Genomic DNA, 56,459 nt, shown 5'->3' with positions numbered 1-56,459 from the left:
CCTGAACTTTATCGTCGAGCTCGAAGGCATCGACGCCTTCGGTCGCGATTCCGGTCTGGCGATCATTCCGGCACCCCGTCTGCTGCCACGGATCATCAAGGTGCCGGAAGAAGTCGGCGGACCTGGCGACAACTATGTGTTCCTGTCGTCGATGATCCACGCCCACGCCGATGACCTGTTCCAGGGCATGAAGGTAAAAGGCTGCTACCAGTTCCGCCTGACCCGAAACGCCGACCTGGCGCTCGATTCCGAAGACGTCGAAGACCTGGCCCGCGCCCTGCGTGGCGAACTGTTCTCCCGTCGTTACGGTGACGCCGTACGCCTGGAAGTCGCCGACACTTGCCCGAAACACCTGTCGGACTACCTGCTCAAGCAGTTCAACCTGAGCGAGACCGAGCTTTATCAGGTCAACGGCCCGGTCAACCTGACCCGTCTGTTCAGCATCACTGGTCTGGACAGCCATCCGGAGCTGCAATACACGCCGTTCACCCCGCAGATCCCGAAACTGCTGCAGAACAGCGAGAACATTTTCAGCGTGATCAGCAAGCAGGACATCCTGCTGCTGCACCCGTTCGAGTCCTTCACCCCGGTGGTCGACCTGCTGCGCCAGGCCGCGAAAGACCCACACGTTCTGGCCGTGCGCCAGACGCTGTACCGCTCCGGCGCCAACTCGGAAATCGTCGATGCGCTGGTGGACGCCGCGCGTAACGGCAAGGAAGTGACGGCGGTCATCGAGCTGCGTGCGCGCTTCGACGAAGAGTCCAACCTGCAACTGGCCAGCCGTCTGCAGGCGGCGGGTGCGGTGGTGATCTACGGCGTGGTCGGCTTCAAGACCCACGCCAAGATGATGCTGATCCTGCGCCGCGAAGCCGGCGAGATCGTGCGTTACGCGCACCTCGGCACCGGTAACTACCACGCCGGCAACGCCCGCCTGTACACCGACTACAGCCTGCTGACCTCCGACGATGCCTTGTGCGAAGACGTCGGCAAACTGTTCAGCCAGTTGATCGGGATGGGCAAAACGCTGCGCATGAAAAAACTGCTGCATGCGCCGTTCACCCTCAAGAAGGGCATGCTCGACATGATCACCCGCGAGACGCAGTTCGCGCTCGACGGCAAGCCGGCGCACATCATCGCCAAGTTCAACTCGCTGACCGATCCGAAGATCATCCGCGCGCTGTACAAGGCCAGCCAGTCCGGCGTGCGCATCGATCTGGTGGTGCGCGGCATGTGCTGCCTGCGTCCGGGTATCGCCGGGGTTTCGCACAACATTCACGTGCGCTCGATCATCGGCCGCTTCCTTGAACACACCCGGGTGTTCTACTTCCTCAACGGCGGCGAAGAGCAGATGTTCCTGTCCAGTGCCGACTGGATGGAGCGCAACCTCGACAAGCGCGTCGAGACTTGCTTCCCGGTGGAAGGCAAGAAGCTGCTGACCCGGGTCAAGAAAGAGCTGGAGCTGTACCTGACCGACAACACCCACAGCTGGAGCCTGCAATCGGACGGCCGCTACATCCGCAACACGCCGACCGGCAACCAGAACCCGCGCAGTGCCCAGGCGACTCTGCTGGAGCGATTGGGCAGCCCGATTCTGCCGGTGAGCAGCTGACCGCAGGTTTCAAGGCCATAAAAAAGGCGATCCATCCGGGATCGCCTTTTTTGTGTCTGCCCGTTACTCAGTGCACGGTCAGAACAATCCCCACCCGCGTCAGCCACTCCGCCTCAAGCGCGAAATCCGCCTGGGTCAGCTGGTTTTCATCCAGCCAGTTTTCCGGGAATTCCACGTCGAGGTTGTTGCCGTTGGCGTGCAGCGCCACTTGCGGCATTGCCTGGGTGCCACGGATATGGTGGAACAGGATGGCGAAACGCAGCAGTACGCACAGGCGGATCAGCTTGTCGCCCTCGTCGCCGAACTCGGCGAACTTGTCCTTGGGGATGTTGCGGCGGTGGCCGCGCACCAGCAGGGCGAGCATTTGCTGGTCTTCGCGGGAGAACCCGGCGAGGTCCGAGTGTTCGATCAGGTAGGCGCCGTGCTTGTGGTAGTGGTAGTGAGCGATGTCGAGCCCGACTTCGTGCACTTTCGCCGCCCAGCCCAGCAGTTCGCGCCAGATGCCGTCTTCCAGTTCCCAGTCCACGGCCACTTGATCGAACGCGTGCAGGGCTTTGCGCTCGACCCGTGCAGCCTGTTCGAGGTCGACGTGGTAGCGCTCCATCAGCGAGGTCAGGGTGCGTTCGCGCACGTCTTCGTGATGATGGCGGCCGAGCAGGTCGTAGAGCACGCCTTCACGCAGCGCGCCTTCGCAGTGGTCCATGCGTTGCAGTTCGAGGGCGTCGAAGATTGCTTCGAGAATCGCCAGGCCCGCCGGGAAGATCGCCCGGCGATCCGGCTTGATGCCTTCGAAATCGATCTTGTCGACATCGCCGAGCTTGAACAGGCGACGCTTGAGCCACGCCAGACCTTCGGCGTTCACTTCGCCGGTACCGTGACCGCCGGCCTTCAGCGCCAGGCCGATGGCGCGGATGGTGCCCGAGGAGCCGATGGCTTCATCCCAGGTCAGACGGTGCAGGGCGTGTTCGATGCTCATGATTTCCAGCCGCGCCGCCGTGTACGCCTGGGCGTAGCGGGCCGGGGTGATCTTGCCGTCCTTGAAATAGCGCTGGGTGAAACTCACGCAGCCCATTTGCAGGCTTTCGCGCAGCAACGGCTCGAAACGCTGGCCGATGATGAATTCGGTACTGCCGCCGCCGATGTCGGCGACCAGGCGTTTGCCCGGGGTGTCGGCGAGGGTGTGGGACACGCCGAGGTAGATCAGACGCGCCTCTTCACGGCCGGAAATGACTTCCACCGGGTGGCCGAGGATTTCTTCGGCGCGGTGGATGAACTCCAGGCGGTTACGGGCTTCGCGCAGGGCATTGGTGCCGACGATCCGCACGGCGCCCAGCGGCATGCCGTTGATCAGTTGAGCAAAACGCTTGAGGCAGTCGAGCCCGCGCTGCATGGATTCTTCGTTGAGATGGCGCTCATCGTCGATGCCGGCGGCCAGCTGCACCTTCTCCCCGAGACGTTCGAGAATACGGATTTCGCCGTTCTGGGCCTTGGCCACGACCATGTGGAAGCTGTTGGAGCCCAGGTCGATCGCGGCGATCAGGGACAGATTCTTGGCTTGGGATTGCGGCATGGTCTGGGGGTCTCGGTCGATAACCCCGACATCGTGCCACGATCAAACGCTGCCGCCAACGCGCATGGCTCAAACCCTTGATTTAGCGCACTGACGGCCAGCTTTCAGCCTGCGGCTTCCACGGTTCCGATGAAATTCGCCAGCTCCGGCGTCTGCGGATCGGCAAACAGCACTTTCGGGTCCCCGACCTCGTGCACCTTGCCCTGGTGCATGAACACCAGCTTGTCCCCGACCTCCCGGGCGAAGCGCATTTCGTGGGTGACCATGATCAGCGTCATGCCTTCCTTCGCGAGCTGGCGGACCACGCCGAGCACTTCATTGACCAGTTCCGGATCCAGCGCCGAAGTGATCTCGTCACACAGCAGCACCTTGGGTGACATCGCCAGCGCCCGGGCAATCGCCACGCGCTGTTGCTGGCCACCCGAGAGACGATCCGGGAAGGCATCGAATTTCTCGCCCAGGCCGACGCGCTCCAGCATCTGCCGCGCCAGCTCTTGCGCTTTGGCCTTGGGTACTTTCTGTACCACTTGCGGCGCGAGCATCACGTTTTCGCCCACCGTCAGGTGCGGGAACAGGTTGAACTGCTGGAACACCATCCCGACTTTCTGCCGCAGGCTGCGCAAATCGGCGCGGGCGGCGTCGAGGTATTCGCCGTCGACTTCGATCACGCCATCGTTGATCGATTCCAGACCGTTGAGGGTGCGCAGCAGGGTGGATTTGCCCGAGCCGCTGCGGCCGATGATCGCCACGACCTGGCCTTCCTCGACGCTCAGGTCGATGCCTTTGAGCACGTGGTGATCGCCGTAATATTTATGCAGGGCGGAAATTCTAAGCAGAGGCATGCAGTCTCCTTTCCAGGTAGCGCGCACTGAGGGACAGGGGGTAGCAGAGCAGGAAGTAGCCCAGGGCGACGAGGCCGTAGACCATGAACGGTTCGAAGGTGGCGTTGGCGAGCATGCCGCCGGTCTTGGTCAGTTCGGTGAAGCCGATGATCGAGGTCACAGCGGTGCCTTTGACCACTTGCACCGAGAAACCCACGGTCGGTGCTACGGCAATGCGCAGCGCCTGCGGGAGGATCACGTAGCGCAGTTGCTCCAGCGGATTCAGCGCCAGGCTCGACGACGCCTCCCACTGACCATGGGGAATCGCCTCGACGCAGCCGCGCCAGATCTCCGCCAGATAAGCGCTGGTGAACAGCGTCAGGGCAATCGCCGCTGCCATCCACGGCGAAATTTCCACCCCGGCCAGCGCCACGCCGAAGAACACCAGAAACAGCTGCATCAACAGCGGTGTGCCCTGGAACAGTTCGATCCAGGTGCGGGCGATGCTGCTGGGCAGCGGGTTTTTCGAGATGCGCATGATCAGGATCAGCAACCCGACGATCCCGCCGCCGATGAACGCCACCAGCGACAGCGCCAGCGTCCATTGCAGGCCGGTGAGCAGGTTGCGCAGGATGTCCCAGAGCGTGAAGTCGCTCATTGGCTGCTCCTTGCGCTGCTTTTCGACAGGTAGCGCCGGCCGAGCCAGTTCAGCAACTGACGGATCAGCAGCGCCATGCACAGATAAATGAGGGTGGTCAGGGCGTAGGTTTCAAAAGCGCGGAAGTTGCGCGACTGAATGAAGTTGGCGGCGAAGCTCAACTCTTCGGTGGCGATCTGCGAACACACCGCCGAACCGAGCATCACGATGATGATCTGGCTGCTCAGCGCCGGCCAGACCTTGCCCAGCGCCGGCAGCAGCACCACATGGCGGAACGCTTCGAAGCGACTCATCGCCAAGGCCGCCGCTGCTTCCAGCTGCCCGCGCGGAATCGCCTGGATGCCGGCGCGGATGATCTCGGTCGAGTACGCACCAAGGTTGATCACCATCGCCAGCACCGCCGCCTGCCACTCGGAAATCTGCACGCCGAGGGACGGCAGGCCGAAAAAGATGAAGAACAGTTGCACCAGGAACGGCGTGTTGCGGATCAACTCCACATACACGCCGAAGATCGCCGAGAACGGGCGGATGTTCCACGCCCGCACCAGCGCCCCGACGATGCCCACGCCAACCCCGAACAGCGCGCCGATGGCCGTCAGCTCAAGGGTGAACAACGCCCCGCGCAGCAGCAGGTCGGTGTTTTCCACCACCGGCAAGAAATCGAACTGATAGGCCATGAAAGTCTCCCGCGGCGCCGGTCAGAGGTCGGCCGGCAGCGGCTCTTTGAGCCAGGTCTGCGCGTTCTTTTCCAGCGCGCCGTCAGCCTTGGCGGTGGTCAGGATCTCGTTGACCTTGGCCAGCAGCGCCGGCTCGTTTTTGTTCACGCCGACGTAAACCGGCGAATCCTTGAGCTTCACTTTCAGCGCGGGCACGCGTTTCGGGCTCTTTTCACTGATCGCGACCATCACCACGTTGCCGCTGGCGATCAGGTCAACTTGCCCTGCGAGGTAGGCGGCGATGGTCGAGTTGTTGTCCTCGAAGCGCTTGATGGTCACGCCTTCGGGGGCAACCTTGGTCAGCTCGATGTCCTCGATCGCGCCACGGGTGACGCTGATGGTCTTGCCCTTGAGATCGTCCAGGGTGCTGACGGCTGCATCCGGCGGGCCGAACACGGCGAGGTAGAACGGCGCGTAGGCGCGGGAGAAATCGATGACCTTTTCGCGCTCGGGGTTCTTGCCGAGGCTGGAAATCACCAGGTCGACCTTGCCGGTGGTCAGGAACGGGATGCGGTTGGTGCTGTTGACCGGGGTCAGTTCGAGTTTGACCTTGAGCTGGTCGGCCAGCAGTTTCGCGGTGTCGATATCCAGGCCGCGCGGCTTCATGTCCGGGCCGACCGAACCGAAGGGCGGGAAGTCCTGAGGCACGGCGACTTTCAAGGTGCCGCGTTTGACCACGTCGTCCAGTCCGTCGGCATGGGCGGGGGCCTGGCTCAGCATCAGACCGGCAAACAGGGCGGCGAGGAGGGCGCTGTAACGCTTCGTCATGGACAATCTCCGGATCGGCGGGAAGTGAATTCTGCGATCAGACAGAGCACGGGCCGTGCCAAGACTGGGCTTCGGCTGTGCAAAGCCACGGGTTTAGCGGGTTTGTTCGGTCTTACTGGTCTGAACAGTCAGGTTGGATTTCGCACTGCGATAGCGCATCGGCGTGCACCGCCGAACCCCGCTGGGGCACGACTTGCCTGATGCCTCGAATAGCATTACAACTGGCCGCACCTTGGCCTGGTCCGTCTGGAAAACCATGAACTCGATCTCTCGCGCCGTACCCGAAGTGGCGCTGCAAGCGATCCGCAAATTGATTACCGAGCAGGGCTTCCGCCCCGGCGATGCGCTGCCTTCGCAACGGGATCTGGCGGTTCAGCTGGGCGTCAGTCGCGCGTCGTTGCGTGAGGCGTTGTCGTCCTTGAGCGCGCTGGGGGTGGTCAGCATCCAGCCGGGCAAGGGCGTTTTCGTGCAGGCGCCGGTCGAGTTGCCGCGCGGTGAGGGTGCACCGGCCTGGCCGTTTGCAGCCCAGGCTTCGCCGCTGGAAATCTTTCAGTTGCGCTATGCGCTGGAAGGGTTTGCGGCCGGTCTGGCGGCGGTGACGCTGAGCACGTTTGATCTGGACGAACTGGAAGACAACGTCGCCGCCATGCGCGAGCAGCTGCGTGCCGGCGACTTCGAGGCAGCGGCGAGACTGGATTTCGAATTCCACCGGCGGATTCTGCTGGCCAGCGGCAATCAGGCGATGCTGAGCATCCTCACCGCCAGCGCCGACATCTTTCTGGAAAGCCAGAAATTACCGTTCATCCGCGCCGAGCGGGCCATGGAAACCTGGCAGGAACACCGCAAGATCCTCCGCGCCCTGGCCCGCCGGGCCTCCGCCGCCGCGCAGAAAGCCATGCAGGAGCATGTGCGCAACGCAGCCCTGCGCACCGGAATCGCCTTCATCGCCCCCGCCGGTGCGTGACTTGAGCTATACCCAAACTCATCGAGTGCCATAGCAAGACTCAATCATCTGCGGCTTCCTGAACAAGGGAAGGGCGGCTATGATGGGCCACGTTTTTTTGCTTACAACCTGGAGAATTCCATGAGCAGCGATCTGATCAAACACGTTAGCGACGCTAGCTTCGAAGCCGACGTACTCAAGGCCGAAGGCGCTGTCCTGGTCGACTACTGGGCTGAATGGTGCGGCCCTTGCAAAATGATCGCTCCGGTTCTGGACGAGATTGCAGAGACTTACAAAGGCAAGCTGACCGTTGCCAAGCTGAACATCGACGAAAACCAGGAAACCCCTGCCAAGCACGGCGTACGGGGTATTCCTACCCTGATGCTGTTCAAGAACGGCAACGTGGAAGCGACCAAGGTCGGCGCCCTGTCGAAGTCGCAACTGGCTGCTTTCCTCGACGCCAACATCTAAGCGTCGCGGTAAAGATTGTCCTCAAAAAGCCCCGCAAATTGCGGGGCTTTTTGCGTATTCAGGGCTAGACGCTCCGAAACTCAGGTGGTACATTCGGCCCCGCACTGGTTTCTCCACTGCCCCCTGCTAGCCGTCGCCGACGCACTCCTTTTCGAACAAGTACGCGATCCTGTCGCCTTCTCCGCGGCGCGGCCTCATTAAGCCAAAAGCTTAATTTCCCCCCTCCATAAATGATTACGTCATTCCTATATGAATCTGACTGAACTCAAGCAAAAGCCGATTACCGAACTGCTCGAATTGGCCGAACAGATGGGCATAGAAAATATGGCCCGTTCGCGCAAGCAGGACGTGATTTTCTCCCTGCTGAAAAAGCACGCTAAAAGCGGTGAGGAAATCTCCGGTGATGGCGTGCTGGAGATTCTCCAGGACGGCTTCGGCTTCCTGCGCTCCGCTGACGCTTCCTACCTCGCCGGTCCTGACGACATTTACGTCTCGCCGAGCCAGATCCGCCGTTTCAACTTGCGCACCGGTGACACCATCGTTGGCAAGATCCGCCCTCCGAAGGAAGGCGAGCGGTATTTCGCCCTGCTCAAGGTCGACACGATCAACTTCGATCGTCCGGAAAACGCGAAGAACAAGATTCTCTTCGAGAACCTGACCCCGCTGTTCCCGAACGTGCGCATGAAGATGGAAGCCGGCAACGGTTCCACCGAAGACCTGACCGGTCGAGTCATCGACCTGTGCGCCCCGATCGGCAAAGGCCAGCGTGGTCTGATCGTTGCACCGCCGAAAGCCGGTAAAACGATCATGCTGCAGAACATCGCAGCGAACATCGCCCGTAACAACCCTGAAGTTCACCTGATCGTGCTGTTGATCGACGAACGTCCGGAAGAAGTGACCGAAATGCAGCGCACCGTGCGCGGCGAAGTGGTTGCCTCGACCTTCGACGAGCCGCCGACCCGTCACGTGCAGGTTGCTGAAATGGTGATCGAGAAGGCCAAGCGCCTGGTCGAGCACAAGAAGGACGTGGTGATCCTGCTTGACTCCATCACCCGTCTGGCCCGTGCCTACAACACCGTGATCCCGAGCTCTGGCAAGGTGCTGACCGGTGGTGTCGATGCCCATGCCCTGGAGAAGCCGAAGCGTTTCTTCGGTGCCGCGCGTAACATCGAAGAAGGCGGCTCGCTGACCATCATCGCCACCGCGCTGGTTGAAACCGGTTCGAAGATGGATGAAGTGATCTACGAAGAGTTCAAGGGCACCGGCAACATGGAGCTGCCACTGGACCGTCGCATCGCCGAAAAGCGTGTGTTCCCGGCCATCAACATCAACAAGTCCGGTACTCGTCGCGAAGAGTTGCTGACCGCCGACGACGAACTGCAGCGTATGTGGATCCTGCGCAAGCTGCTGCACCCGATGGACGAAGTGGCGGCCATCGAGTTCCTGGTCGACAAGCTGAAAACGACCAAGACCAACGACGAATTCTTCCTGTCGATGAAGCGCAAGTAACATCGTCGGTCGAGTCCAGAAATGGCGTCCCTGAGGGGGCGCCATTTTTTTGCCTGTTTTTTGTCCGGACGATGGGAGGTTTGCGATCTGGTAAGGTCAGTGAGTTGGCAAAACAACACGCAGCGACTGAGGCTGTACAAAAAACAACCAAATGATTGGCATTAAAGATTTATGAGCACACTCGCTTATCGAAGGGATATCGACGGCTTGCGGGCAGTCGCGGTGATTGCCGTGGTGCTGTTCCACTTTGGCGTCCCGGGGTTCACCGGCGGCTTTGTCGGCGTGGACGTGTTTTTCGTGATTTCCGGCTACCTGATCACCTCGATCATCTGGAACCAGCGCCAGGCAGGGCGTTTCAGCTTCGTCGAGTTCTGGGCCCGGCGTGCCCGGCGGATCCTGCCGGCACTGTTTGCAATGATCATCGCCGTGATGGCGGTGGGCTGGTTCCTGCTGGCACCCAAGGACTACGAGGAGCTGGGGCGGTCGGTGCGCTACCAGGTGACCTTTGTCTCGAACATCCTGTTCATGCGTCAGGACGGCTATTTCGACGTCGCGTCCGATCTCAAGCCACTGCTGCACACCTGGTCGCTGGCGGTGGAGGAACAGTTCTACATTGTGTTCCCGTTGCTGCTGACGCTGCTGTCGAGCCGGCTGAAACACTGGCGACTGGCGCTGTTCGGTATATTGCTGCTGTCCTTCGGGCTGAGTGTGTGGGCAATCAATCACCACCCGGAGAAAGCTTTCTTCCTGCTGCCGATGCGAGCCTGGGAGTTGCTGGCCGGTGCCATGCTGGCGGTGGCGCCGAAACAGGCGTGGCGTTTGAAACCGTTGGCAGCGCAGCTGTTGAGCCTGTCGGGCATGGGACTGATCCTGTTCGCGGTGTTCGTCTATGACAAGTCGACGCCGTTCCCGGGTGCGACCGCGTTGTTGCCGGTGCTGGGCGTGGTGCTGCTGATTCTGGCCAACGGTCATCGCGAAACGGCAGTGGGGCGCTTTTTGAGCAGTCGGGTGATGGTCGGTCTCGGTCTGATCTCTTATTCCTGGTATCTCTGGCATTGGCCGGTATTCGTGTTTTCCAGCTACGCCAGCGTTGAAGAACCCGGCGCGCTGGATATCGCAGGATTGATCCTGTTGACCCTGGTACTGGGCTATCTGTCGTGGAAGTTCGTCGAGACGCCGTTTCGCGAACGACGCTTGCTCGCCGGACGCCGGCAGATTCTGCTGGCAGGCTTGTGCGGCATCCTGGTGATCGGCCTGGCCGGGCAGGCGTTGCGCTGGACCGACGGTTTGCCGTGGCGCCTGTCCGAACAGGCACTGCAATACGCCAAGGGGCGCGAATGGCGCCCGGAGCTGATGGCATGCCTGGCGGACGACAAGACGCCGGACGACAAACTGTTCTGTCATTACGGTGTGGAGAACCTGCCGACTCAGGCCATGGTCTGGGGGGACAGTCATGCCACGGCGCTGATTCCGATATTCGACGACGGCGCGAAAGCCCACGGGGTGAGCGTGATTCTCGCCAGTTCTCCCGGTTGTATCCCGGTTGAAGGATTGGAGCATGACGGGGTTTGTGCGCGCTTCAACCGACGGGTCGAGCAAGGCTTGAGCGCGCAGCGGGTCAGTGATGTGGTGCTGGTCGCACGCTGGAGTCTATATCTGTACGGCGATGCCAAAGGTGATCTCGGTCATGTGCTCAGAACAAGCGACGGCCAATATGACCGCAGCGCCGCCGAACAGCGTCTGGCCGTCGGTCTGCGGGCGCGGGTCGCGCAACTGCGCGCTGGCGGCCACCGGGTCTGGCTGGTGAAGGAGGCGCCGTTGCAGGCCTTCAGCCCACCGTATCGGCTCACACGGCTGGCGATGCTGGATCACTCGGTAGAGGGCGTTGGCCAGAGTGTCGACGAGCATCACAAGCGCCAGGCCTTCATCAGCCAGTTGTTCGCCCAACTGGCGAAGGATCCGGCGGTACGGGTGATCGACCCGGCGTCTCGGTTGTGCGACGAAAGCGGTCTGTGCCGCGCCGAGCTCGATGGCTACTCCCTGTACACCGATGACAATCACCTTTCGGAGGTCGGCGCACGCCTGGTGGCACCGATCCTTGAACCGTTGTTTGTCGGTCTTCAGTCCGGGAAAAAACTCGCAAAAGGCCAGGTGAATGCAGCCAAGTAAGCAGTGACGGGCTGCCAGCGACCGGCATAGCAGGTAGGATGTACGCCTATTTTGAGGGTGCCATCATCAATGAAATTCAAGGATCTTCGGGATTTCGTGCAGCAGCTTGAGCAGCGCGGAGAGTTGAAACGCATCCGGATTCCCGTCTCGCCGGTGCTGGAAATGACCGAGGTGTGCGACCGCACACTGCGGGCCAAGGGCCCGGCGCTGCTGTTCGAGAAGCCGACCGGCTATGACATTCCGGTGCTCGGCAACCTGTTCGGCACCCCCGAGCGGGTTGCCATGGGCATGGGTGCCGAGTCGGTCAGCGAGCTGCGCGAAATCGGCAAGCTGCTGGCGTTCCTCAAGGAGCCGGAGCCGCCGAAGGGCTTGAAGGACGCGTGGTCGAAGCTGCCGATCTTTCGCAAGATCATTGCGATGGCGCCGAAAGTCGTCAAAGACGCACCCTGCCAGGAAGTCGTCATCGAAGGCGATGACGTTGATCTGGCAATGCTGCCGGTGCAGACCTGCTGGCCGGGCGACGTGGCCCCACTGATCACCTGGGGCCTGACGGTCACCAAAGGCCCGAACAAGGACCGGCAGAACCTCGGCATCTACCGTCAGCAAGTGATCGGCCGCAACAAAGTCATCATGCGCTGGCTCAGCCACCGTGGCGGTGCGCTGGACTTCCGTGAGTGGTGCGAGAAGCACCCGGGCCAGCCGTTCCCGGTGTCCGTGGCCCTCGGCGCGGATCCGGCGACCATTCTCGGCGCCGTCACCCCGGTGCCGGACAGCCTCTCCGAATACGCCTTCGCCGGTCTGTTGCGCGACAGTCGCACCGAGCTGGTGAAGTGCCGTGGCAACGACCTTCAAGTGCCGGCCACTGCCGAAATCATCCTTGAAGGCGTGATCCACCCGGGCGAGATGGCCGACGAAGGCCCGTACGGCGACCACACCGGTTACTACAACGAAGTCGACAGCTTCCCGGTGTTCACCGTCGAGCGCATCACCCACCGAATCAAACCGATCTACCACAGTACCTACACCGGCCGTCCGCCGGATGAGCCGGCGATTCTCGGCGTGGCGCTGAACGAAGTGTTCGTGCCGATCCTGCAGAAGCAATTTCCGGAGATCACCGACTTTTACCTGCCGCCGGAGGGCTGCTCGTACCGCATGGCCGTGGTGACGATGAAGAAGTCGTATCCGGGCCACGCCAAGCGCGTGATGCTGGGAGTCTGGTCGTTTTTGCGACAGTTCATGTACACCAAGTTCGTTATCGTCACCGACGACGACATCAACGCGCGGGACTGGAACGACGTGATCTGGGCCATCACCACGCGCATGGACCCCAAGCGCGACACGGTGATGATCGACAACACGCCGATCGACTACCTCGACTTCGCCTCGCCGGTGTCGGGACTCGGCTCGAAGATAGGCCTGGATGCCACCCACAAGTGGCCGGGCGAAACCACTCGCGAGTGGGGCCGTGTCATCGTCAAGGATGATGCCGTCACCCAACGGATCGATGCCATCTGGAATCAGTTAGGAATAGATTGATGCGTGTAACCCTGCAGCCCTCCGGAGCCGTGCTCGAGATACGGCCCGGAGAGCGGATTCTCGATGGTGCGCGGCGCCTGGGCTATGAATGCCCGCAAAGCTGTCGCAACGGCAATTGTCACGTGTGCGCAGCGCTGCTGGTGGAAGGCCGGGTCGAACAGGCCGGCAAGGTGCATGACCACGGCGAGTTCTACACTTGCATAGCGAAGCCGCTGGAAGACTGCATCCTGCTGTGGGATGGCGTGCTTGCGCTGGGAGAACTGCCGGTGCGCAGCCTGTCGTGTCAGGTCATCGAATGCCGGGACGTCGGTGGCGATACCTGGCGCGTGCGCCTGCGTGCGCCGGCCGGCAAGCCGCCGCGTTATCACGCCGGTCAGTACCTGATGATCGAGCGCGAGAACGGCGAGAAGTCAGCCTTTTCCATGGCTTCTGCGCCCCACGGTGGGCGAGATCTGGAAATCCATGTCCTGGCGCGTGAAGCCAGTGCCCTGAGCCTGATCGAGCAACTGCAGCGCAACACCATGGTGCGGGTCGAGCTGCCGTTCGGCGACACCCATCTCGCGGAATTGCCGGACGGACCGCTGGTATTGATTGCCGCCGGCACCGGCATGGGCCAGATCCACAGCCTGATCGAACATTGCCGGGCCAACGGTTTCAAGCATCCGGTGCATTTGTACTGGGGCGTGCGTCGTCCGGAAGATTTCTACGAAATCGAACATTGGGACGAATGGCTGAAGCTGCCCAACCTGTTCCTGCACAAGGTCGTCAGCGATCAATGCGGTTGGGAAGGGCGCTGCGGGATGTTGCATGAGGCGGTGTGTGAGGATTTCCCGGACCTGAAATCGCTGCATGTCTACGCCAGCGGTTCGCCGGCGATGGTCTATGGCACGCTGGATGCGCTGGTGGAGGCGGGTATGGATGCCCACCAGATGCGCGCCGATGTGTTTGCATACGCGCCTCGCTCTTGAGCCTTCCTAGAACCGCACGCCCGTCGTCACCATGGCCGCATTGGCGCCGAGAAACACCAGCTCGGCGCCCAGTGGGCCATAGTGGGTGCCAACCGACGGAATGATCACCGGTGCCACGCCGAAGTGATTGAGCGGGATCTTGTCCTTGTAGTCACCTCGATAGCCCTGCAGCAACCCGCCCGTGAGTTTCACGTACACCGGATAGTTGGCGCTCTCGAAGCGTTTGCCGGCATAGGCATAGTTTGAACGCTGGCTGAATGAATTACGGAAAGTTGCCCCGCCAAATACCCAGCCAGACGCCTGATTGCGTTCGATACCGATCAAGTCCTGATGATTGTTGTGTTCGGGGTCGGGTGAGTAATGTTTGGTATAGACACTGGTCTGTGCATACCAGAACCCCTTGTCCTCTTGCGAATCATCGGCGGCCAGTGCCTGGCCGGTCTGAATCAATAACAGTGCGGCCAAAAGCCTTGGTGTGTTCATCGTGCAGCCTCGGTTGAACGGTTGGCTTGCGCCAGAGGAAAGCCGTTGTACGTAGGCGTTCAGCGACGGTAAATATGGAAAGTCCGAAATTTTAGTAGGAAAAATCCCGGGGTTTCATGAACGAAACCTGAACGAAGAGAGGGCTTAACGATATTTCATTCGGGTATTTAAGATATCTGCGCAATGGTATTAGGCTATATCAAACAAGATAGCCCTCGCGGATAACCCCGTATCAGCGCTATCAAAGGTGTCATACATCCTTTAGCACTTTTCGTTTTACAGTTACTGCTATATGTTCTATCAAGCGAATTGCGCTTACATCTTGTAATACTTGCGGGGCCGAATACTTCCGTCATGACAGCCATTGAATCTGCTTTTCTGAATCTGGCTTACCCTCCGCGGCTCGACCTGGGGCCGCAGCTGACTCACGAACAACTTCTCGCTTCCATGCAATCGACCATGGCACGCCACAAGGGCGGGCCGGTCTGGTTGTTCGCATATGGATCGTTGATCTGGCGGCCGGAATGTTCGGCGGTGGAGCGGGTGCGCGGGCGGGTGCATGGCTACCATCGCGGCTTGTACCTGTGGTCCCACGAACATCGCGGTACGCCGGAAATGCCGGGGCTGGTATTCGGTCTGGATCGCGGTGGCTCGTGCAGCGGCTTTGCCTATCGGTTGCCGGAAGACAACCTCGACAGTGCGCTGTATGCGCTGTGGAAACGCGAGATGCCGTTCCCGTCCTATCGCCCGCACTGGCTCAACTGCCGGCTCGAAGATGGCAGCCAGGTGCAGGCCCTGGGATTTGTGTTGGAGCGACACCTGCCCAGCTATGCCGGCAATCTGCCGGATCATGTGCTGAGCCAGGTGTTCGAAAGCGCTTGCGGGCGTTACGGCACCACTCGCGATTATGTCGAGCAGACCGCCCACGCCCTGCGCAGCCACGCCATGCCAGACCGTAATCTGGAGGCGCGGCTCAAGCGCTGCAAGTCAAAAGCCGATCAGGCGACTGCTTCGCGGCTCTGACTGGCGACCTGTTTGTGCCACAGGGTCGGTGCCAGGAAGGCCATCGACAGCAGGCAAGCGCCCACCAGCAGCACGAAACCGCCATCCCAGCCGAAGTGGTCCACGGTGTAGCCCATCGCGGCACTGGCCGCGACCGAACCACCCAGATAACCGAACAGGCCGGTGAAGCCTGCCGCAGTACCGGCGGCTTTCTTCGGCGCCAGCTCCAGCGCCTGCAGGCCGATCAGCATCACCGGGCCGTAGATCAGGAAGCCGATGGAGAACAGCGCGATCATGTCGATGGTCGGGTTGCCGGCGGGGTTCAGCCAGTAAACCAGAGTCGCGACGGTCACCAGCGCCATGAACACCATGCCGGTCAGGCCACGGTTGCCACGGAAGATCTTGTCTGACATCCAGCCGCACAATAGCGTGCCCGGAATGCCCGCCCACTCATAAAAGAAGTACGCCCACGAAGTCTTGTCGACGTCGAAGTGCTTGGCTTCCTTGAGATAGGTCGGCGCCCAGTCCAGCACGCCGTAGCGCAGCAGGTAGACGAAGACGTTGGCCAGGGCGATGTACCAGAGCATTTTGTTGCGCAGCACGTATTTGACGAAGATTTCCTTGGCGCTGAATTCGTCTTCGTGGCTGGCGTCGTAGCCTTCCGGGTAATCGTTCTTGTACTTCTCGATCGGTGGCAGACCGACCGATTGCGGGGTGTCACGCATGGTGATGAAGGCAAATGCCGCCACCGCCAGAGCCACCGCCGCCGGCACGTAGAACGCTGCGTGCCAGTCGTTGAACAGGCCCATGCCGATCAGGAACAGCGGGCCGATCAGGCCGCCACCGACGTTGTGCGCCACGTTCCATACGGATACCACGCCGCCGCGTTCCTTCTGCGACCACCAGTGCACCATGGTCCGTCCGCTCGGCGGCCAGCCCATGCCCTGGGCCCAGCCGTTGATGAACAACAGGATGAACATCATGGTCACGCTGGACGTCGCCCAGGGCGCGAAACCGAAAATGAACATTACCCCCGCCGAGACCAGCAGGCCGAAGGGCAGGAAGTAGCGCGGGTTGGAACGGTCGGAGACCAGGCCCATGAGGAACTTGGACAGACCATAGGCGATCGCGATGGCCGACATCGCCAGACCCAGTTCGCCACGGGTGTAACCCTCGTCGATCAGGTACGGCATGGCCAGGGAGAAGTTCTTGCGCAGCAGGTAGTAACCCGCGTAGCCAAAGAAGATACCGGCGAAGATCTGCCAGCGCAGACGTCGGTAGGTACTGTCGATTTTTTCTTCAGGCAATGGAGCCTGATGTGCGGCAGGACGAAAGAAAGCAAACATTCAAGAGCTCCAGATTTCTTGTTTTGACTGCGGATGCGAATGTTACAGTTTCGTTACCGAAAATAGCACCGGTTCGCATCGGCAAAACAGCGGAAAATGTTGGAAGTCGCACGTTCTTTTACGAACCTGTCGCTCAGCTGTAAGAACGGGGCGTTTTCACCACTTGTGAACATCGCGCAGCTTAGACTCGCGATCCGTCGACCGACTGTTCTGCAGAGATGAATGATGGCTTTGAGGGTTCGCATGTTGATGCGCCGATTATTGGCGGCGGCAGTAATCGCCGTGGCGGCGCTGACCTTGATTTACACCGATCACCCTGCGCAGTCCGGTTTGCGCAATGCCACGGTGCTGATCATCCGTCATGCGGAAAAGCCGACCGAGGGCTCGGTACTCAATGCCCGGGGTGAAGAACGGGCCCGCGCTTATGTCGATTATTTCAATCCGTTGAAACTGGATGGCCAGACGCTGACCCCGGAACGGCTGATTGCCGCCGGCGACAGCCCCGAGAGCTCCCGCTCACGTTTGACCCTGACCCCGCTGGCCGAGCGTCTGAACCTGTCTATCGAACAGCCTTACATCAATGGCGACGTACATGAACTGGTCAAGCTGTTGCGCAAGAGCAATCAGGCGCCGGTGATCCTGATCGCCTGGCACCATGGGCACATCAACAAGCTGATCAGTGCGTTCGGTGGCGACAGCACGGCCCTGATGGGCCAGAAAAAATGGCCGGACGAGGTTTACGACTGGATGCTCGTGCTGCGCTTCGATGACAAGGGCCGGATTATCAAGGCCGATAGCCGAAAGGTTCTGGAGCACCTGTTGCCGGGCGATGCTGAGGACGACAGTCCGAGGGAGTAGTCCGTCAGAAAAATTACCCAGGCACATTTGCGCAGCGTTTTTACTCAATTTCCCTTCGCAGCTTAGGCAATGTCCTGCATCCAACGCAGAAGCTGCGCCATTCAGTGGAAAATCATTACTCCGTAACCTTTGTGTTGTTGCCGACAGGGCATATCAGTGCAAAAGGAACGGAAATCATGCGATGGGCCATAGCAGTTTTTTTGTTGGTGACTCTCCCGGCTCAGGCTGGAGAAGTGTTTCTGATTCCGGAACACAATCCCAAGCCGATTTACCCACGTGCGTTATCCAGAGCGGGAATTACCGGTGACGTAAAGGTCGGATTCACCGCCAAGGCGGATGGCTCCGTGAGCGAAATCACCATTCTGCGCAGTGATCATCCGGAGCTGGCGCAAGCGGTCAGAGAGGCAATAGCTCAGTGGAGGTTCAAACCGTGGAAGGTTGACGACAAGAAGCCAGCCGCTCAGGAAATAGTTGCTCCTATGATATTTCGCCTCGAGGCGCCGGAAGGTGCTCACCAATGGGTTCAACAATTGAAATGCCGAGAGTTGAACGCACACCTCAATCATATGCCCGAGTATGCGTGGATCGATTCCGCGCCGTTTCACTATCTCCGTAGCCACCTGTCGAGTGGTGTCTTCCAGTCACAACTGTCGGAGGACAAAAGGCTGGCGTTGATTGCCCGGCTGAACCGAAGCGTGGAGGGCGTCGTCTGGCGTTGTCGGCAGTGGCCAGTGAGCAGATTCACGAGGTTTTTGCCGGAGGAAGTCCGCCAGTTGCTGTAGTGCCGGGCGGAAAGAATGGCGATCCGGACAGCGTCCGGATCGCCGATTGAATCAACGAACCTGCACCACAACCTTGCCCACAGCTTTGCGCTGCCCCAGATCATTGATCGCCTGTGCCGCCTCGCTCAGCGGATAGACTTGCGACACCAGCGGTTTCAGCTTGCCCTCGGCAAACCAGGCGAACAATTGCTGGAAGTTCGCGGCGTTGTCCTGTGGCTGGCGTTGGGCGAAGGAGCCCCAGAACACGCCGAGCACCGCCGCACCCTTGAGCAATGCAAGGTTGACCGGCAGTTCGGGGATGCGTCCGCTGGCGAAACCGACCACCAGCAGGCGGCCGTTCCAGGCGATGGCGCGGATGGCCTGGTCGAACAGGTCGCCGCCGACCGGGTCGTAGATCACGTCGGCGCCCTGACCGTCGGTCAGGCGCTTGATTTCGTCCTTGAGGCTGGTTTCGCTGTAGTTGATCAGTTCGTCGGCACCGGCCGCCTTGGCCACGGCGAGTTTCTCGGCGCTGCTGGCGGCGGCAATGACCCGGGCGCCAATGGCTTTGCCGATCTCGACGGCTGCGAGCCCGACGCCGCCGGAGGCACCGAGCACCAACAGGGTTTCGCCCGGTTGCAGGTTGCCGCGCTGTTTGAGGGCGTGCATCGAGGTGCCGTAGGTCATGCTGAACGCGGCGGCGGTGTTGAAGTCCATCGACGGCGGAATTGGCAGCACGTTATAGCCCGGCACCGCCACCTGCTCGGCGAAGCTGCCCCAGCCGGTCAGGGCCATGACCCGGTCACCGACTTTCAAGTGGCTGACCTTTTCACCCACCGCGCTGACCACGCCGGAGGCTTCGCCACCCGGCGAGAACGGGAAGGGTGGCTTGAACTGGTACTTGCCCTCGATGATCAGCGTGTCCGGGAAGTTGACCCCGGCGGCGTGCACGTCCAGCAGGATTTCATTCTTCTTCGCGACAGGACTGGCGACGTCTTCCAGCACCAGCGATTCGGCAGGACCGAAGGCTTTGCACAGCACGGCTTTCATCAGGGCTATTCCTTTGGGAGTGATGGCCGATAAGTGTAGGTGTGGCAGTCAACGGGTCAACGAGCATGCCCGGCCCTGATAGTCCGCCATAAGCTTGTGCTTGCGCGGCGGGTCGTTATGCTAGGCCGCAAACCGGATAAGGAGCGAATTGTGAAAGCGTGGATCATGTTGTTGCTGGCCCTGTCTCTGCCTGTGGCAGCGCTGGCCGAAGAAGCCAAAGAGGGCGAGGCGCCGAAGGTCAACTACATCACCCTGAGCCCGCCGTTCGTGGGCAACTACGGGCTGGACGGCACGCCGAAACTCAAGGTCTACAAGGCCGACGTGGCGTTGCGGGTGACGGGTGAGGAAGCGACCAAACTGGTCAAGGCCAACGAGCCGCTGATCCGCAATCAACTGGTGGCGCTGTTCACTCAGCAGACCACCGATGCGATGGGCAGCATCGAAGGCAAGGAAAAACTGCGTCAGGAAGCCTTGAAGCAGACCCAGCAAGTGATGAATGACGAGACCGGCAAACCGGTGGTCGAGGATCTGTTGTTCAACAACCTGATCATTCAATAAGCATCGCGGCTGCGGTTCAGGACGCCAGGCTCTTGCGAAAGCGCGCCAGGGCGATGAAGAAGAACAGCAATCCGATGACGGTCAGGGCCAGCAAGTCTGGCCAGACCACACTCAGCCCGGCGTCGCGGAACAGAATCGCGGCACCGAGGCTGACGAAATGAGTGGACGGCGATCCCTGCATGACCCATTGCAGCCATTGCGGCATGCTGTCCAGCGGCGTGCTGCCGCCCGACAGCAGCAACATCGGAATAATCACCGGGATGGCCAGCAGGCCGAACTGCGGTGTCGAACGCGCCAGCGTTGCCAGGAAGATACCCAGCGCGGTGCTGGCGAACAGATAAACAGCCGTGACCAGCAAAAACAGGCTCAACGAGCCGGACAACGGCACGCCCAGCGCGCCTTTGACGATCACTTCCAGCGACAGCCAGGTGCACAGCACCACCACCAGCAGATTGCTCCAGATTTTCGCCAGCATGATTTCCAGCGCGGTCAGCGGCAGCACCAGCAAATGGTCGAGGGTGCCGTGTTCGCGTTCCCGCAGCAGTGCGGTGCCGGTCAGGATGATCGCCAGAATGGTGATGTTGTTGACGATCTGGATCACGGCCAGAAACCAGCCACCCTCCAGGTTGGTATTGAACAGGGCACGGGTCGTCAGCTGCACCGGGGCATAGGCCTGCGCATGCCCCTGGCCGGTATAAGCCAACAGCTCGCGCTGGAATATCCGGCCGATGTAGCCGGCGCCCATGAACGCCTGGCTCATGGCGGTGGCATCGACATTGACTTGCACGGCCGGTTGACGGCCCGCGAGCAGGTCGGTCTGGAAGCGGGCCGGAATATTGATGACGAACGTGTACTGGCCACTATCCATGGCTTCATCCAGTTGTTCGTAGCGCAGCGGGACGGGGGGCTGGAACTCCGGAGGTTGCAGCGCCTGGGCCAATTGGCGGGAGAGAGCGCTGTGATCCTCGTCGACTATCGCCACGCTGGCGTTATGCACACCGATTACCGATCCCGCGGCCGGCATGTAGATGGCTACGGTGAAGGCGTAGAACAGGAACAGCAGCAACACGCTGTCGTGGCGCAGACTCGTCAGTTCCTTGAGCCCCAATCGCAGGATATGCGCGAACTTGTGCATCAGGCCTCCTGCTTTTTCAACATGACCAGGCTCAGTCCGGTGAACCCTATGAAGAAGGCGGACAGCGCCAGGCATTGCGGCCAGAGCTGTCGCAGATCCAGTGCTTTGGTGAACGTACCTACCGCGATATCGAGGAAGTGGCCGGCCGGGAACAGCATGCCCATCACGGCGGCGGCGCCCTCCAGCGACGAGCGCGGCACGATCAGCCCGGAAAACTGAATGGTCGGCAGGCTGGTAATGATCATGGTGCCGAGAATCGCCGCGATCTGCGTTCGGGTGAACGCCGAGATCAGCAGCCCCATGCTGGTGGTGGCCAGCACATAGAGCAGCCCGCCGAAAGCGAGGGTCAGCCCGCTGCCCTTGAACGGTACGCCGAACAGCCAGCGATTCATGGCCACCAGGACGGCCAGGTTGACCAGGCTGACCAGCAGATAAGGCGTCTGCTTGCCCAGCAGAAATTCGAGCCGTGTCAGGGGCGTGGCGTAGAAGTTGGTGATCGAACCCAGCTCTTTCTCACGCACGATGCCGAGGGCCGTCAGCATCGCCGGAATGAACGCCAGGATCAGCGCCATCACACCTGGGCCGATCGCGTTGACGCTGACTACGTCCTGGTTATAACGAAAACGGGTTTCCAGGCTGGCGGCGGCCTGACGGTTGAGCGCGGGGCTGCTCTGTTCGGCCAGTTGCTCGAGATTGGCCTGATGGACGGCTTCGACGTAGTTGCGACTGGTTTCCGCGCGAAACGGCATGCCGCCATCCAGCCAGGCCGCCACCGTCGGTCGACGCCCGGCGTACAGGTCGCGGCCGAATCCGGGCGGGATCTCCAGCGCCAGTTTGATTTCCGAACGTTGCAGACGTCGGTGCAGGACCTGCGCGTCTTGAATGGCCGGCTGTTCGGCGAAGTAGCGCGAGCCGCGAAAGGCCTCCAGGTAGGCACGGCTTTGGGGGGTCTGATCCTGGTCGTACACGGCAAAGGCAAGATTTTCCACGTCGAGGGAAATCCCGTAGCCAAAAATCACCATCATAAAAATGGCGCCCAGCAGGGCGAACGCCAGGCGCACTTTGTCGCGCAGCAATTCCTTGCCTTCCCGGCTGGCCACCGCCGCCAGACGCCCGAAGCTGAAACCGTGTTCCGTGACGGACATGGCCGGGGCCATCGCGGCCGGCGGCGGTTCGGCTGCCGGCGGCGCTTCGGTGATGCCCTGGGCCTGTTCGAGACAGGTCACGAACGCAGCCTCCAGGGATTGGCCATTGAATTGCTGCTGCAGGGCGGCCGGCGTATCACAGGCCAGTACCCGGCCCGCATGCATCAGGGAGATGCGGTCGCATCGCTGCGCTTCGTTCATGAAATGGGTTGAGAGGAAAATGGTCACGCCCTGATCACGGGACAGCTCGATCAACAGTCGCCAGAAGTCGTCCCGTGCTGCCGGATCGACGCCGGACGTCGGCTCATCCAGTATCAGTACTTCCGGGCGATGCAAAACGGCGACGGCCAATGACAGGCGTTGACGCAACCCGAGTGGCAAGGCGCCTGATGGCTGATCGGCGACGCCGTGCAGATCGAAGCGCTGAATCAAGGCGTCGATGCGCGGGGCGCTCTCTGCCTTGGGCAGGTCGAACAGACGTGCGTGCAGATCAAGGTTCTGCCGGACGCTGAGTTCGCCATACAGCGAAAAGCTCTGGGACATGAAGCCGACCCGCTTGCGCGTGGCCAGATCCCTTGCATCCACCGGGTTGCCCAGCAGCGTCGCGCTGCCCTCACTGGCTGGTATCAGCCCGGTCAAGACTTTCATGGTGGTGGTCTTGCCGCAGCCATTGGAGCCGAGAAAGCCAAAAATTTCACCGCGCCCGATGGCGAAACTGACGTGATCCACTGCGGTAAAGTCGCCAAAGCGCAACGTCAGCTCGTGGGCTTCGATGGCGATATCGGAATTGCTGGTGCGAGGCGGGATTTGCAGAGGTTGCGGGTCGCGATGGCTGTCCCCCTGAAAGTGGGTGAAGGCATCATCGAGTTTGCCGCTTTGAGTGATCGCTGCCAGCTCACGGCTCAAGCCCGAGGCAATCATCCGGCCACCGTCGAGCATTAGACAGTGCTCGAATTGTTCGGCTTCCTCCATATAGGCCGTGGCAACCAGCAGGGTCAGTTGCGGTCGCTGGCGTCGCACGTCGTCGATCAGCTCCCAGAAGCGCCGCCGAGAGAGTGGGTCGACACCCGTGGTGGGCTCGTCGAGGATCAGCAGATCCGGCTCATGGATCAACGCGCAACACAGCCCCAGCTTCTGTTTCATGCCGCCGGACAGTTTGCCGGCCGGGCGATCAGCGAACCTCAACAGGTCCGTGGCGAGCAGCAGGTTGTGCAGCCGCTGTTCGCTTTCGTCGGCAGACAAGCCGAACAGCGTGGAAAAAAACTGCACGTTTTCGCGGATCGACAGTTCCGGGTACAGGTTGCCACCCAGCCCCTGTGGCATGAAGGCGATGCGCGCGTACAACGTGTTGCGATGGGCGCGATCCTGAATCGGGCCGCCAAGGACTTCCAGTTGTCCCTGCTGAAGGGCTTTTACTCCGGCGATCAGCCCCAGCAGGCTGGACTTGCCGGCACCGTCGGGGCCGATCAAACCGCAGCGGGTACCCGCCGGCAGATCGAACGTGATCGCGTCCAGAGCCTGCCGCTGGCCATAGCGGTGCGCAATGGCGCTCGCCCTGAGCGCGATGCCGTTCATTGCAAATTGGCCGGCCAGCCGATCGGCGCGGTGCGCACATAGCCGACGCCAGGCATGCCGGGCTTGGCCTGCGGTACGTTGCCGGGCTCTGTCAGGCGCAGTTTGACGCGAAAGACCAGTTTCTGTCGTTCGTCGCGGGTCTCGACCTCTTTGGGGGTAAATTGCGATTTGGCTGCCACGAAACTGACTTTCGCCGGTAACGACCGGTCGGGCAGGGCGTCCAGCAGGATCCGTGCGTCATCGCCCACTGCCAGGCGTCCGGCGACGGAGGCCGAAAGGTAAAGGTTCATGTACTGGTCAGTGGGATCGATCAACAGCAAGACCCGACCGCCGGCACCCAACACTTCACCGGGTTCGGCCATGCGTAGCTGAATCACGCCGTCGATCGGTGCGCGCAAACTGCTGTCATCGATTTCACTGGCCAATTGCGCCACCTGGGCCTGTGCCGCACCGATGGCGGCGCTGACGGCGGCGACCTGCGCCCGGGCCGCCGCTACGGCGGCGTTGCCCGTGCCGATGCGCGATTGCAGTTGATCGATGACCTGTGCGCTGACGAAACCATGCTTGAACAACGACTGTGACCGGCCGAGCTCCTGCTGGGCCAGCAGCTGCTCGCTCTGGCGCAACTGCACGTTGGCCTGGGCTGCAGCCAGATTCTCTCGGGCACGTATGACTTCGGCTTCGGCCTGATTGCGCTGGGCTTCGAGGGTTCGGGTATCCATTCGGGCAAGCAGCTGCCCTTTGCTGACCTTGTCGCCTTCATCGACCAGCACCTCGGCGAGACGCCCGGGTGTCTTGCTGGCGATCTGCACTTCCGTGGCTTCCAGGCGCCCGTTGCCGGAGGACAGGCCCTCGGGCAGACGGCTGCTCATCGATGTCCAGTAACCGAAACCACCGGCGGCCACCAGCAACACGATGAGAGATCCGGCAAATAAAAGGGAGGAGCGGCTGTGCGCTGACATGGAGGCATCCTGCGACTGTGGCGTCCAGTTTGACGGTTCAAACGACGGTATCGCTTGATATCAATCAAATGAGCGGCAGACCTGGCCACTTCAACGCAAGTCGAGTACTGCCGCCCACTGCTCGGTTGTCAACGGCATCACCGACAGTCGCGAACCTTTCTGCACCAGTGGCATTTCGGCCAGCGCGGTCTGCTGCTTAAGGTAATCCAGCCTCAACACCCGGGCAAACGTCTCGACATGAGCGACGTCGATTGCACTCCAGGCATTTTTCTCCGGTGTGGCCTTTGGGTCGAAGTAATGACTTTCCGGCTCCAGCGCGGTGGGATCCGGGTACGCGGCTTCGATGATCCTGCCGATTCCGGCAATGCCTGGCTCAGGGCAACTGGAGTGATAGAAAAAGAACTCATCCCCCACCGCCATCGCTCGCAGGAAATTACGTGCCTGATAGTTGCGCACCCCGTCCCAGCGCGCTTTGCCCAGTTTTTCCAGACCCTTGATCGAGAGTTCGTCGGGCTCGGACTTCATCAGCCAATAGGCCATGTTGGGTGCTCCTGAAACGGTCATTGGGCAGGTTGTCGGGCAATTTTATGACAAACCGACGGTCGGTTGACGTCAGCATTTGCGCGCAGGTTCACGTTGTCGCAAAATGCCGGCCTTTAAAGCTTGACGCTGCTGCACGGCCTACGAATGGAAACCGCTGCTGTCATCGTGATGATGTGCCTTGAGGGGGGCAATCGATGAAACGCAAACCGGATTTGCTGTGGACTTTGGTGATTTTGTTCGGTCTGGGCGTCGTGACCACCGGTTATGCGCAAAGTCTGTGGGCCAACAAGGCCGATGCACCGATTGAAGTGGCGCAACAAGTACAACAGTCGACAGCCTTCAAACGCTGAAACAGCCTTTTCGACGCCGCTGATCCGCGCGGCGTCTATCCCGCGAAATACCACGCCTTGTCCGTCACCGTTCCCTGCAACGGTACATCCCAGCTCGCTTGCGCGAGACGTTCGACTTTCTGACATTCATGGGCCAGGCCCAACAGCGTCGGCTTGCGCCATTTCTGGCGTCGGGCCAGATACGCCAGGCTGCGGTCGTAGAAACCGCCGCCCATGCCCAGGCGCCCGCCGACATCGTCGAATCCCACCAGTGGCAACAACACCAGATCCAGTGCCCAGATCTTGCGCTGGCGGGCCGGATTGACTCGAGGCTCGAGAATGCGGAAACGGTTGGGCCGCAGTTTCTCGCCGGGGCGGATCTGCTGAAAGACCATTTTGGTCCGCGGCCAGGCACTGAGCACTGGCAGGTAGGTTTTCTTCCCCCGACGCTGGGCGGCGCGCAGCAACAGGCGCGGGTCGATTTCACCGTCGGTGGGCAGGTAAAGGGAAATGTGTTTCGCCCGGCGAAAGTGCGGGTCTTGTGCCAGTTGCTTGTACAGGCCTTCGGCGGCCTGGCGTTGCTGACTCGGTGTCAGCGAGCGGCGGGCCTTGCGCAGCAGGCGGCGCAGTTGGGGGCGGGGCAGCAACGAGAGTTCTGTCATGGTTCGGCTTCGGCAGGATAGGGACGAAAACGCACGCATAAAAAATCCGATGCCGGCATGCACCGGCATCGGATTCGAATCAGGCTCCCCGGATGAGCCGCTGTCGACTTAGCCCTTGAACCCGAAAGTTCAAGGTGGAGGATGCAGTAGGCTTTAAGGCTTTCCGTCTGGCGGACATGCACACCAGCCCAACGTGCAACCCCCAGGGTAGTGCAAATCGGCTCAGGGACATCGTCAACTGGCAAGCACCCCAGGGAGTGCGGCGAGTATACCTCAAGCCGCCTGGCGAATCAGCCCTTGCGGATGTCCGGATCGTCGGCCAGCACCAGATCGACACGATCGAGCAAGTCACGCACCTGTTCACGGGTCGAGCCGCTGGCCTGGATGTCCGGGCGCTCTTCTTTGTGCAAGAGGTCGTGGGTGATGTTCAGTGCGGCCATCACGGCGATGCGGTCGGCGCCGATGACTTTGCCGCTGCTGCGGATCTCGCGCATCTTGCCGTCCAGGTAGCGGGCGGCGCTGATCAGATTGCTGCGCTCTTCCTGGGGACAGATGATCGAATACTCTTTGTCGAGGATCTGCACGGTAACGCTATTGCTTGAACTCATGAGTCTTGCTCCAGGGCCTTGAGGCGCGAAATCATCGATTCGACCTTACGCCGGGCGATTTCGTTTTTTTCAATGAGGTGCGCGCGTTCCTCGCGCCAGGTCTTTTCCTGAGCTAGTAAGAGTGCATTTTGACTCTTTAGTTGCTCGACTCGGGTAATCAGCCGTTCGAGTCTGGCCATCAGCGCTTGCAGGTCGGTGTCTTCCATTGTGTCCACTGATTCGGTCTGATGGGTTTGGCTGGCGGACAGCCTTTAATGGTTTTGGCGAGTCTGTCGATGTAGGATACAAGGCCTTCATTCTAGACATAGCGCCGTCTGGCGCCTAGCTGCCCATGCCCATTCAGAATTCCCCGTACCAAGCCTTCGCCACCCTGCTGACTGCCAGCGGTCACAATGTCTCGCCTGCCGAACTGCATGGCCTGCTGCTCGGCCGCAGCTGCGCCGGTGCCGGCTTCAATGCCGAAGAATGGCTGATCGACGCCGCCGAGCTGCTCGAAAGCGAGCCGCAGGACAACGTTCGCAATGCCTTGATCGGCCTGCAGGAAATGGTCAAGGGTGAGCTCACCGGTGACGACGTGACCGTTGTGCTGCTGTTGCCGACCGATGACGTGCCACTGGCCGATCGCGCCGTCGCGCTGGGCCAGTGGTGCCAGGGCTTCCTCACCGGTTTCGGCCTGAACTGCCGCGACAGCAGCATGCTGAGCACCGAAGCCACTGAAGTGTTGCAGGATCTGGCAGCGATCTCTCAGGTGCAAGATGCACTGGAAGAATCCGAAGACGGCGAAAGCGACTATATGGAAGTCATGGAGTACCTGCGCGTAGCCCCGCTGCTGCTGTTCTCCGAAACCAAAAAGGCCGACGTGCCACCAGCGGCCAAGCCGTCGCTGCACTGATCGCGTGCCAGGGAAAGCCATCTGCCCATGATCCATATCCCGAAAGCGGAATACGCCCGGCGCCGCAAGGCGCTGATGGCGCAGATGGAACCCAACAGCATCGCGATCCTGCCTGCCGCCGCGGTCGCCATCCGCAACCGCGACGTCGAGCATGTCTATCGTCAGGACAGCGACTTCCAGTACCTCAGCGGTTTCCCCGAGCCACAAGCGGTCATCGTCCTGATGCCCGGTCGCGAACACGGCGAATACGTGCTGTTCTGCCGTGAACGCAATGCCGAACGGGAACTCTGGGATGGTCTGCGCGCCGGCCAGGAAGGCGCGATTCGCGATTTTGGCGCCGATGACGCGTTCCCGATCACCGACATCGACGACATCCTGCCGGGCCTGATCGAAGGCCGCGACCGGGTGTATTCGGCGATGGGCAGCAACCCGGAATTCGACCGCCATTTGATGGACTGGATCAACGTGATCCGCTCCAAGGCGCACCTCGGCGCCCAGCCGCCGAACGAATTCGTTGCTTTGGATCACCTGCTGCACGACATGCGCCTGTATAAATCGGCGGCAGAAGTGAAGGTGATGCGTGAAGCGGCGCGGATTTCCGCCCAGGCCCATATCCGGGCGATGCAGGCCAGCCGTGCCGGCCTCTACGAATACAGCCTCGAAGCCGAACTGGATTACGAGTTCCGCAAGGGTGGGGCGAAAATGCCGGCCTACGGCTCGATCGTCGCTGCCGGGCGCAACAGCTGCATCCTGCATTACCAGCAGAATGACGCGTTGCTCAAGGACGGTGATCTGGTGCTGATCGACGCCGGTTGCGAAATCGACTGCTACGCCAGCGACATCACGCGGACGTGGCCGGTCAACGGCAAGTTTTCCGCTGAGCAGAAGGCGATCTACGAACTGGTATTGGCCTCGCAGGAAGCTGCATTCGCCGAAATCGCCCCGAACAAACACTGGAACCAGGCGCACGAAGCCACGGTTCGGGTGATCACCGCCGGGCTGGTGAAACTGGGGTTGTTGCAGGGCGAAGTCGACGAGTTGATTGCCTCCGAGGCCTACAAGGCGTTTTACATGCACCGCGCCGGCCACTGGCTGGGTATGGATGTGCATGACGTCGGCGAATACAAGGTCGGCGGCGAATGGCGGGTGCTGGAAGTCGGCATGGCGCTGACCGTGGAGCCGGGCATCTACATCGCCCCGGACAATCAGAACGTAGCGAAGAAATGGCGCGGCATTGGCGTGCGCATCGAGGATGACGTGGTAGTGACCAAGAGCGGTTGTGAAATTTTGACCCAAGGCGTGCCGAAAACCGTCGCCGAGATCGAAGCCCTGATGGCGCAAGCACGGACCTGCGCGGCATGAGTCGGGTCAATCTGGCAATCATCGGTGGCGGCCTGGTCGGCGCCAGTCTGGCGCTGGCCTTGCAGGCCGGGGCCAAGGCCCGTGGCTGGAAGATCGTACTGATCGAACCGTTCGCCCCCGGCGACAGCTGGCAGCCCAGCTACGACGCGCGTTCTTCGGCGCTGTCCTTCGGCTCGCGGCAGATTTATCAGCGGCTGGGCGTGTGGCAGGAAATCTCCCGCCGCGCCGAGCCGATCAAGCAGATTCACGTCTCCGACCGCGGACGCTTTTCCACCGCCCGACTGTCGGCGATGGAAGAGGGCGTACCGGCGCTCGGCTATGTAGTGGAAAACGCCTGGCTCGGCCATTGCCTGTGGCAGCACGTCGACAGGGACGTGATCAGCTGGCGCTGTCCGGCGGAAGTCACCCGCATGGAACCGCTGCCCGACGGCTATCGCCTGACCCTCAACGATGAAACCACGGTCGAATGCGATCTGGCGGTGCTCGCCGATGGCGGCCGCTCCGGCCTTCGTGAGCAACTGGGTATCAACGTGCGCAAGCGCCCGTACAACCAGAGCGCGCTGATCGCCAACATAACCCCGAGCGAAGCGCACAACGGCATGGCGTTCGAGCGCTTCACCGATGAAGGCCCGATGGCGCTGTTGCCGCTGCCGGAGAACCGCTGCGCGCTGGTCTGGACCCGTCTGGGGATGGACGCGCAACGGCTGGCCGACCTGAGCGAACGTGATTTCCTCAGCGAGCTGCAAGGCGTGTTCGGTTACCGTCTCGGCACTCTGAAGCAGGTCGGCGCACGACATCTGTACCCGCTGTCGCTGGTGGAGGCCGAAGAGCAGGTGCGTTCGCATCTGGCCGTCCTCGGCAACGCCGCCCACAGCCTGCACCCGATTGCCGGGCAGGGTTTCAACCTGTCCCTGCGCGATGCCGATGCGTTGGCCGCCGCACTGCTGGCCAGCGACAAACCGCTGGGGGATTTCGCCACGTTGCAGGCGTATCGCGAGCGCCAGCGCCTGGATCAGGACCTCACCGTAGGGTTCTCCGATCAGGTCACGCGCCTGTTCGGCAGCACTCAGCCACTGGTGTCGCTGGGCCGAAACATCGGTTTGCTCGGCCTCGATCTGCTGCCGCCGGCCAAGCGCTGGTTCGCCCGTCAGGCCATGGGGCTGGGGACGCGGCCGGATGCGTGAGTGGCTGATCAAACAGTTTGGCAAGGCGCGGCTGATGCGCTGGATCATGACGTTCTACCCGCCATACTTCGGCGCCGGCGTCCGGGTGAAGCACATCAGCGATGACTTTCGTGACATCCAGGTCTCGATGGGCCTGGGCTGGTACAACCGCAATTACGTCGGTACCCAGTTCGGCGGCAGTCTGTATTCGATGGTCGATCCGTTCTTCATGTTGATGCTCATGGAGAACCTCGGCTCGCGGTACATCGTCTGGGACAAGGCCGCCGACATTGATTTCATTGCGCCTGGCAAAGGCCCGGTGTTCGCCCGGTTCAACATCGACGACACCCTGCTCGACGAAATCCGTCGGCAGACCGCCAGTGGCGAGAAATACCTGCCGCAGTTGCAGGTCGACATTCATGACGGCGCCGGCAACCTGGTGGCGCGGGTCGGTAAAACCCTTTACGTGCGGCTCAAGCCGCCAGCGAGACAGGCTTAAAGCATGGAAATGCGCGCGGATGTGCTGATTGTCGGAGCCGGAATGGTCGGCAGCGCCCTGGCGCTGGCGTTGCAGAACAGCGGGCTGGAAGTCCTGCTGCTCGACGGCAGCCCGCTGAGCGTCAAACCCTTCAATGGCGACGCGCCGTTCGAGCCACGGGTGAGCGCCTTGTCGGCGGCGAGCCAGCGGATTCTCGATCGCCTCGGCGTATGGGACGGCATCGTCAACCGACGCAGCAGCCCTTACACCGACATGCATGTCTGGGACGGTAGCGGCACCGGCCAGATCCACTTTTCGGCCAGCAGCGTGCACGCCGATGTGCTCGGCCACATTGTCGAAAACCGCGTGGTCCAGGACGCCTTGCTCGACCGCCTGCACGAGTGCGACCTGGGCCTGTTGGCCAACGCGCGACTGGAGCAGATGCGCCGTTCCGGTGACGACTGGCTCCTGACCCTGGCTGACGGTCGCACCTTGCGCGCACCGCTGGTGATTGCGGCGGACGGGGCCAACTCAGCCGTGCGCCGTCTGACCGGTGTCGCCACTCGCGAATGGGATTATCTGCATCACGCCATTGTCACCAGCGTGCGCAGCAGCAAGCCGCATCGCATGACCGCGTGGCAGCGTTTCACCGATCACGGGCCGCTGGCGTTTCTGCCGCTGGAGCGTGACGGGCAGCAGGACTGGTGCTCGATCGTCTGGTCGACCACGCCGGGCGAGGCCGAACGATTGATGGCGCTGGATGAAGCGGATTTCTGCCGGGAGCTGGAGCGTGCCTTCGAAGGTTGCCTCGGCGATGTCATCAGCGCCGACCCGCGTCTTTGTGTGCCGCTGCGTCAGCGTCACGCCAAGCGCTACGTGGCCGAAGGCCTGGCACTGATCGGCGATGCCGCGCACACCATTCACCCGTTGGCGGGGCAGGGTGTGAACCTCGGCTTCCTCGACGCGGCGGTGCTGGCTGAAGTGTTGCTGCAAGCGCACGAACGCGGCGAACGCCTGGCGGACGTGAAAGTCCTGAGCCGCTACGAACGCCGGCGCATGCCGCATAACCTGGCGCTGATGGCCGCGATGGAAGGTTTCGAGCGGTTGTTCCAGGCCGACCCGTTGCCACTGCGCTGGTTGCGTAATACCGGGCTGAAAATCGTCGAGCAGATGCCCGAGGCCAAGGCGTTGTTCGTGCGCGAAGCCTTGGGGCTGACCGGGGATCTGCCGGCACTGGCCAAGGCCTGACGAATGTCGTGCAACATCTGGTAACTCCTTGGGAAAGTGTTCGATTGAGCTGGTAAATGTGAGTCCTTATCATTTGGGCCACTTTTCCTGACCGAGAGACCGCTCCCATGTTGGCATCCAAGCGTGTTCTGACCGCACTGGCCCTGACCCTGATCGGCAGCACTGCCGCCCAGGCTGCCGATGAGGTGGTGGTCTACTCCTCGCGTATCGATGAGCTGATCAAGCCAGTGTTCGATGCCTACACCGCCAAGACCGGGGTGAAGATCAAGTTCATCACCGACAAGGAAGCGCCGCTGATGCAGCGGATCAAGGCCGAGGGCGAGAACGCCACCGCCGACCTGCTGCTGACCGTCGATGCCGGCAACCTCTGGCAGGCCGAGCAGATGGGCATTCTCCAGCCGTTCACCTCGAAAACCATCGACGCCAACATTCCCCTGCAATATCGCTCGTCCAGCCACGCCTGGACCGGCCTGAGCCTGCGCGCGCGAACCATCGCCTATTCCACCGAACGGGTGAAACCGGGCGAACTGACCACCTACGAAGCATTGGCCGACAAGAACTGGGAAGGCCGGCTGTGCCTGCGCACGGCGAAGAAGGTCTACAACCAGTCGCTGACCGCCACCATGATCGAAGTGCATGGCGCCGAGAAGACCGAGAAGATCCTCAAGGGCTGGGTCAACAACCTGTCCACCGACGTGTTCTCCGACGACGTCGCGGTGCTGGAAGCGATCAACGCCGGCCAGTGCGATGTCGGCATCGTCAACACCTACTACTACGGTCGCCTGCACAAGCAGAAGCCGGAACTGCCGGTGAAACTGTTCTGGCCGAACCAGGCGGATCGTGGGGTGCACGTCAACCTGTCGGGCATCGGCCTGACCAGGCATGCGCCGCACCCGGAAGCCGCCAAGGCGCTGGTGGAGTGGATGACCACGCCTGAGGCGCAGAAGATCTTTGCCGATGTGAACCAGGAGTTCCCGGCGAATCCGGCGGTGAAGCCTTCGGAAGAAGTGGCGGCGTGGGGGCAGTTTGTGGCTGATACGCTGCCGGTCGAGGTGGCGGGCAAGCGTCAGGCTGAAGCGATCCGGATGATGGATCGGGCAGGTTGGAACTGACGCTGCGAGTCGAATCGCCGCAAGCGTGACGCACAGCGTCACACGATACGTGCCCACGCCATGCGTGGGCACAATCATTCAACGAGAGTTTTTCCTTGGCCCACCCCGCCCAACGCCGCTGGTACCCCATCGTCTTCGCCATCGCCGCGTTGGTGCTGCTCCCCCTCAGCGTCCTTCTGCTGTCGTGGCAAACCATCGACCAGCAGATCTGGTCCCACCTGTGGGAAACCCAGATGCCGCGCCTGCTGGGCAACACCCTGACGTTGGTCCTCGGCGTAGGCATCGGTGTGACACTGATCGGTGTGAGCCTCGCCTGGCTCACCAGCCTCTGCGAATTTCCCGGTCGACGCTGGCTCGACTGGGCGCTGATGCTGCCGTTTGCAATCCCGGCCTACGTGCTGGCGTTCGTCTTTGTCGGACTGCTGGATTTCGCAGGCCCCGTGCAAACCCTGCTGCGCGAATGGTTCGGCTCCGGCCTGCGTCTGCCGCGAGTACGCTCCACGGGTGGGGTGATTCTGGTGTTGGTGCTGGTGTTTTATCCCTACGTCTACCTGCTGGCTCGCACCGCGTTCCTGGCGCAGGGCAAGGGATTGATGGAAGCTGCGCGAGTGCTCGGCCAATCACCGTGGCAAGCATTCTGGCGCGTGGCACTGCCGATGGCGCGGCCGGCCATCGGCGCCGGTGTGGCGCTGGCGCTGATGGAAACCCTGGCGGATTTCGGCGCCGTGTCGGTGTTCAACTTCGATACCTTCACCACGGCGATCTACAAGACCTGGTATGGCTTTTTCAGCCTGCCCAGCGCCGCGCAGCTGGCCAGTCTGTTGCTGCTGGTGGTGATGCTGGTGCTGTACGGCGAGCGCCGTGCCCGGGGTGCAAACCGGGCAAGTAATGAACGGCCAAGGGGCAAGGCGCTGTATCACCTGCGTGGGCCCAAGGCCTGGGCGGCAACGGGGTGGTGCGGTCTGGTGTTTGCCTGTGCGTTTGTCGTCCCGGTGCTGCAACTGGTGGTGTGGTTCTGGCAGCGCGGGCGATTCGATCTGGATGAGCGTTACGCCGGGCTGATTCTCCATACGTTGTATCTGGGCGGCATGGCAGCGTTGATCACGGTCAGCGTGGCGATGTTGCTGGCATTCGCCCGGCGTCTGGCGCCCACCCGGACGATCAACTCCGCGGTCGGTCTGGCCAACCTCGGCTACGCGTTGCCGGGCTCGGTGCTGGCGGTATCGATCATGCTGGCATTCAGTTATCTGGATCGCGAGCTGGTGATTCCGTTGTCCGGCTGGCTCGGCGGTGCGGGCAAACCGTTGCTGCTGGGCAGTCTGGCGGCGTTGCTGATGGCTTACCTGGTGCGCTTCGTGGCGGTGGCCTACGGGCCGCTGGAAAGCAGTCTGGCGCGTATACGGCCCTCTTTGCCTGAAGCGGCACGTAGCCTGGGTGTCAGTGGGCCGCGACTGTTTTTCAAAGTGTATCTGCCGTTGCTGTTGCCCGGCACGCTCAGCGCCGCGCTGCTGGTGTTCGTCGACGTGCTCAAGGAAATGCCTGCAACCCTGCTGATGCGCCCGTTCGGCTGGGACACGCTGGCGGTGCGCATCTTCGAAATGACCAGCGAAGGCGAATGGGCGAGGGCGTCGCTGCCGGCGCTGACGTTAGTGCTGGTCGGTCTGTTGCCGGTCATCGGACTGATCCGTCGTTCGGCACACCGAAACACTTAGTAGTGAGACCTGAATCATGCGGCTACAATGCGCGGCATTCGGTGCGGTCCGTCTGACAGACCCTGTCGCTGAAATCGGCTGAAAGCCTTCTCTTGCGGGGCTTTCAAACCGCACGGCAGCGCTCCGCACCTTCGCCACGCCCGGAAGGAGAAACCCATGGGACAGCGTACGCCTCTGTATGACCTGCATCTCGCCCTCGGCGCGAAGATGGTCGATTTTGGCGGTTGGGACATGCCACTGCATTACGGCTCGCAGGTCGAGGAGCACCACGAGGTGCGACGCGATTGCGGGGTGTTCGATGTTTCCCACATGACCGTGATCGATGTCGCCGGCCAACAGGCCAAGGCCTGGCTCCAGCATTTGCTGGCCAACGACGTCGAGCGCCTGCACAGCACCGGCCGTGCGTTGTACAGCACCATGCTCAACGAGCGTGGCGGCATCGTCGACGACATGATCGTCTATCGTCTCGAAGACGGTTACCGCCTGGTGGTCAACGCTTCGACCCGCGATCAGGACCTGGCCTGGATGCAGGCCCAACTCACCGGCTTCGACGTGCAGTTGCAAGAGCGCACGGATCTGGCGATGCTCGCCATCCAAGGCCCCCATGCCCGGCACAAGATTGCCGAGCTGGTGACCCAGTCCCGCGCCAATCTGATCCAGATGCTCAAGCCGTTCGAAGGCCACGCCGACGGGGACTGGTTCATTGCCCGCACCGGCTACACCGGTGAGGACGGTCTGGAAATTGCCCTGCCGGCCGATCAGGCCCCCGGTTTCTTCAACGATCTGGTGGGCGCCGGCATTTCTCCCATTGGCCTCGGTGCTCGCGACACTTTGCGGGTGGAAGCGGGGATGAACCTCTACGGTCAGGACATTCATCAGGACGTTTCGCCTCTGGCCTCGAACATGGCCTGGAGCATCGCCTGGGAACCGGCCACGCGCCGATTCATCGGTCGCGATGCGCTGGAAGCGGAAAAAACCGCCGGCGTGCAGCACAAACTGGTGGGTCTGGTGCTTGAGGAACGCGGGGTTTTGCGTGCGCATCAGGTGGTTCGTATCGCTGATGTTGGCGAAGGAGAGATCACCAGTGGTAGTTTCTCTCCTACGCTTAGCAAGTCGATTGCCCTGGCGCGTGTACCGATGGCGACTGCCGATCGCGCCGAAGTGGAAATCCGTGGCAAGTGGTATCCGGTACGAGTGGTCAAACCGACCTTCGTCCGTCACGGCAAAACCTTGATCTAACCTTTTCCGGCGGGCACGACCGCTGACAATTTCTTGAGGACACCGAGCATGAGCAACATCCCAGCCGAACTGCGTTTTGCCGAAAGTCATGAATGGGCGCGCCTGGAAGCCGACGGCACCGTCACCGTGGGCATCAGCGATCACGCTCAGGAAGCGTTGGGCGATGTGGTGTTCGTTGAACTGGCTGAAGTCGGCAAGGTGTTTGCTGCCGGTGAAGCGGCGGGTGTTGTCGAGTCGGTGAAAGCCGCTTCCGACATCTACTCCCCGGTTGGCGGTGAAGTGATCGCGGTCAACGAGGAACTGGCCAACTCGCCGGAAGAACTGAACAACGATCCGTACGCCGCGTGGATCTTCAAGCTCAAGCCAAGCGACAAGGCCGAGCTGGACAAGCTGCTCGATGCAGCAGGCTACAAGGCCGCCATCGGCGAATAAGCTTCAGGCAATACCGCAAAGCCCCGATCCGTCGGGGCTTTTTTGTGCGCAGCTTTTTATCGGGGATGGCTCAGGCGTTGCCCAGCACCGCTTTGACGGCTGCCACGGAACGCTCGACATCGTCCTTGTTCATGGTGTTGAACATCGGCAACGACACGATCAGCCGCCCCACGCGTTCGGCCACCGGCAACATCCCTTCCTTGAAACCGCGCTCACGGTACAGGCTCAGCAAGTGGATCGGCGGATAGTGATAACCGATACCGATGCCCAATTCCTGCATCTTCTCCATGAACGTGGCCCGCGCCGGCAAGCCGTCCTTGCGTTCCGGCAGCACCAGTTGGAACAGATGCCAGTTGCTGTTGGTGAAGTCGGCAGGTGGCAGTTGCGCGCCGTACTTGGCCTCGAAGTCGTCGCCAAAGCATTTGAAGTAGTGGCGAGCCAGTTCCTGACGATGGGCCGTCAAAGCTTCGATGTGGGCGAACTGGCCGAGGCCGATGGTCGCTGCGACGTCGGTCATGTTGAATTTGCCGCCCAGTACATCGACGTCCAGGCCGTCGAACCCGTTGCGGGTGACGCCCTGCAAACGGTACTTCTCCGCCAGGCGCGCTTCCTCGGGCGTGTTCAGCACCAGGCAGCCACCCTCGGAGCAGGTCACGTTCTTGTTGGCCTGAAAGCTGAACGATACGAAGTCGCCGGTGGCGCCGATGCGCTGCCCGTTCCAGCTCGAACCAAGGGCCTGGGCGGCGTCTTCGACGATGCGCAGGTTGTGCTTTTCAGCGATGGCGTACAGGCGCTCCATGTCCACCGGCAGCCCGGCGAGAAAGACCGGAATGACAGCTTTGGTGCGCGGGGTGATGGCCGCCTCCAGCCGGTCCAGGTCGATGTTGCGGGTGACCGGATCGATGTCGGCGAACACCGGCGTGGCACCCACTTCAAGAATCACGTTGGCCGTGGCCACCCAGGAAATCGGCGTGGTGATCACTTCGTCCCCCGGCCCGATGCCGGCGATGCGCAAGGCGATTTCCATGGTGCAGGTGCCGGAGTTGAAGGTGCGTACCGGACGGCCGCCAAAATACTCCGACAATTGTGCTTCGAAGGCCTGGACCTTTGGCCCGCTGGTGATCCAGCCGGAGCGCAGGACATCGCCGACGGCGGCAATGGTGGCTTCATCGATGACAGGTTTGGAAAACGGCAGAAACGGCTGTTGGCTCATGAGGACTCGATCATCCGCTGGTTGGACCCTTGTTGCAGGTGCCACAGCATGCCCCGTCCGGCCACCTGCCGCCAAGCCGTCTGCGTCGGTTTCCGCTGCTATGCTGGTTTGACCGTGTTGCATTGACGCCGAGCCGCCAGCCAAGAGAGAGCCCGTCATGTCCCAGTTGCCATCCTTGAGCCAGTTACGCGACCCCCATGCCTTCCTGCGCCGTCACCTTGGCCCCGATGCCGCCGAACAACAGGCCATGCTCGACAGCCTGGGCCTGGGCAGCCGGATCGAACTGATCGAACAGACCGTACCGCCTGCGATCCGCCTCAACCGGGAACTGGACTTGCCGCCGGCACTGGACGAGCAGGCCGCGCTGGCGAAACTGCGCGGGTACGCCGAACAGAATCAGGTCTGGACCAGCCTGATCGGCATGGGTTACCACGGCACCCTCACGCCGACGGTCATTCTGCGCAATGTGCTGGAAAATCCCGGCTGGTACACCGCCTACACCCCGTATCAACCGGAAATTGCCCAAGGCCGGCTCGAAGCGTTGCTCAACTTCCAGCAACTGACCATCGACCTGACCGGTCTGGAGCTGGCGAACGCGTCGCTGCTTGATGAGGCCACTGCCGCCGCCGAGGCCATGGCGCTGGCCAAACGTGTGGCGAAGTCGAAGAGCAATCTGTTTTTCATCGACGAAAACTGTCATCCGCAAACCATTTCCGTGGTGCAGACCCGCGCCGAAGGCTTCGGTTTCGAGTTGATCGTCGACACTGTGGATAACTTGAAACAGCACCAGGTGTTCGGCGCACTGCTGCAATACCCCGACACCCACGGCGAGGTCCGGGACCTGCGTCCGTTGATCGACCATCTGCATGCGCAGCAGGCGCTGGCCTGTGTCGCGGCCGATCTGCTGAGTCTGTTGTTGCTGACCCCGCCGGGCGAGTTGGGTGCGGACGTGGTGTTCGGCTCATCCCAGCGTTTCGGCGTACCGATGGGGTATGGCGGGCCGCACGCGGCGTTTTTCGCCAGTCGCGAGGAGTACAAACGGGCGATTCCCGGGCGCATCATCGGTGTCTCGAAAGATGCTCGCGGCAACGTTGCGCTGCGCATGGCCCTGCAGACCCGCGAGCAGCACATCCGCCGGGAGAAGGCCAATTCGAACATCTGCACCGCTCAAGTGCTGCTGGCCAATATCGCCAGTTTTTATGCCGTGTACCACGGGCCGCAAGGGCTGAAACGCATTGCCCAGCGAATCCATCGGCTGACCTGCATTCTCGCTGCCGGCCTCGAGCGCCATGGCATCAAGCGCCTCAACGAACACTTCTTCGACACCCTCACGCTGGACGTGGGCGGAGCGCAAACCGCGATCATCGAAAGCGCCCAGGCTGCGCAGATCAACCTGCGCATTCTCGGTCGCGGCCACCTGGGCCTGAGCCTCGACGAGACCTGCAATGAAAACACCGTGGCCAAACTGTTCGATGTGCTGCTGGGCGCCGATCATGGGTTGAGCGTCGATGAGCTCGACGCTGAAACGCTGGCCTGCGGCATTCCCGACACGCTGCAACGCAGCACGCCGTACCTGCGCCACCCGGTGTTCAATGCCCACCACAGCGAAACCGAGATGCTGCGCTACCTCAAGCAGCTGGAGAACAAGGATCTGGCACTCAACCAGTCAATGATCCCGCTCGGCTCCTGCACCATGAAACTCAATGCCACCAGCGAAATGATCCCGATCACCTGGCCGCAGTTCGCCAACCTGCACCCGTTCGTGCCCCGGGAGCAGGCCGTCGGTTACACACTGATGATCGAGGAGCTGGAGCGCTGGCTGTGCGCGATCACCGGGTTCGACGCGATCTGCATGCAGCCCAATTCCGGCGCTCAGGGCGAATACGCCGGGTTGTTGGCGATCCGCAAATATCACGAAAGCCGTCAGCAGGGCGGGCGCGATGTCTGCCTGATTCCGTCCTCGGCCCACGGCACCAACCCGGCCTCGGCGCAAATGGCCGGGATGCGCGTGGTGATCGTCGAGTGCGACGAGGCCGGTAACGTCGATCTGGAGGATTTGAAGACCAAGGCTGCCGAGGCCGGGGACAAGTTGTCGTGCCTGATGGCGACGTATCCGTCGACTCACGGCGTGTACGAGGAGGGCATCAGCGAAATCTGCGAAGTTATCCACAAGCACGGCGGTCAGGTTTACATGGACGGCGCCAACCTCAATGCCCAGGTCGGCCTGGCCCGGCCGGCGGACATTGGCGCCGACGTGTCACACATGAACCTGCACAAGACCTTCTGCATTCCTCACGGCGGAGGCGGGCCGGGCATGGGGCCGATTGGCGTGCGCGCGCATCTGGCGCCGTTCGTCGCCAATCATCCGGTGGTGCCGATCGACGGGCCGCAGCCGCAGAACGGTGCCGTGAGTGCCGCGCCCTGGGGCAGTGCGAGCATTTTGCCGATCAGCTGGATGTACATTGCGATGATGGGGCCGCAACTGGCGGACGCCAGCGAAGTGGCGATTCTCGCGGCCAATTACCTGGCGCAGCACTTGTCCGGCGCCTTTGCGGTGCTCTACACCGGTCGCAATGATCGGGTCGCCCACGAGTGCATTCTGGATCTGCGGCCGCTGAAAGCGCAGACCGGCATCAGTGAGGAAGACATCGCCAAGCGCCTGATGGATTACGGCTTCCACGCGCCGACCATGTCGTTCCCGGTACCGGGGACGCTGATGGTCGAGCCGACCGAGAGTGAGTCCAAGGCTGAGCTGGACCGTTTCATCGGTGCCATGTTGAGTATTCGCGCGGAAATCACCGAAGTGCAGAATGGCAACTGGCCGGCCGAGGACAATCCGCTCAAGCGTGCACCGCATACGCTGGCCGATGTCACTGGTGTCTGGGAACGGCCCTACAGCATTGAGCAGGGCATTACGCCGGATGCGCATACCAGAGCGCACAAGTACTGGCCGGCGGTAAACCGGGTGGACAACGTCTACGGCGACCGCAACCTGTTCTGCGCGTGTGTGCCGGTAGACGATTACCGCTGATTGACGGGCAAAAAAATGCCGCTCATGTGAGCGGCATGTTTGTGGGCGACAGGTTTATTCCGACGCCACGGCGTTCTTCGCCAGAATCGCGTTCGCCAGTTCCATGTCCGTTGCCTGCAGGCCCGGGTTATCGGCGCGGACTTTCTGCATGGCGGCTTCCAGATAGGGGCCACGGATGCCGCCATCGCTGGCAACGAAGCTGCCGGCGTCGTCCTGGGCGGCGACGATCAGCTTGTGATCCTTGAAGGTCAGGTACGTCGAGCCGGTGGTGGCGCCGGACGAAATGACGTTACGCCAAAAGCTGTCAGCCATTGCCGAACCGACGGGCAGAGACAGCAGGGCAAGGGTGGCGACAGCAAGTTTGAGACGCATGAGGGATGACTCCACTGGTGTTGAATAACGGCTTGGATCGCCAATTCGGCGATCCGGTTCCGTGACAGGCTATTTCTGCTCACTCTGCGGTGTCACCCGCAGCACCTCCTCGATGGTCGTCAGCCCCGCCGCGACTTTCTGCGCGCCGGACAATCGCAGGCTGCGCATGCCTTCCTTGAAAGCCTGGCGCCGGAGCGCGGTCAAATCGGTGTCGGGGCTGATCAGCCCTTTGAGGCTGTCGGTCAGTTGCATGATTTCGTAGACCCCGGCGCGACCGTGATAACCGGTGTCGCGGCATTCCAGGCAACCGATGGCCCGTTGTGCGTTGCCCGGCAGTGGTGCCTGCCACGGCCGGGTCAGGGTTTGCCAGTCTTCTTCGCCGATGGGCAGCGGCGCCTTGCAGTGCGGGCATAACGTGCGCACCAGACGCTGAGCCATGACCCCGAGCACCGTGGCCTTGATCAGGTAATGCGGCACGCCGAGTTCCAGCAGGCGGCTGATGGCGCTGGGTGCGTCGTTGGTGTGCAGGGTCGATAGCACCAGGTGCCCGGTCAACGCAGCCTGGATGGCCATTTCGGCGGTCTCCAGGTCGCGGATCTCGCCGATCATGATGATGTCCGGGTCCTGCCGCATCAGTGCCCGTACCCCGGCGGCAAAGGTCAGGTCGATGTTGTGCTGCACCTGCATCTGGTTGAAGGCCGGCTCGACCATCTCGATCGGGTCTTCGATGGTGCAGAGGTTGATTTCCGGGGTCGCCAGCTTTTTCAGGGTGGTGTAGAGCGTGGTGGTCTTGCCCGAACCGGTCGGCCCGGTCACCAGAATGATGCCGTTGGGCTGGCGGGTCATGTCCTGCCAGCGGCGCAGGTCTTCGGCGGAAAACCCCAGCTGATCGAAATCCTTGAGCAGCACTTCCGGGTCGAAGATCCGCATCACCATTTTTTCGCCGAACGCGGTGGGTAGGGTCGACAACCGCAACTCGACTTCGCCGCCGTCCGGTGTCTTGGTCTTGACCCGGCCGTCCTGGGGTTTGCGCTTCTCGGCGACATTCATTCTGCCGAGGCTTTTCAGGCGACTGACGATGGCCATCGTCACCTGTGGCGGGAACTGATAAACGTTGTGCAGCACACCGTCGATGCGAAAACGCACCGTGCCTTGCTCGCGCCGCGGCTCGATGTGGATATCGCTGGCGCGCTGCTGGAAGGCGTACTGGAACAGCCAGTCGACGATGTTGACGATGTGCGCGTCGTTGGCGTCCGGCTCCTGATCGCTGGCGCCAAGGTTGAGCAGTTGTTCGAAGTTGCCGAGGTTGCTGCCCGGCTGGTCGGCGTTACTGGCGCCGCTGACCGATTTGGCGAGGCGAAAGAACTCGACGCTGAAACGCTGAATGTCCGCCGGGTTGGCCACCACCCGTTTGACCGGCAGTTTCAGCACGTGGGTCAGGTCGGCTTCCCAGCCATTGACGTAGGGCTGGGCGCTGGCCACGGTCACCGCGTCGCGGTCGACCGACACCGCAAGGATCTTGTGGCGCTGGGCAAAGGCATAGGACATCAGCGGCGTGATGGCGGCGACGTTGATCTTCAGCGGATCGATGCGCAGGTATGGCTGGCCGGCCTGCTGCGCCAGCCACAGGGTCAGGCTTTCGAGGTCCAGGTGTCTGCCCGGACGGCTGAGGTCCTCCAGTTGCTGGCTGGCGATGAATTCAAGCGGGTGAACCTGCCCGAGGGTCGCCTGGCGGCGGCGCGCATTCAGCGCCTGTTCGGCCGAGTCCTGGCTGATGAAGCCCTGGGCGACCAGTTCACGCAATACATCATTGAGATCCAGCCAGCGGTCCTGAGTGGCGAGTTGAACGGACATGCGGGCTCCTTTTGAACGACAGTCCGCAAAGGATAGTCGTGGCCCCGCCTACCGTTGGGCCACTACCCGACAAAGGCGTTTCCGGTTTTGTCAGCCTGTTGCCTGAGCCGGCGCACCCCACGCCGCGTCGGGGTTTTGCAGGTTGACCGAGCAGACACTGATCAGGTTACGAAGTTTTTCCGCGATCACCCGGGCGCGATGCCAGCTCAGGCCGCCCATGACGATGTCGATCGACAGCAGATCGTCCAGACGCTGGACACTGACCTGCTCCGGGGTGAGGAACTGCAAGGCGAACAGGTTCAGCACACGTACCAACAGATCCGGCTCAGCCTCGGCCAGTATCTGGTACTGCGCGTGGCAGTGGGCGTTGCTGGCGTTCCACACATCGGCACGGGGCGCTGGGGTGTTGACGGCTTCGAGGTGTGGCATGGCAGGTCTCCGGAATCAGTGGAGGAATTTTTACATCCGATGCCGGGCATTTCTTGTCTAAGATGAGCTGGTCAGGCGATTGATGAGGAAGATCAATTCGCCATTGTCCGATTTTGAGGATTATTTATGCACAGTGAGCTGGACAGCTACGACCGGCGTATTCTCGCCCTGCTGCAAGAGGACGCTTCCCTGTCCAGCGCACAGATCGCCGAACAGGTGGGTCTGTCGCAGTCGCCGTGCTGGCGACGGATTCAACGGATGAAGGAGGAGGGGATCATTCGTGGTCAGGTGACCTTGCTCGATCGCAAGAAAATCGGCCTGAACACGCAGATCTTCGCCGAAATCAAACTCAACGCCCACGGCCGTTCGAACTTCACCGAATTCACCGAGGCGATTCGCGGTTTCCCCGAAGTGCTGGAGTGTTACGTATTGATGGGGGCGGTGGACTTTCTGTTGCGGATTGTCGCGGCGGACATCGAGGCGTATGAGCGCTTCTTCTTCGAGAAGCTGTCGCTGGTGCCGGGGATTCAGGAGGTGAACTCGATCGTGGCGCTGTCGGAGATCAAGTCGACGACTAGCCTGCCGGTCCTGCGCTGATGATCGTTCCCGTGAGCGGGAACGATCATCATCCGGGGATTACATGCGCAGCAGCATTTTCCAGGCGCGATTCTGGTAAACCGCAATCGCCTGATGTTTGCGTGCATCGAGCAGTTCATCGGTGATGGTCGGCTCGTTGGCCAGTTGCGCCAGTTTGTTCAGTTCGCCGTACAGGCGATCCATTTCCGGGATCTCCAGCACGCTGCGCGCGTGGTGCAGCCAGACTTGGATGCGTTCGATGCGTGGCAGTTGCTCGGCCAGATCTTCCGGCTGCTGCTGATAACGCTGCAGTTGCAGCGAAGTGGCTTCTTCGCCCAGCAGGCGCGGCAGCCAGCTGCTCAATTGCGCAGCGCCCTGGCGGTTGCCACGGGTGTTGCGATCAGCCGCCCAGGTGCGGGCCAGCAACCAGCGCGAAGCGTTCAGCGAGAACAGGCCCCAGCGCGGATCTTCCAGTTCTTCGAGGAACTGCTCCGGTGCGGCTTTACGCACATCTTCGTCTTCAAGGCCGACTTGTACCAGCGGACGCCAGTCTTCCAGCAGGGCGTCCAGCGCAACGCGCAGGTCGTGGGTCGACTGACGCGGCGCGGCCTGGCCGAGGCTGCTGAGCAGGGCGCGCATTTCCGCGAGGTTCTCGACCCAGTCCTGCAGCAGGCGCCAGTGGCCGTTGAAACGATACTGTTCGGCCAGACGCTGGCTGCTGCCGAGCAAGTGCCAGCTCAGGGCAGCGAAAGCGTCGTCCAGCGGGGTTTCAGCGGTGATGGCCGGTGCCGGCAGGCTCAGCGAGTAGCTGTTGGCGTCGTACAGGCGATAGCCGCGCTCGGCCTTGCTGATGTCGCACGGCATCAGGGCCAGGGTTTCGGCCAGTTCGGCGGCCAGTTCCAGCAGCGCGGCAGGTTCGCCTTCGCGCAGTTCCAGTTCCAGCTCGCAGATTTCTTCTTTCTGCTTGCCGACCACTACGTGGCCCAGGTCCAGAGCGGCCTCGATGACCACTTTGGTCTTGCCACGGCCCCAGGCGATTTCGGCGCGCTCGCGGACGAAATCGGTGGTGAAGATCGGCTTCAGGGTTTTCTTGTCCAGCTCGGCGAGGGACTCGGGCCAGCATTCGCCGTCGAGTTTCTTCACGTCGAGTTTGGCTTTGGGCAGGTGCCAGTCGTATTCGTTACGCTCGGACAGACCGGCAACGCTCTGGCCACGGGTCTTGAGGGTCTGGATCACTTCTTCGCCGTCCTTGCGCAGGCGCAGGGCAACCTTGGCCCGGGCCAGGTCACGCTCGGGCGTGTCGAAGTACTGATTCATCAACTCACGGCGTTCCCAGCCACTTTTGTTGCGTTTTTTCAGGAGAGGGTGCTCGCGCAGGGCGGCGAGGGTTTCGCGGCTGACGCGGAGTTTGATTTCGGTTTCTTTCTGCATGGCCGGAAAATCCAGGATCGGGAGCGCAGCCGGGGGAATGTGTGGCTGCCAAGGTCGTGCAGTGTACAGGACTGAACCTTCCTACGCCTTGCGGCGGTTTATTCTCGGCGCCGGATGGTTCTATGATGGACTTCAATCCGGGAGTTGGAGTCAGCGATGCCTTTGCCATCCATGCAAGACCAGTTCGCTGCACTGATCGCCGCGCCGTCGGTCAGTTGCACCCAGCCGAACCTGGATCAATCCAACCGGGCGGTGATCGATCTGCTCGCCGGATGGCTGGGAGATCTGGGCTTCAGTTGCGACATCCAGCAGGTCAGCCCCGGCAAGTTCAACCTGCTCGCCAGTTTCGGCAGCGGTCCCGGCGGGCTGGTGCTGGCCGGGCACAGTGACACGGTGCCGTACGACGATGCGCTGTGGAAAACCGATCCGCTGAAACTCACCGAAGTCGACGGCCGCTGGGTCGGCCTCGGCAGTTGCGACATGAAGGGTTTTTTCGCCCTGATCATCGAGGCTGTGCAGCCGCTGCTCGACCAGCCGTTCAGGCAACCGCTGCTGATTCTCGCCACCTGCGATGAAGAAAGCTCGATGTCCGGCGCCCGGGCGCTGGCCGAGGCCGGGCGTCCAATCGGGCGCGCGGCGGTGATCGGCGAGCCGACCGGCCTCAAGCCGATCCGCATGCACAAGGGCATCATGATGGAGCGCATCGATATCCTCGGGCAGAGCGGCCATTCGTCGGATCCGCGTCTGGGGCACAGCGCTCTCGAGGCGATGCACGATGCCATGGGTGAACTGCGCGGCCTGCGCCTGCTGTGGCAGCGCGAATTCAACAATCCGCAGTTCAGCGTGCCGCAGCCGACCATGAACTTCGGCTGCATCCATGGTGGCGACAACCCCAACCGCATCTGTGGCCAGTGTTCGCTGGAGTTCGATCTGCGGCCGTTGCCGGGAATGGACCCGAAAGTGCTGCGGGCCGAGATCCTGCGCAAGCTCAACCCGGTCGCTGAACGGCATCAGGTGAAGATCGATTACGCGCCGCTGTTCCCCGAAGTGCCGCCGTTCGAGCAGGCAGAAGACGCGGAGCTGGTGCGAATTGCCGAAAAACTCACCGGCCACGCGGCCGAAGCGGTAGCGTTCGGCACCGAAGCGCCTTATCTTCAGCGCCTTGGCTGTGAAACCATTGTGCTCGGCCCTGGTGATATTGCCTGTGCGCATCAGCCGGACGAGTACCTTGAAATGTCACGTTTGCAGCCTACCGTGCATCTATTGCGGCAGTTGATCGAACATTACTGTCTCAAAGCTGTATAAATTGCCGTCCTGCCAACCCGTATTCATGAGGAGAGCGCGCGTGTCGCCAAGCCTGTTCCGACGATAACCATCAGCCCGCTGTGCGTTTTCCGTTTCGCCCCTTTTCCGGCTGCTATTTATTACAGGCCCAGGTTCATGCCCGAATACGTCAATTGGCTTCGCCACGCGTCTCCTTATATCAATGCCCACCGCGACTGCACCTTCGTCGTCATGCTGCCCGGCGACGGCGTGGAGCATCCGAACTTCGGCAACATCGTCCATGACATCGTGCTGCTGCACAGTCTCGGCGTGCGACTGGTGCTGGTCCATGGCTCCCGTCCGCAGATCGAAACCCGCCTCGCCGCCCGTGGCCTGACCCCGCATTACCACCACGGCATGCGCATCACCGATGCCGCAACCCTTGAGTGCGTGATCGACGCGGTCGGCCAGTTGCGCATCGCCATCGAAGCGCGGCTGTCGATGGACATGGCTTCGTCGCCGATGCAGGGCTCGCGCCTGCGGGTAGCCAGTGGCAACCTGGTGACCGCACGGCCGATCGGCGTACTGGAAGGCGTCGACTATCACCACACCGGCGAAGTGCGCCGGGTCGACCGCAAGGGTATCAACCGTCTGCTCGACGAGCGCTCCATCGTGCTGCTCTCGCCGCTGGGTTACTCGCCGACCGGTGAAATCTTCAACCTCGCCTGCGAAGACGTCGCCACTCGCGCCGCCATCGATCTGGGCGCCGACAAACTGCTGCTGTTCGGCGCCGACCTCGGTCTGATCGACGAAAACGGCAAACTGGTGCGCGAGCTGCGTCCGCAACAGGTGCCGGCGCATTTGCAGCGTCTGGGCAGCAACTATCAGGCGGAATTGCTGGATGCCGCCGCCGAAGCCTGCCGTGGCGGTGTGGCGCGCAGCCATATCGTCAGTTATGCCGAGGACGGCGCGCTGCTGACCGAACTGTTCACCCGCGACGGTGGCGGTACGCTGGTGGCCCAGGAGCAATTCGAACTGGTGCGCGAGGCGGCGATTGAAGACGTCGGCGGTTTGCTTGACCTGATCAGTCCGCTGGAAGAGCAGGGCATTCTGGTGCGTCGTTCCCGCGAAGTGCTGGAGCGTGAGATCGAGCAGTTCAGTGTGGTCGAGCGTGAAGGGATGATCATCGCCTGTGCGGCGCTGTATCAGATTGCCGATTCGGATGCCGGCGAGCTGGCGTGCCTGGCGGTGAATCCTGAATACCGCCATGGCGGTCGTGGCGACGAATTGCTCGAGCGCATCGAGACCCGTGCCCGGGCGCAGGGTTTGAAGACTCTGTTCGTCCTCACCACCCGCACTGCCCACTGGTTCCGCGAGCGCGGTTTCGAGCCGAGCAGCGTCGAGCGCCTGCCGGCGGCTCGGGCTTCTCTGTACAACTATCAGCGCAATTCGAAGATTTTCGAAAAGTCTCTGTGATGAGCGATTGCCCCCACGCGGCAGGTGGGGGCAAATCCTTTACTCCGCGACAAACTTCGCACTGACATAAGGCGAGTAGTCAGGCAAAACGCTTTCGACCTTGCCCTGTTCCTTCAAAAATTTCGCCGTCTCACCAATCGCCTTCGCCGTGCCGCCATCCAGCAGCGCCGCAGTCTGTTGTGCCTTGGCGTCCGGGAATGCCGAACCCGCGAGCAGTTCCGGGACATCCGCGGCGTTGGCACCGGTCAGTTTGGCGATTTTCTGCACCGGTACCGAGTCGGCGGTCCAGCTGTCTTTATGGGCGGCATAGTCGGCGAACGAGTCCAGGGTCACCTTGGCGAACCTGGCCACGACCTCAGGATGTTTCTCGGCAAAGTCCTTGCGTGCCACCCAGACTTCGAAGGTCGGTGCGCCCCACTGGCCGACCTGGGCGGCATCGGTCAGGGTCTTGCCGGTCTTGCGGATTTCGCCCAGCGCCGGCGACCAGACGAAGGCGCCATCAATGTCGCCGCGCTTCCACGCAGCCGCGATTTCTGCGGGTTGCAGGTTCACCACTTTGACTTTCGAGGTGTCCAGGCCCCAGTGCTTGAGTGCGCCGAGCAGGCTGTAGTGGGAGGTGGAGACGAACGGGGTGGCGATGGTCTTGCCGATCAGGTCTTCGGGCTTGTTGATACCACTGCCGTTGCGCACCACCAACGCTTCGGCGGTATTGATCTGCGCCGAGACGATGAAGGCAACGATCGGCAGATTGCGTGAGGCGGCGGCTGCCAGCGGACTGGAGCCGAGGTTGCCGATCTGCACATCGCCGGAAGCGATGGCTGTCACTACTTCCGGGCCGCTATTGAAACGGCGCCAGTCGATTTTTTCGCCTATGGTCTGCTCGTAAACGCCGTCGGCCTGGGGGACTTTGCTTGGATCGATGCCGGTCTGATAGCCGACAGTGAGACTGGAAGCATGGACAGAAAAAGAAATCAGAGCTGACACACAAACTGTAACAAATTGACTGGATAGTGCCCGTTTGGCCATGATGGCGTCGCCTTTTCGATAGGGTTTGACGAATCGGGGTTTCGCCAAAGCTAAACGATCTAAAAAAAGGCCAATAAATACCATTTAGGAATGAGCTTAGTCGCCGATACACTGTATCCCGGCACAGTTGGCCACTATTTCGTCATATTCCTGAATGTTATGAAAAAGGATGAATAAATTCTTTTTGGGTTTATCTGGAAGTCTTTACCCTGCAGGGACCAAATAACTGCGATTAGACCTTGGTCGTAGACACACAAGGTTACGATTGACTTGTCAGTCACGGTCTGGTGCTAATCGCGCATCTTAGGATCCAGGGGCGTCAGACTCCGGACCAGGAACACAAGAATTAGAAACGAGAGGAGCGATACATGAACAAGTCCACCTTGGCCCTGGCCGTGGCCGTAGGGGTTATTGCGCAGCAGGCAGGCGCAGCCGGTTTCATCGAAGACAGCAAGGCCACATTGGGGCTGCGTAACTTCTACATCAACACCGACAACCGCGACAGCGCTGCCAAAACTGCCTCTGGCGTGCAGAGCAAGAACGAAGAGTGGGGCCAAGGCTTCGATCTGCGTTTCATCTCCGGTTACACCCAAGGCACCGTAGGCTTCGGTATCGACGCCATCGGCCTGCTGGGCGTGCGTCTGGATTCGGGCGGTGGCACCAACGGTGCAACCTCGACGTCCTACGGTGGCACTGTGTTCCCGAGCAAGTCCAACGGCGAAGCTGTTGATAACTTCTCGAGCCTGGGCCTGACCGCCAAGGCCAAGATCTCCCAGACCGAACTGAAGCTGGGTACGCTGCAGCCGAAGAACCCGGTTATCGTGACCAACGACGGTCGTCTGCTGCCACAAACCTGGCAGGGCGGTCAGATCACTTCCGGCGAGATCAAGGACCTGTCCCTGGTCGCAGGTCAAATCGAAGCTGTGAAAGGTCGTAACTCCAGCAACAACGAGAACCTGTCCATTGGCGGTGCGAACGCTCGCGTAGCCAACAGCAACAAGTTCTACTACGCCGGTGGTGACTACAAGATCACCAAGGACCTGACTGCCCAGTACTACTACGGCAACCTGGAAGACTTCTACAAGCAACACTTCCTGGGTCTGGTTCACAACTGGGCAATCGGCCCGGGCGTGCTGAAGTCTGACTTCCGTTACTTCCACAGCAGCGACGATGGCGCCAACCACAACACCGCGGCCTACTTTGGCAACGGTAACTATGTCGGCAACGTCAGCGGCAAAGGCCCGATCGACAACAACCTGTACAGCGGCCTGTTCCTGTACACCGTTGAAGGTCACACCTTCGGTGGCGGCTATCAGGTTTCCAACGGCAGCTCCGACTTCCCTTGGCTGAACCAGGGCGACGGTTCGTCGAACTACACCATCACCGACATGCAGATCCAGAAGTTCGGTCGTGCCGGCGAGAAAACCTGGCAAGCTCGCTACTCGTATGACTTCGCCAAAGTCGGCCTGCCAGGCCTGACTGCCGGTATGGTCTACCTGCGTGGCAGCGACATCGACACCGTGGGTTCCAACCGTCGTGAGAACGGCAATGGCAACTCCGAGTGGGAACGCGACCTGACCATCGGTTACGTGATTCCGGAAGGCCCAGCCAAGAACCTGGGTTTCATGTGGAAAAACGCTACCTGGCGCAACGACATTCCTGGTCAGCGTGACCAGGACGAAAACCGCCTGATCGTCAGCTACTCGATCCCGCTGCTGTAATAGCGCGCTCCTGCACTGATGTAAAAAGCCCGAAGTAAAAAAGCCCCGTCCGGCATCGCGCCGGACGGGGCTTTTGCGTTTTCGGGTCCGGCCCACCCCCGTAGACCTTTCCCGACATTTCCCTCTTTGCAGCAACTCAAGGCCTTCTCGAACCTCGGGGCCGATGTTCGACGCGTTCCCGGCAAGCGTCCAGTGAACAGAAGTTTAATATTCTTAAAGGATATAAATATCTAGTTATATATTCTTTTTCAGAAGATGAAATCCCGAGCTACAGTTGAGGTCTCCCACCACTCATCAGGAGCAGCACCATGAGCCTCAGACTTGGCGATATCGCCCCCGATTTCGAACAGGATTCCAGCGCCGGCAAGATTCGTTTCCACGAATGGCTGGGCGATAGCTGGGGCGTGTTGTTTTCCCACCCGGCAGACTTCACCCCGGTCTGCACCACCGAGCTGGGCTTCACTGCCAAGCTCAAGGACGAATTCACCAAGCGTGGCGTGAAGGCCATCGCACTGTCGGTCGACCCGGTGGACTCGCACCACAAGTGGATCGAGGACATCAACGAAACCCAGAACACCATCGTCAACTTTCCGATCCTGGCCGATGCCGATCGCAAGGTCTCGGATCTCTATGACCTGATCCACCCGAACGCCAGCGACACCCTGACCGTGCGCTCGCTGTTCGTGATCGATCCGAACAAGAAGATCCGCCTGACCATCACCTACCCGGCGAGCACCGGGCGCAACTTCCACGAGATCCTGCGGGTGATCGATTCGCTGCAGCTCACCGACAACTACAAGGTGGCCACCCCGGCCAACTGGCAGGACGGTGAAGAGGTGGTGATCGTGCCGTCGCTCAAGGACGAAGACGAAATCAAGCAACGCTTTCCGAAGGGCTATCGCGCGGTGAAACCGTACCTGCGCCTCACCCCACAGCCGAACAAGTGAATCAATAAATTTAGCGGTGTAGTCACCACCGCTTTCGCGAGCAAGCCCGCTCCCACATTCTGGAATGCGTTCCCCTGTGGGAGCGGGCTTGTTCCGGGCGGCGTTCCGACGAAGGCGTCGGCTTGAGCGACACAGAGTTCAGAACCACGATGCAGGGAATTTCAGGCCGTTTCGACGGCCTTTTTTTTCGTCTGGAAAAACCTCAATCCAATATCTCTAAATAGCATAACCAAATGAATAAATATGATTTATGGATATATGAATCAGCTGGTAAGGTCACTCACATCGAAGCGAGATCGCAACCCGCGAATCGCCTGTAACGTGCAAGGAATCGTCTGAATGCTGGTCGTCTCACTCGGTGGCAGTCCCAGTCAACGTTCTCGCTCCGGGGTGTTGCTGGAGCGCTCGCAACGCTGGTTGCAGCAGCAAGGGGTGGAAGTGGTGAGTTATCAGGTACGGGACTTCCCGGCCGAAGACCTGCTCCACGCCCGCTTCGACAGCCCGAAGGTGCTCGACCTGCTGCAACAGATTGAAAACGCCGATGGCCTGCTGATCGCCACACCGGTCTACAAGGCGTCGTTCTCCGGCGCCCTGAAGACCTTGCTGGATCTGCTGCCCGAGCGCGCGCTGAACCACAAGATTGTCCTGCCGATGGCCACCGGCGGCAGTATCGCCCACATGCTGGTGGTCGATTACGCCCTCAAGCCTGTGCTGTCGGCGTTGAAGGCCCAGGAAATGCTGCAAGGGATTTTTGCCGAGGACAGCCAGATCGCCTATGGCGAAGGCAGTGCCCAGGCGCAGTTGGCGCCGGCTCTGGAGCAGCGGTTGCATGAAGCGCTGGACCAGTTTGTCAGCGCCATGGCCCGCCGGCCGAAGCCGCTGGATCCGGGGCTGTTGAACGAACGTTTGTTGAGTGCTCGCTGGAGCATTTGAGCCATACCGAAACTTGAAGTACTCACCTTACTCAGCCGCCAACGGCCAAGCAGGTGCAGCCAAAACCCAACAGCAAAAAGGAGAGCGCTATGCGCACTGTATTTTTGCGTCGTGGTCTGGTCGCTCTGTTTGCTGCGGCTGTGTCCTTCGGCGCCATCACTCAAGCTCAGGCCGAGACGCTAAGAATCGGTTATCAGAAATACGGCACGCTGGTGCTGCTCAAAGCCAAAGGCACGCTCGAGAAACGCCTCGCCGCCCAAGGCGTCGACGTGCAATGGACTGAATTCCCCGGCGGCCCGCAACTGCTGGAAGGCCTGAACGTCGGCTCGATCGACTTCGGCGTCACCGGCGAAACTCCGCCAGTCTTCGCCCAGGCTGCCGGTGCCGATCTGCTCTACGTGGCCTATGAGCCGCCAGCGCCGAACAGCGAAGCGATCCTCGTGCCGAAAGATTCGCCGATCAAATCGGTGGCGGATCTCAAGGGCAAGAAAGTCGCCCTGAACAAAGGCTCCAACGTCCACTACCTGCTGGTGCGCGCGCTGGAAGACGCCGGCCTCAAGTACACCGACATTCAAACCGTATTCCTGCCGCCGGCCGATGCCCGCGCCGCGTTCGAACGTGGCAGCGTCGACGCCTGGGTCATCTGGGATCCGTACCAGGCCGCCGCCGAGAAGCAACTGCAAGCGCACACCCTGCGTGACGGCAAAGGCATCGTCGACAACCACCAGTTCTACCTGGCGACCAAACCCTACGCACAGAAAAATCCCGAGGTAATCAAGACCCTCGTGGAAGAAGTGCGCGCCGTGGGCGAGTGGTCCAAGGCCAACCCGCAAGACGTGACTCAACAGGTGTCGCCGCTGCTCGGCCTGCCGGCAGACATCACCCTGACCTCGGTGAAACGCCAGGGCTACGGCGCGCTGTTCCTGACCCCGGAAGTGGTCGCCGCACAACAGAAAATCGCCGACACCTTCTACCAGCTCAAGCTGATTCCCAAGCCGTTGAGCATCAAGGACGTGATCTGGACCCCGCCGGCCGCTGTGGCCCAAAGCTCGGTCACCCAAGCCCAGTAAATCGAATCCCCAAGGAGACCACTCCATGAGCCTCAACATCTTCTGGTTCCTGCCAACCCACGGCGACGGCCATTACCTTGGCACCGCCGAAGGCGCCCGCGCCGTCGACCACGGCTATCTGCAACAGGTCGCGCAAGCGGCGGATCGACTGGGTTTTGGCGGCGTACTGATTCCCACCGGCCGCTCCTGCGAGGATTCGTGGCTGGTGGCGGCATCGTTGATCCCGGTGACCCAGCGTCTGAAATTCCTTGTCGCCCTGCGCCCCGGGATCATTTCCCCGACGGTGGCGGCGCGTCAGGCCGCGACGCTGGATCGACTGTCCGGCGGTCGTGCGCTGTTCAACCTGGTGACCGGTGGCGATCCGGAAGAGTTGGCCGGCGACGGTCTGTTCCTCGATCACGAAGCGCGCTATCAGGCCTCGGTGGAATTCACCCGGATCTGGCGCCGCGTGCTGGAAGGCGAAACCGTGGATTACGACGGCGAGCACATCAGCGTGAAGGGCGCCAAATTGCTCTATCCGCCGATCCAGCAACCGCGTCCACCGCTGTACTTCGGTGGTTCGTCGGAAGCGGCGCAGGATCTGGCCGCCGAACAAGTGGAAATGGTCCTGACCTGGGGCGAGCCGCCCGCAGCCGTAGCCGAGAAGATCGAACAGGTTCGCGCCAAAGCGGCCAAGCTTGGGCGCACCGTGCGCTTCGGCATCCGTCTGCACGTGATCGTGCGGGAAACCAACGCTGAAGCCTGGCAGGCGGCGGATCGCCTGATCTCGCATCTGGACGACGACACCATCAAGCGCGCCCAGGCTTCGCTGGCGCGGTTCGATTCGGTCGGCCAGCAGCGCATGGCCGCGCTGCACGGTGGCAGCCGCGACAATCTCGAAGTCAGCCCGAACCTGTGGGCCGGCGTCGGTCTGGTGCGCGGCGGTGCCGGCACGGCGCTGGTCGGCGACGGCCCGACCGTGGCGGCGCGGGTGAAGGAATACGCGGATCTGGGTATCGATACCTTCATCTTTTCCGGTTATCCACACCTCGAAGAGTCGTATCGCGTCGCCGAGTTGCTGTTCCCGCACCTCGACGTCGAGCGTCCGGAATTGCCTAAAAGCGCCGGTTACGTCAGCCCGTTCGGCGAGATGGTGGCCAACGACATTCTTCCCAAAGCCGCGTCCCAGAGCTGAGGCGCCGCCATGAAGAAATTTATCCACAGCCTCGCGCCCTGGGCGTTGCCGGTGTTGTTGCTGGCGGTGTGGCAGTTGTCGGTGTCGGCGGGCTGGCTGTCGACGCGGATTCTGCCGGCGCCGGTGGCGGTGATCGAAGCCGGCGTGAGTCTGGTGCGCAGCGGTGAAATCTGGACGCACCTGGCGATCAGCGGCTGGCGCGCCGCGCTGGGCTTCACCATCGGTGGCAGCATCGGTCTGGTGCTGGGTTTCATCACCGGCCTGTCGAAGTGGGGCGAACGCCTGCTCGACAGCTCGGTGCAGATGATCCGCAACGTACCGCACCTGGCGTTGATTCCACTGGTGATCCTGTGGTTCGGCATCGATGAGTCGGCGAAGATTTTCCTGGTGGCGCTCGGGACGCTGTTCCCGATCTACCTCAACACGTACCACGGCATCCGCAACGTCGATCCGGCGCTGGTGGAGATGGCGCGCAGTTATGGCCTGTCCGGCTTCAGCCTGTTCTGGCAGGTGATTCTGCCGGGCGCGTTGCCTTCGATTCTGGTCGGCGTGCGCTTCGCACTGGGCTTCATGTGGCTGACGCTGATCGTGGCGGAAACCATCTCCGCCAGCTCCGGCATCGGTTATCTGGCGATGAACGCCCGCGAGTTCTTGCAAACCGACGTGGTGGTGCTGGCGATTCTGCTCTACGCGGTGCTCGGCAAACTGGCCGACCTTGCAGCCCGTGGACTTGAACGTGTGTGGCTGCGCTGGCATCCGGCGTATCAAGTGGCGAAAGGAGGTGCGGCATGACCGCTCAACAACCTCCACGTCTGCTGCGCGGAATTCCGCTGGCGCTGCGCAACCTGCAAAAAACCTTCGGTTCGCGGCAGGTGCTGCGTGACATCGACCTGCACATTCCGGCGGGGCAATTCGTCGCCGTGGTCGGGCGCAGTGGCTGCGGCAAAAGTACGTTGCTGCGTCTGCTCGCCGGCCTCGATCAACCCACCGGCGGTGATTTGCTCGCCGGGGCTGCACCGCTCAGCGATGCGCGGGACGACACCCGGTTGATGTTCCAGGAAGCGCGACTGCTGCCGTGGAAAAAGATCATCGACAACGTCGGTCTCGGCCTTAAAGGCAACTGGCGTGCGCAAGCCTTGCAGGCGCTGGATGCAGTCGGCCTCGCCGATCGCGCCCATGAATGGCCGGCGGCACTGTCCGGCGGTCAGAAGCAGCGCGTGGCGCTGGCCCGGGCGCTGATTCATCAACCGCGTCTGTTGCTGCTCGACGAGCCGCTGGGTGCGCTGGATGCGCTGACCCGGATCGAGATGCAGCAACTGATCGAACGTCTCTGGCAACAGCATGGTTTCACCGTGTTGCTGGTGACCCACGACGTCAGCGAAGCGGTGGCGATTGCCGACCGGGTGATTCTGATCGAGGACGGCGAAGTCGGCCTCGACCTGCAAGTGGACCTGCCGCGCCCTCGGGTGCGTGGCTCCCATCGCCTGGCCGCGCTGGAAACCGAAGTGCTCAATCGTGTGTTGTCCCTGCCCGGCGAGCCGCCGGCGCCG

General features: G+C 61.4%; 53 protein-coding genes and 1 other RNA gene (2 of these 54 cut by a window edge). 32 read left to right on the top strand and 22 right to left on the bottom strand.

Going from position 1 to position 56,459, the window contains the following annotated elements:
• On the top strand, positions 1-1,609 hold the 3' portion of the coding sequence (gene ppk1, locus NE357_RS27835; RefSeq protein WP_169432407.1) for a polyphosphate kinase 1. The gene continues 617 nt to the left of window position 1, outside the view; only the last 1,609 of its 2,226 coding nucleotides appear in the window; the start codon falls outside the window, past its left edge; the stop codon is at positions 1,607-1,609.
• Between the two features lie 67 nt (positions 1,610-1,676).
• Here the strand turns inward: ppk1 and ppx are convergent, their stop codons facing one another.
• The 5 genes from ppx to NE357_RS27810 form a co-directional block, all read right to left on the bottom strand.
• Positions 1,677-3,179 (bottom strand): exopolyphosphatase, encoded by a 1,503-nt coding sequence (ppx, locus tag NE357_RS27830; protein ID WP_169432406.1) that lies wholly within the window; start codon positions 3,177-3,179, stop codon positions 1,677-1,679.
• 104 nt (positions 3,180-3,283) lie between these two features.
• The gene (locus NE357_RS27825) at positions 3,284-4,021 is read right to left on the bottom strand and encodes an amino acid ABC transporter ATP-binding protein (RefSeq protein WP_169432405.1); all 738 of its coding nucleotides are present in this window, start codon (positions 4,019-4,021) and stop codon (positions 3,284-3,286) included.
• Positions 4,008-4,658, bottom strand: coding sequence for an amino acid ABC transporter permease (locus tag NE357_RS27820; protein WP_169432404.1), 651 nt, complete (start codon positions 4,656-4,658; stop codon positions 4,008-4,010). Before NE357_RS27820 ends, NE357_RS27825 begins: the two co-directional genes overlap by 14 nt.
• Positions 4,655-5,335, bottom strand: coding sequence for an amino acid ABC transporter permease (locus tag NE357_RS27815; RefSeq protein WP_039765327.1), 681 nt, complete (start codon positions 5,333-5,335; stop codon positions 4,655-4,657). Before NE357_RS27815 ends, NE357_RS27820 begins: the two co-directional genes overlap by 4 nt.
• Before the next feature lie 21 nt (positions 5,336-5,356).
• The gene (locus NE357_RS27810; protein WP_169432403.1) at positions 5,357-6,142 is read right to left on the bottom strand and encodes a transporter substrate-binding domain-containing protein; all 786 of its coding nucleotides are present in this window, start codon (positions 6,140-6,142) and stop codon (positions 5,357-5,359) included.
• 256 nt (positions 6,143-6,398) lie between these two features.
• Here NE357_RS27810 and NE357_RS27805 point away from each other — a divergent pair, with 256 nt between their 5' ends.
• The 6 genes from NE357_RS27805 (at position 6,399) to NE357_RS27780 (ending at position 13,738) form a co-directional block, all read left to right on the top strand.
• Positions 6,399-7,106 carry a FadR/GntR family transcriptional regulator gene (locus tag NE357_RS27805; RefSeq protein ID WP_169432402.1) on the top strand — a complete coding sequence of 236 codons (708 nt, stop codon included), beginning with the start codon at positions 6,399-6,401 and terminating at the stop codon, positions 7,104-7,106.
• Between the two features lie 120 nt (positions 7,107-7,226).
• The gene (gene trxA / locus NE357_RS27800) at positions 7,227-7,556 is read left to right on the top strand and encodes a thioredoxin TrxA (RefSeq protein WP_003206727.1); all 330 of its coding nucleotides are present in this window, start codon (positions 7,227-7,229) and stop codon (positions 7,554-7,556) included.
• 249 nt (positions 7,557-7,805) lie between these two features.
• Positions 7,806-9,065, top strand: coding sequence for a transcription termination factor Rho (rho, locus tag NE357_RS27795; RefSeq protein ID WP_007951825.1), 1,260 nt, complete (start codon positions 7,806-7,808; stop codon positions 9,063-9,065).
• A gap of 171 nt (positions 9,066-9,236) precedes the next feature.
• Positions 9,237-11,234, top strand: a complete 1,998-nt coding sequence (locus NE357_RS27790; protein WP_169432401.1) for an acyltransferase family protein — start codon at positions 9,237-9,239, stop codon at positions 11,232-11,234.
• 69 nt (positions 11,235-11,303) lie between these two features.
• Positions 11,304-12,770: a 4-hydroxy-3-polyprenylbenzoate decarboxylase gene (gene ubiD, locus NE357_RS27785; RefSeq protein ID WP_169432400.1), complete on the top strand. Its 1,467-nt coding sequence runs from the start codon at positions 11,304-11,306 to the stop codon at positions 12,768-12,770.
• Positions 12,770-13,738: a CDP-6-deoxy-delta-3,4-glucoseen reductase gene (locus NE357_RS27780; RefSeq protein WP_169432399.1), complete on the top strand. Its 969-nt coding sequence runs from the start codon at positions 12,770-12,772 to the stop codon at positions 13,736-13,738. Before ubiD ends, NE357_RS27780 begins: the two co-directional genes overlap by 1 nt.
• A 6-nt stretch (positions 13,739-13,744) precedes the next feature.
• Here NE357_RS27780 and NE357_RS27775 read toward each other — a convergent pair whose 3' ends face one another.
• Complete coding sequence (locus NE357_RS27775) at positions 13,745-14,221, bottom strand: sn-glycerol-3-phosphate transporter (RefSeq protein ID WP_169432398.1); 477 nt, start codon at positions 14,219-14,221, stop codon at positions 13,745-13,747.
• Between the two features lie 354 nt (positions 14,222-14,575).
• On the opposite strand from NE357_RS27775, the gene NE357_RS27770 reads away from it, so the two are divergent.
• Positions 14,576-15,244, top strand: coding sequence for a gamma-glutamylcyclotransferase (locus NE357_RS27770; RefSeq protein WP_085708964.1), 669 nt, complete (start codon positions 14,576-14,578; stop codon positions 15,242-15,244).
• On the opposite strand, the gene glpT is transcribed toward NE357_RS27770, so the two are convergent.
• Positions 15,220-16,569 carry a glycerol-3-phosphate transporter gene (glpT, locus tag NE357_RS27765; RefSeq protein WP_169432397.1) on the bottom strand — a complete coding sequence of 450 codons (1,350 nt, stop codon included), beginning with the start codon at positions 16,567-16,569 and terminating at the stop codon, positions 15,220-15,222. The two genes, NE357_RS27770 and glpT, sit on opposite strands and share 25 nt — an antisense overlap.
• Positions 16,570-16,794: 225 nt before the next feature.
• Between glpT and NE357_RS27760 the strand changes: the two genes are divergently transcribed.
• Positions 16,795-17,427: a flagellar basal body-associated protein FliL gene (locus NE357_RS27760; protein ID WP_169432396.1), complete on the top strand. Its 633-nt coding sequence runs from the start codon at positions 16,795-16,797 to the stop codon at positions 17,425-17,427.
• A gap of 104 nt (positions 17,428-17,531) precedes the next feature.
• Positions 17,532-18,209 carry an energy transducer TonB gene (locus NE357_RS27755; RefSeq protein ID WP_349306013.1) on the top strand — a complete coding sequence of 226 codons (678 nt, stop codon included), beginning with the start codon at positions 17,532-17,534 and terminating at the stop codon, positions 18,207-18,209.
• Between the two features lie 51 nt (positions 18,210-18,260).
• Here the strand turns inward: NE357_RS27755 and NE357_RS27750 are convergent, their stop codons facing one another.
• Positions 18,261-19,238: an NADPH:quinone oxidoreductase family protein gene (locus NE357_RS27750; protein WP_169432395.1), complete on the bottom strand. Its 978-nt coding sequence runs from the start codon at positions 19,236-19,238 to the stop codon at positions 18,261-18,263.
• A 150-nt stretch (positions 19,239-19,388) separates the two neighbouring features.
• On the opposite strand from NE357_RS27750, the gene NE357_RS27745 reads away from it, so the two are divergent.
• Positions 19,389-19,796 carry a flagellar basal body-associated protein FliL gene (locus tag NE357_RS27745; RefSeq protein WP_007951814.1) on the top strand — a complete coding sequence of 136 codons (408 nt, stop codon included), beginning with the start codon at positions 19,389-19,391 and terminating at the stop codon, positions 19,794-19,796.
• Positions 19,797-19,812: 16 nt separating this feature from the next.
• On the opposite strand, the gene NE357_RS27740 is transcribed toward NE357_RS27745, so the two are convergent.
• The 4 genes from NE357_RS27740 to NE357_RS27725 all read right to left on the bottom strand — a co-directional run bounded on the left by NE357_RS27740 (position 19,813) and on the right by NE357_RS27725 (position 25,153).
• Positions 19,813-20,931, bottom strand: coding sequence for an ABC transporter permease (locus NE357_RS27740; protein WP_169432394.1), 1,119 nt, complete (start codon positions 20,929-20,931; stop codon positions 19,813-19,815).
• Positions 20,931-23,651 carry a ribosome-associated ATPase/putative transporter RbbA gene (rbbA, locus tag NE357_RS27735; RefSeq protein ID WP_169432393.1) on the bottom strand — a complete coding sequence of 907 codons (2,721 nt, stop codon included), beginning with the start codon at positions 23,649-23,651 and terminating at the stop codon, positions 20,931-20,933. Before rbbA ends, NE357_RS27740 begins: the two co-directional genes overlap by 1 nt.
• Positions 23,648-24,613, bottom strand: coding sequence for an HlyD family secretion protein (locus NE357_RS27730; RefSeq protein ID WP_169432392.1), 966 nt, complete (start codon positions 24,611-24,613; stop codon positions 23,648-23,650). The genes rbbA and NE357_RS27730 overlap by 4 nt, the downstream gene beginning before the upstream one ends.
• Before the next feature lie 90 nt (positions 24,614-24,703).
• The gene (locus NE357_RS27725) at positions 24,704-25,153 is read right to left on the bottom strand and encodes an EVE domain-containing protein (RefSeq protein WP_169432391.1); all 450 of its coding nucleotides are present in this window, start codon (positions 25,151-25,153) and stop codon (positions 24,704-24,706) included.
• Between the two features lie 197 nt (positions 25,154-25,350).
• On the opposite strand from NE357_RS27725, the gene NE357_RS27720 reads away from it, so the two are divergent.
• Positions 25,351-25,506, top strand: coding sequence for a hypothetical protein (locus NE357_RS27720; protein ID WP_007911192.1), 156 nt, complete (start codon positions 25,351-25,353; stop codon positions 25,504-25,506).
• Positions 25,507-25,541: 35 nt separating this feature from the next.
• Here NE357_RS27720 and NE357_RS27715 read toward each other — a convergent pair whose 3' ends face one another.
• The 4 genes from NE357_RS27715 to NE357_RS27700 all read right to left on the bottom strand — a co-directional run bounded on the left by NE357_RS27715 (position 25,542) and on the right by NE357_RS27700 (position 26,961).
• Complete coding sequence (locus tag NE357_RS27715; protein WP_169432390.1) at positions 25,542-26,147, bottom strand: 5-formyltetrahydrofolate cyclo-ligase; 606 nt, start codon at positions 26,145-26,147, stop codon at positions 25,542-25,544.
• A gap of 81 nt (positions 26,148-26,228) precedes the next feature.
• Positions 26,229-26,407: non-coding RNA, 6S RNA (gene ssrS / locus NE357_RS27710), on the bottom strand.
• Positions 26,408-26,437: 30 nt separating this feature from the next.
• The gene (locus NE357_RS27705; RefSeq protein ID WP_169432389.1) at positions 26,438-26,755 is read right to left on the bottom strand and encodes a cell division protein ZapA; all 318 of its coding nucleotides are present in this window, start codon (positions 26,753-26,755) and stop codon (positions 26,438-26,440) included.
• Entirely contained in the window at positions 26,752-26,961 is a 210-nt protein-coding gene (locus tag NE357_RS27700) for a TIGR02449 family protein (RefSeq protein ID WP_169432388.1), read from the bottom strand. Before NE357_RS27700 ends, NE357_RS27705 begins: the two co-directional genes overlap by 4 nt.
• 125 nt (positions 26,962-27,086) lie before the next feature.
• Here NE357_RS27700 and NE357_RS27695 point away from each other — a divergent pair, with 125 nt between their 5' ends.
• The 9 genes from NE357_RS27695 to gcvH all read left to right on the top strand — a co-directional run bounded on the left by NE357_RS27695 (position 27,087) and on the right by gcvH (position 36,393).
• Positions 27,087-27,647 (top strand): YecA/YgfB family protein, encoded by a 561-nt coding sequence (locus tag NE357_RS27695; protein ID WP_169432387.1) that lies wholly within the window; start codon positions 27,087-27,089, stop codon positions 27,645-27,647.
• A 27-nt stretch (positions 27,648-27,674) separates the two neighbouring features.
• A complete protein-coding gene (pepP, locus tag NE357_RS27690; protein ID WP_169432386.1) occupies positions 27,675-29,009 on the top strand; it encodes a Xaa-Pro aminopeptidase in 1,335 nt (444 codons plus the stop codon).
• Entirely contained in the window at positions 29,006-30,193 is a 1,188-nt protein-coding gene (ubiH, locus tag NE357_RS27685) for a 2-octaprenyl-6-methoxyphenyl hydroxylase (RefSeq protein ID WP_169432385.1), read from the top strand. The genes pepP and ubiH overlap by 4 nt, the downstream gene beginning before the upstream one ends.
• The gene (locus tag NE357_RS27680; RefSeq protein ID WP_169432384.1) at positions 30,186-30,671 is read left to right on the top strand and encodes a DUF4442 domain-containing protein; all 486 of its coding nucleotides are present in this window, start codon (positions 30,186-30,188) and stop codon (positions 30,669-30,671) included. Before ubiH ends, NE357_RS27680 begins: the two co-directional genes overlap by 8 nt.
• 9 nt (positions 30,672-30,680) lie before the next feature.
• Entirely contained in the window at positions 30,681-31,898 is a 1,218-nt protein-coding gene (locus NE357_RS27675; RefSeq protein WP_169432717.1) for a 2-octaprenyl-3-methyl-6-methoxy-1,4-benzoquinol hydroxylase, read from the top strand.
• 107 nt (positions 31,899-32,005) lie between these two features.
• Positions 32,006-33,010 (top strand): extracellular solute-binding protein, encoded by a 1,005-nt coding sequence (locus NE357_RS27670; RefSeq protein WP_169432383.1) that lies wholly within the window; start codon positions 32,006-32,008, stop codon positions 33,008-33,010.
• Positions 33,011-33,105: 95 nt separating this feature from the next.
• Positions 33,106-34,722: an ABC transporter permease gene (locus NE357_RS27665; protein WP_169432382.1), complete on the top strand. Its 1,617-nt coding sequence runs from the start codon at positions 33,106-33,108 to the stop codon at positions 34,720-34,722.
• A 156-nt stretch (positions 34,723-34,878) separates the two neighbouring features.
• Positions 34,879-35,961, top strand: a complete 1,083-nt coding sequence (gene gcvT / locus NE357_RS27660) for a glycine cleavage system aminomethyltransferase GcvT (RefSeq protein WP_169432381.1) — start codon at positions 34,879-34,881, stop codon at positions 35,959-35,961.
• A gap of 48 nt (positions 35,962-36,009) precedes the next feature.
• Complete coding sequence (gcvH, locus tag NE357_RS27655; protein ID WP_169432380.1) at positions 36,010-36,393, top strand: glycine cleavage system protein GcvH; 384 nt, start codon at positions 36,010-36,012, stop codon at positions 36,391-36,393.
• A 70-nt stretch (positions 36,394-36,463) separates the two neighbouring features.
• Here the strand turns inward: gcvH and NE357_RS27650 are convergent, their stop codons facing one another.
• Positions 36,464-37,606: a DegT/DnrJ/EryC1/StrS family aminotransferase gene (locus NE357_RS27650; RefSeq protein ID WP_169432379.1), complete on the bottom strand. Its 1,143-nt coding sequence runs from the start codon at positions 37,604-37,606 to the stop codon at positions 36,464-36,466.
• Between the two features lie 157 nt (positions 37,607-37,763).
• Between NE357_RS27650 and gcvP the strand changes: the two genes are divergently transcribed.
• Positions 37,764-40,637 carry an aminomethyl-transferring glycine dehydrogenase gene (gcvP, locus tag NE357_RS27645; protein ID WP_169432378.1) on the top strand — a complete coding sequence of 958 codons (2,874 nt, stop codon included), beginning with the start codon at positions 37,764-37,766 and terminating at the stop codon, positions 40,635-40,637.
• 54 nt (positions 40,638-40,691) lie between these two features.
• Here the strand turns inward: gcvP and NE357_RS27640 are convergent, their stop codons facing one another.
• From NE357_RS27640 to NE357_RS27630, 3 genes are all read right to left on the bottom strand, one after another.
• Complete coding sequence (locus NE357_RS27640) at positions 40,692-41,009, bottom strand: DUF2388 domain-containing protein (RefSeq protein ID WP_007951791.1); 318 nt, start codon at positions 41,007-41,009, stop codon at positions 40,692-40,694.
• Between the two features lie 69 nt (positions 41,010-41,078).
• Complete coding sequence (locus NE357_RS27635) at positions 41,079-42,863, bottom strand: GspE/PulE family protein (RefSeq protein WP_169432377.1); 1,785 nt, start codon at positions 42,861-42,863, stop codon at positions 41,079-41,081.
• A 90-nt stretch (positions 42,864-42,953) separates the two neighbouring features.
• Positions 42,954-43,292 carry a hypothetical protein gene (locus tag NE357_RS27630; protein WP_169432376.1) on the bottom strand — a complete coding sequence of 113 codons (339 nt, stop codon included), beginning with the start codon at positions 43,290-43,292 and terminating at the stop codon, positions 42,954-42,956.
• Between the two features lie 126 nt (positions 43,293-43,418).
• Between NE357_RS27630 and NE357_RS27625 the strand changes: the two genes are divergently transcribed.
• A complete protein-coding gene (locus NE357_RS27625; protein WP_007951785.1) occupies positions 43,419-43,889 on the top strand; it encodes an Lrp/AsnC family transcriptional regulator in 471 nt (156 codons plus the stop codon).
• Between the two features lie 39 nt (positions 43,890-43,928).
• Here the strand turns inward: NE357_RS27625 and NE357_RS27620 are convergent, their stop codons facing one another.
• Positions 43,929-45,299 carry a CYTH domain-containing protein gene (locus NE357_RS27620; RefSeq protein ID WP_169432375.1) on the bottom strand — a complete coding sequence of 457 codons (1,371 nt, stop codon included), beginning with the start codon at positions 45,297-45,299 and terminating at the stop codon, positions 43,929-43,931.
• A 156-nt stretch (positions 45,300-45,455) separates the two neighbouring features.
• Between NE357_RS27620 and argE the strand changes: the two genes are divergently transcribed.
• Positions 45,456-46,604, top strand: coding sequence for an acetylornithine deacetylase (gene argE, locus NE357_RS27615; RefSeq protein WP_169432374.1), 1,149 nt, complete (start codon positions 45,456-45,458; stop codon positions 46,602-46,604).
• A 135-nt stretch (positions 46,605-46,739) separates the two neighbouring features.
• The gene (argA, locus tag NE357_RS27610; protein ID WP_007951778.1) at positions 46,740-48,038 is read left to right on the top strand and encodes an amino-acid N-acetyltransferase; all 1,299 of its coding nucleotides are present in this window, start codon (positions 46,740-46,742) and stop codon (positions 48,036-48,038) included.
• Between the two features lie 39 nt (positions 48,039-48,077).
• Here the strand turns inward: argA and tauA are convergent, their stop codons facing one another.
• Positions 48,078-49,067, bottom strand: a complete 990-nt coding sequence (tauA, locus tag NE357_RS27605; protein WP_169432716.1) for a taurine ABC transporter substrate-binding protein — start codon at positions 49,065-49,067, stop codon at positions 48,078-48,080.
• Positions 49,068-49,432: 365 nt separating this feature from the next.
• Between tauA and NE357_RS27600 the strand changes: the two genes are divergently transcribed.
• From NE357_RS27600 to ssuB, 7 genes are all read left to right on the top strand, one after another.
• Complete coding sequence (locus tag NE357_RS27600; protein WP_169432373.1) at positions 49,433-50,785, top strand: OprD family porin; 1,353 nt, start codon at positions 49,433-49,435, stop codon at positions 50,783-50,785.
• A gap of 308 nt (positions 50,786-51,093) precedes the next feature.
• Entirely contained in the window at positions 51,094-51,732 is a 639-nt protein-coding gene (locus tag NE357_RS27595; RefSeq protein WP_169432372.1) for a peroxiredoxin, read from the top strand.
• A gap of 339 nt (positions 51,733-52,071) precedes the next feature.
• Positions 52,072-52,665, top strand: a complete 594-nt coding sequence (ssuE, locus tag NE357_RS27590; protein WP_169432371.1) for an NADPH-dependent FMN reductase — start codon at positions 52,072-52,074, stop codon at positions 52,663-52,665.
• A gap of 89 nt (positions 52,666-52,754) precedes the next feature.
• Complete coding sequence (locus NE357_RS27585; RefSeq protein ID WP_085689864.1) at positions 52,755-53,735, top strand: sulfonate ABC transporter substrate-binding protein; 981 nt, start codon at positions 52,755-52,757, stop codon at positions 53,733-53,735.
• 25 nt (positions 53,736-53,760) lie between these two features.
• Positions 53,761-54,909 carry an FMNH2-dependent alkanesulfonate monooxygenase gene (gene ssuD, locus NE357_RS27580; protein WP_011336452.1) on the top strand — a complete coding sequence of 383 codons (1,149 nt, stop codon included), beginning with the start codon at positions 53,761-53,763 and terminating at the stop codon, positions 54,907-54,909.
• 9 nt (positions 54,910-54,918) lie between these two features.
• A complete protein-coding gene (gene ssuC, locus NE357_RS27575; protein WP_011336451.1) occupies positions 54,919-55,701 on the top strand; it encodes an aliphatic sulfonate ABC transporter permease SsuC in 783 nt (260 codons plus the stop codon).
• Positions 55,698-56,459: the 5' portion of an aliphatic sulfonates ABC transporter ATP-binding protein gene (ssuB, locus tag NE357_RS27570; RefSeq protein ID WP_169432370.1), read on the top strand. It continues 45 nt past the right edge of the window; 762 of the gene's 807 nt are visible here — the first part of the coding sequence; its start codon is at positions 55,698-55,700; the stop codon falls past the right edge of the window. The genes ssuC and ssuB overlap by 4 nt, the downstream gene beginning before the upstream one ends.

Source organism: Pseudomonas sp. G7(2022) (assembly GCF_052660475.1).
This window is presented reverse-complemented; position numbering and strand designations above follow the sequence as displayed.

Excerpts from the sequence above, each read along its gene's own strand:
- ppx (WP_169432406.1), bottom strand. The coding sequence starts at position 3,179 with ATGCCGCAATCCCAAGCCAAGAATCTGTCCCTGATCGCCGCGATCGAC.
- NE357_RS27825 (WP_169432405.1), bottom strand. The coding sequence starts at position 4,021 with ATGCCTCTGCTTAGAATTTCCGCCCTGCATAAATATTACGGCGATCAC.
- NE357_RS27820 (WP_169432404.1), bottom strand. The coding sequence starts at position 4,658 with ATGAGCGACTTCACGCTCTGGGACATCCTGCGCAACCTGCTCACCGGC.
- NE357_RS27815 (WP_039765327.1), bottom strand. The coding sequence starts at position 5,335 with ATGGCCTATCAGTTCGATTTCTTGCCGGTGGTGGAAAACACCGACCTG.
- NE357_RS27810 (WP_169432403.1), bottom strand. The coding sequence starts at position 6,142 with ATGACGAAGCGTTACAGCGCCCTCCTCGCCGCCCTGTTTGCCGGTCTG.
- NE357_RS27805 (WP_169432402.1), top strand. The coding sequence starts at position 6,399 with ATGAACTCGATCTCTCGCGCCGTACCCGAAGTGGCGCTGCAAGCGATC.
- trxA (WP_003206727.1), top strand. The coding sequence starts at position 7,227 with ATGAGCAGCGATCTGATCAAACACGTTAGCGACGCTAGCTTCGAAGCC.
- rho (WP_007951825.1), top strand. The coding sequence starts at position 7,806 with ATGAATCTGACTGAACTCAAGCAAAAGCCGATTACCGAACTGCTCGAA.
- NE357_RS27790 (WP_169432401.1), top strand. The coding sequence starts at position 9,237 with ATGAGCACACTCGCTTATCGAAGGGATATCGACGGCTTGCGGGCAGTC.
- ubiD (WP_169432400.1), top strand. The coding sequence starts at position 11,304 with ATGAAATTCAAGGATCTTCGGGATTTCGTGCAGCAGCTTGAGCAGCGC.
- NE357_RS27780 (WP_169432399.1), top strand. The coding sequence starts at position 12,770 with ATGCGTGTAACCCTGCAGCCCTCCGGAGCCGTGCTCGAGATACGGCCC.
- NE357_RS27775 (WP_169432398.1), bottom strand. The coding sequence starts at position 14,221 with ATGAACACACCAAGGCTTTTGGCCGCACTGTTATTGATTCAGACCGGC.
- NE357_RS27770 (WP_085708964.1), top strand. The coding sequence starts at position 14,576 with ATGACAGCCATTGAATCTGCTTTTCTGAATCTGGCTTACCCTCCGCGG.
- glpT (WP_169432397.1), bottom strand. The coding sequence starts at position 16,569 with ATGTTTGCTTTCTTTCGTCCTGCCGCACATCAGGCTCCATTGCCTGAA.
- NE357_RS27760 (WP_169432396.1), top strand. The coding sequence starts at position 16,795 with ATGGCTTTGAGGGTTCGCATGTTGATGCGCCGATTATTGGCGGCGGCA.
- NE357_RS27750 (WP_169432395.1), bottom strand. The coding sequence starts at position 19,238 with ATGAAAGCCGTGCTGTGCAAAGCCTTCGGTCCTGCCGAATCGCTGGTG.
- NE357_RS27740 (WP_169432394.1), bottom strand. The coding sequence starts at position 20,931 with ATGCACAAGTTCGCGCATATCCTGCGATTGGGGCTCAAGGAACTGACG.
- rbbA (WP_169432393.1), bottom strand. The coding sequence starts at position 23,651 with ATGAACGGCATCGCGCTCAGGGCGAGCGCCATTGCGCACCGCTATGGC.
- NE357_RS27730 (WP_169432392.1), bottom strand. The coding sequence starts at position 24,613 with ATGTCAGCGCACAGCCGCTCCTCCCTTTTATTTGCCGGATCTCTCATC.
- NE357_RS27725 (WP_169432391.1), bottom strand. The coding sequence starts at position 25,153 with ATGGCCTATTGGCTGATGAAGTCCGAGCCCGACGAACTCTCGATCAAG.
- NE357_RS27720 (WP_007911192.1), top strand. The coding sequence starts at position 25,351 with ATGAAACGCAAACCGGATTTGCTGTGGACTTTGGTGATTTTGTTCGGT.
- NE357_RS27715 (WP_169432390.1), bottom strand. The coding sequence starts at position 26,147 with ATGACAGAACTCTCGTTGCTGCCCCGCCCCCAACTGCGCCGCCTGCTG.
- NE357_RS27705 (WP_169432389.1), bottom strand. The coding sequence starts at position 26,755 with ATGAGTTCAAGCAATAGCGTTACCGTGCAGATCCTCGACAAAGAGTAT.
- NE357_RS27700 (WP_169432388.1), bottom strand. The coding sequence starts at position 26,961 with ATGGAAGACACCGACCTGCAAGCGCTGATGGCCAGACTCGAACGGCTG.
- NE357_RS27695 (WP_169432387.1), top strand. The coding sequence starts at position 27,087 with ATGCCCATTCAGAATTCCCCGTACCAAGCCTTCGCCACCCTGCTGACT.
- pepP (WP_169432386.1), top strand. The coding sequence starts at position 27,675 with ATGATCCATATCCCGAAAGCGGAATACGCCCGGCGCCGCAAGGCGCTG.
- ubiH (WP_169432385.1), top strand. The coding sequence starts at position 29,006 with ATGAGTCGGGTCAATCTGGCAATCATCGGTGGCGGCCTGGTCGGCGCC.
- NE357_RS27680 (WP_169432384.1), top strand. The coding sequence starts at position 30,186 with ATGCGTGAGTGGCTGATCAAACAGTTTGGCAAGGCGCGGCTGATGCGC.
- NE357_RS27675 (WP_169432717.1), top strand. The coding sequence starts at position 30,681 with ATGCGCGCGGATGTGCTGATTGTCGGAGCCGGAATGGTCGGCAGCGCC.
- NE357_RS27670 (WP_169432383.1), top strand. The coding sequence starts at position 32,006 with ATGTTGGCATCCAAGCGTGTTCTGACCGCACTGGCCCTGACCCTGATC.
- gcvT (WP_169432381.1), top strand. The coding sequence starts at position 34,879 with ATGGGACAGCGTACGCCTCTGTATGACCTGCATCTCGCCCTCGGCGCG.
- gcvH (WP_169432380.1), top strand. The coding sequence starts at position 36,010 with ATGAGCAACATCCCAGCCGAACTGCGTTTTGCCGAAAGTCATGAATGG.
- NE357_RS27650 (WP_169432379.1), bottom strand. The coding sequence starts at position 37,606 with ATGAGCCAACAGCCGTTTCTGCCGTTTTCCAAACCTGTCATCGATGAA.
- gcvP (WP_169432378.1), top strand. The coding sequence starts at position 37,764 with ATGTCCCAGTTGCCATCCTTGAGCCAGTTACGCGACCCCCATGCCTTC.
- NE357_RS27640 (WP_007951791.1), bottom strand. The coding sequence starts at position 41,009 with ATGCGTCTCAAACTTGCTGTCGCCACCCTTGCCCTGCTGTCTCTGCCC.
- NE357_RS27635 (WP_169432377.1), bottom strand. The coding sequence starts at position 42,863 with ATGTCCGTTCAACTCGCCACTCAGGACCGCTGGCTGGATCTCAATGAT.
- NE357_RS27630 (WP_169432376.1), bottom strand. The coding sequence starts at position 43,292 with ATGCCACACCTCGAAGCCGTCAACACCCCAGCGCCCCGTGCCGATGTG.
- NE357_RS27625 (WP_007951785.1), top strand. The coding sequence starts at position 43,419 with ATGCACAGTGAGCTGGACAGCTACGACCGGCGTATTCTCGCCCTGCTG.
- NE357_RS27620 (WP_169432375.1), bottom strand. The coding sequence starts at position 45,299 with ATGCAGAAAGAAACCGAAATCAAACTCCGCGTCAGCCGCGAAACCCTC.
- argE (WP_169432374.1), top strand. The coding sequence starts at position 45,456 with ATGCCTTTGCCATCCATGCAAGACCAGTTCGCTGCACTGATCGCCGCG.
- argA (WP_007951778.1), top strand. The coding sequence starts at position 46,740 with ATGCCCGAATACGTCAATTGGCTTCGCCACGCGTCTCCTTATATCAAT.
- NE357_RS27600 (WP_169432373.1), top strand. The coding sequence starts at position 49,433 with ATGAACAAGTCCACCTTGGCCCTGGCCGTGGCCGTAGGGGTTATTGCG.
- NE357_RS27595 (WP_169432372.1), top strand. The coding sequence starts at position 51,094 with ATGAGCCTCAGACTTGGCGATATCGCCCCCGATTTCGAACAGGATTCC.
- ssuE (WP_169432371.1), top strand. The coding sequence starts at position 52,072 with ATGCTGGTCGTCTCACTCGGTGGCAGTCCCAGTCAACGTTCTCGCTCC.
- NE357_RS27585 (WP_085689864.1), top strand. The coding sequence starts at position 52,755 with ATGCGCACTGTATTTTTGCGTCGTGGTCTGGTCGCTCTGTTTGCTGCG.
- ssuD (WP_011336452.1), top strand. The coding sequence starts at position 53,761 with ATGAGCCTCAACATCTTCTGGTTCCTGCCAACCCACGGCGACGGCCAT.
- ssuC (WP_011336451.1), top strand. The coding sequence starts at position 54,919 with ATGAAGAAATTTATCCACAGCCTCGCGCCCTGGGCGTTGCCGGTGTTG.